This is a genomic window from Streptomyces sp. NPDC047453, assembly GCF_040643155.1.
In the GTDB taxonomy this organism is placed as follows: domain Bacteria; phylum Actinomycetota; class Actinomycetes; order Streptomycetales; family Streptomycetaceae; genus Streptomyces.
In genome coordinates, this window is the sequence record NZ_JBEYTS010000056.1 from 1 (window position 1) to 44768 (window position 44768).

Here is a 44768-nt window from a genome sequence, read left to right on the forward strand (position 1 = left end):
CTACTCACGTGAGTAGTCCGCGGGCGCCCGCAAGCGGAAGCGGAACTCAGTCCCGCGCCTCCGCCAGCAGCTTCTGGATCCGGCTCACGCCCTCCACCAGGTCCTCGTCACCGAGGGCGTAGGACAGGCGCAGGTAGCCCGGCGTGCCGAAGGCCTCGCCCGGGACGACCGCGACCTCGGCCTCCTCCAGGATCAGCGCGGCCAGCTCCACCGAGTTCTGCGGGCGCTTGCCGCGGATCTCCTTGCCGATCAGCGCCTTCACCGACGGGTAGGCGTAGAACGCGCCCTCCGGCTCCGGGCAGAGCACGCCGTCGATCTCGTTGAGCATCCGCACGATGGTCTTCCGCCGCCGGTCGAAGGCCTCGCGCATCTTCGCGACCGCCTCCAGGTCGCCGGAGACGGCGGCGAGGGCCGCGACCTGGGAGACGTTCGACACGTTCGAGGTGGCGTGCGACTGGAGGTTGGTCGCGGCCTTGACCACGTCCTTCGGGCCGATGACCCAGCCCACGCGCCAGCCGGTCATGGCGTACGTCTTCGCCACGCCGTTGACGACGACGCACTTGTCGCGCAGCTCGGGCAGGAGCGCCGGCAGGGACACCGAGACGGCGTCGCCGTAGACCAGGTGCTCGTAGATCTCGTCGGTCAGTACCCACAGGCCGTGCTCGAGGGCCCAGCGGCCGATCGCCTCGGTCTCGGCCTCGGAGTAGACCGCGCCGGTCGGGTTGGACGGGGAGACGAAGAGGACGACCTTGGTCTTCTCCGTGCGGGCGGCCTCCAACTGCTCGACCGACACGCGGTAGCCGGTGGTCTCGTCCGCGACGACCTCGACCGGGACACCGCCGGCCAGGCGGATCGACTCCGGGTACGTCGTCCAGTACGGCGCCGGCACGATGACCTCGTCGCCCGGGTCGAGGATGGCGGCGAACGCCTCGTAGATGGCCTGCTTGCCGCCGTTGGTGACCAGGATCTGCGAGACGTCCGGCTCCCAGCCGGAGTCGCGCAGCGTCTTCGCGGCGATCGCGGCCTTCAACTCGGGCAGGCCGCCGGCCGGCGTGTAGCGGTGGTACTTGGGGTTCCGGCAGGCCTCGACGGCGGCCTCGACGATGTAGTCCGGGGTCGGGAAGTCCGGCTCGCCGGCGCCGAAGCCGATCACGGGACGCCCGGCGGCCTTGAGGGCCTTGGCCTTGGCGTCCACGGCGAGGGTGGCGGACTCGGAGATCGCGCCGATGCGGGCGGAGACCCGGCGCTCGGTGGGAGGGGTTGCAGCGCTCATACCGTCCATCGTTTCAGACCGGAAACGCCCGGGGCACGCGGGTTTCACAGGATGAACAAGGCCGGTCGAACCTCCGTACATCCGTCCGGATCCCGCCTCCTGCCAGGCGATCTTCCAACGACCGGAGCCGGTTGGGCACTTTCTGTTCGACGACCGGCGCCGGAACACGTACACTCTCACCTCGTTGGCCTTCAGCAGCCGCTGTCGCACCGGGTGCACACCGGGCACCCGGTCGTATGCGGTACGTTGGGGGCACACAAAGGGTCGTAGCTCAATTGGTAGAGCACTGGTCTCCAAAACCAGCGGTTGGGGGTTCGAGTCCCTCCGGCCCTGCTACACACACCATCGCCAGGATGTGTGCGCATGTACGTACAGAAATGCACCGCCGTGCGGCTCGACCGGGCGCGGCACGGCCACGACCCGGAATCAGGTGAGGACGAATGACGGACGCCGTGGGCTCCCTCGACACGCCTGATGCCCAGGACGAGGTGACGGAATCCAAGAAGGCCCGCAAGGGTGGCAAGCGTGCCAAGAAGGGCCCGCTCAAGCGCCTTGCTGTCTTCTACCGTCAGATCATCGCGGAACTCCGCAAGGTCGTCTGGCCGACCCGCAATCAGCTGACGACGTACACCACCGTGGTGATCGTCTTCGTCGTCATCATGATCGGCCTGGTGACCGTGATTGACTATGGGCTCAGCCACGCGGCCAAGTACGTCTTCGGCTGAGCCAAGAGCGAAGGGCGCCGCGGTTACCGGCGCCCCTTTTCGCATGTTCCACCCCTATGTATCCAGGAAGAAGCAGCCACCGTGTCTGACCCGAACCTGAACGACGCCATCGAGCCGACCGAGTCCGTGGATGACGAGCTCGACATCGTCGAGGGTGCGGACGAGGTCGACGAGGCCGAGGCTGCCGAGGCCGCCGCGGGCGAGCCGGCCGAGGAGGCCGCCGTCCACGTCGTGGACGAGGCGCCGGGGGGTGAGGCCGAGGAAGGGGAGCCGGAGGCCGAGGTCGACCCGGTCACCAAGCTCCGCGAGGAACTGCGCGCGCTGCCCGGCGAGTGGTACGTCATCCACACCTACGCCGGCTACGAGAAGCGCGTGAAGGCGAACCTGGAGCAGCGTGCCGTCTCGCTGAACGTCGAGGACTTCATCTACCAGGCCGAGGTGCCCGAGGAAGAGATCGTCCAGATCAAGAACGGCGAGCGCAAGACCGTCCGGCAGAACAAGCTGCCCGGCTACGTCCTCGTCCGCATGGACCTGACGAACGAGTCCTGGGGCGTCGTCCGCAACACCCCGGGCGTCACCGGGTTCGTGGGCAACGCCTACGACCCGTACCCGCTGTCCCTGGACGAGATCGTCAAGATGCTCGCCCCCGAGGCGGAGGAGAAGGCCGCCCGCGAGGCCGCCGAGGCCGAGGGCAAGCCGGCCCCGCAGCGCAAGGTCGAGGTCCAGGTGCTGGACTTCGAGGTCGGCGACTCGGTCACCGTCACCGACGGCCCGTTCGCCACGCTCCAGGCCACGATCAACGAGATCAACCCGGACTCCAAGAAGGTCAAGGGCCTCGTCGAGATCTTCGGCCGCGAGACCCCGGTCGAGCTGAGCTTCGACCAGATCCAGAAGAACTAGTTTCACCGCGGTTCTTTCTGGACGTACCGCTTCCGGGCAGGTCAGGCGATCGCTCGAGCGATCGCCTGACCTGCCCGGTTTTCAGCCGCGCAGCCATACCCGTTATCGTTGTGCGGTATGCCTGCGTCCGGGTGGTACCCGAGCGCCGGCAGGACCCGAATCGAAAGGACCCGGAGAGCAATGCCTCCCAAGAAGAAGAAGGTCACGGGGCTCATCAAGCTCCAGATCCAGGCCGGCGCCGCCAACCCGGCTCCGCCGGTCGGCCCGGCGCTGGGTCAGCACGGCGTCAACATCATGGAGTTCTGCAAGGCCTACAACGCCGCGACCGAGTCGCAGCGCGGTTGGGTCATCCCGGTGGAGATCACGGTCTACGAGGACCGTTCCTTCACCTTCATCACCAAGACCCCGCCGGCCGCCAAGATGATCCTCAAGGCCGCGGGCGTGGAGAAGGGCTCCGGCGAGCCGCACAAGACCAAGGTCGCCAAGATCACCGAGGCGCAGGTCCGCGAGATCGCCCAGACCAAGCTGCCCGACCTCAACGCCAACGACCTGGACGCCGCCGCGAAGATCATCGCCGGCACCGCGCGTTCCATGGGCGTCACGGTCGAGGGCTGAACCCCACCTTCGTAGCACCATGCGGCTGATGGCCGCACGTGGCAGGGCCCGCTCGGCCCGTACCACGACTCCTTTCAGAACACACAGGAGCAGTTGTGAGCAAGCGCAGCAAGGCTCTCCGCGCTGCGGACGCCAAGATCGACCGGGAGAAGCAGTACGCCCCGCTCGAGGCCGTCCGTCTCGCCAAGGAGACCTCCACGACCAAGTTCGACGGCACCGTCGAGGTCGCCTTCCGTCTGGGTGTCGACCCGCGCAAGGCCGACCAGATGGTCCGTGGCACCGTGAACCTTCCGCACGGCACCGGTAAGACCGCCCGGGTCCTGGTCTTCGCGACCGGTGACCGTGCCGAGGCCGCACGTGCCGCCGGCGCCGACATCGTCGGCGCGGACGAGCTGATCGACGAGGTGTCGAAGGGCCGTCTGGACTTCGACTCCGTCGTCGCCACCCCGGACCTCATGGGCAAGGTCGGCCGCCTCGGCCGCGTCCTCGGCCCGCGTGGTCTGATGCCGAACCCGAAGACCGGCACCGTCACCCCCGACGTGGCCAAGGCCGTCACCGAGATCAAGGGCGGCAAGATCGAGTTCCGCGTCGACAAGCACTCGAACCTGCACTTCATCATCGGCAAGACGTCGTTCGACGACAGCAAGCTGGTGGAGAACTACGGCGCGGCGCTGGAGGAGATCCTCCGTCTGAAGCCGTCCGCCGCCAAGGGTCGTTACATCAAGAAGGCCGCCATCACCACCACGATGGGCCCCGGCATCCCGGTCGACCCGAACCGCACCCGCAACCTCCTCGTCGAGGAGGACCCGGCCGCGGTCTGAGCCGGTCCGCGCCGGTCTGGGCCGGTCCGGGCTCCACGGCTCGCACAGCTGAGGGACGAGTCCCGCAACCTTTTCGGGTGCGGGGCTCGTCCCTTTTCCGTGGGGCTCCTGTACGACGTCTTCCGTACGTCCGTGCGCGACGTCCGTGCGACTCCCATACGCCTGTCACAGGGCTGCGTTAGCGTGAAGATCACAGCAACCGCATAGGGGTGGGACGAATGACGAGCACGACCGCGCGCCGTATCACGCTCTCCGTCGTGGCGGTGACCTCGCTGACCGCAGTGGCCGCCTGTGGCTCCTCCGGCGGCTCCTCCGGTTCCTCCGGCGGCTCGGGCAAGGGCGACGGCGCGGCCGGCCGGGGGCTCGCGCACGTGAGCCCCGTCGCGGCCCTGCGCTCCGCCGACACCTCCACCGCCGCGGCCGACTCCGCCAGAGTGTCGATGACGACCAGCATCGGCACGCTGATGTCGATGAAGGGCGACGGCACCCTCGACTGGGGTGACGGCCTGACCGGCACGCTCAAGCTCACCTACACCGGCGGCACGGTCGCCGAGACGATGCGCCGGATCGGGGCCACGACGATGGAGGCGCGGTACCTGCCCGACGCCTACTACGCCCACATGGGCGACGCCTATGCGCGGCAGACGGGCGGCAAGCACTGGATCGCGTACCGCTACGAGGACCTCGGGGCCCTCGCAGGCGGCTCCGGCGAGTACATGCAGGAGCAGCTGAAGAACGCCACGCCGAACCAGTCGGTGAAGCTGCTGCTGGCCTCCGGCGACGTCAGGAAGGTCGGCGAGGCGACGGTGCGCGGCGAGCACACCACGCACTACGCGGGCACGGTGAACGTCGCCGACTTCGCCGGCAAGACCTCGAACCTGCCCAAGCGCCAGATGGACGAGCTGAAGAAGCAGCTCAGCGAGGCGGGCGTCACCACGGAGTCCATCGACATCTGGGTCAACGACCGGAACCTGCTGGTCAAGAAGGTCGAGAAGGCGGACATGGCGACCGGCACCATGACCAACACCGCCTACTACAGCGACTACGGCGTGAAGACCTCCGTCCAGGTGCCCCCGGCCGGCGACACCATGGACTTCAAGGACCTGATGAAGTCCCAGGGCGCCACCGCGGGCGGCACCGGCATCGGCTCCTGAGCCGCGCTCCCGAGGCGATTTGCTTTGCGGTAGCCCCCTCCCGTACGCTCCCACAGAAGCCAAAGACCGCTGGTCGTTGCCGCGCGCTCGTACGAGGGTGCGGTGGCCGAAGGATCCGCTGAACTGCGGACGACCCGCGCAGGTGACTGTGGAAGAACTCCCGGAGCACGCGTCGATCCCCGTGTGTGCACCCGGTCGAGTCCGCCCCGAGCGCCTGCGCCGGGGCGTTTCGTTTTCCCCAGTCCTCCTTCGGGTCCGCGCGGTCCGAATCACCCGGAAGGAGGCCGAGGCTCTATGGCGAGGCCCGACAAGGCTGCCGCGGTTGCGGAGCTGACGGACAAGTTCCGCAGCTCCAACGCCGCCGTGCTGACCGAGTACCGCGGTCTCACCGTGGCGCAGCTCAAGACGCTGCGCCGGTCGCTCGGTGAGAACGCCCAGTACGCCGTGGTGAAGAACACGCTGACCAAGATTGCGGCCAACGAGGCCGGGATCATGCTGGACGACCAGCTCTTCGCTGGTCCGACGGCCGTCGCCTTCGTCACCGGTGACCCGGTGGAGTCGGCGAAGGGTCTCCGTGACTTCGCCAAGGACAACCCGAATCTCGTCATCAAGGGCGGTGTCCTTGAGGGTAAGGCGCTGTCCGCCGACGAGATCAAGAAGCTTGCGGACCTCGAGTCCCGCGAGGTTCTGCTCTCCAAGCTGGCCGGTGCCTTCAAGGGGAAGCAGTCCCAGGCTGCATCCGTCTTCCAGGCGCTGCCGTCGAAGCTCGTCCGCACCGTGGACGCGCTGCGCGCCAAGCAGGACGAGCAGGGCGGTGCCGAGTAACTCGGCTCGCTTTCTGATCCGAGCCGCCTGACGCGGCGAGGGTCGCAGCGGGCCGACGTACGCCCGCCTCACCCAGTACATCCGGCACCTGCCGATTTGAGTGGAAGGACCGCCATCATGGCGAAGCTCAGCCAGGAAGACCTGCTCGCGCAGTTCGAGGAGATGACCCTCATCGAGCTCTCCGAGTTCGTGAAGGCCTTCGAGGAGAAGTTCGACGTCACCGCCGCCGCGGCCGCCCCGGTCATGGTCGCCGGTGCCGCCGGTGGCGCTGCCGCCGAGGTCGTCGAGGAGAAGGACGAGTTCGACGTCATCCTCGCCGGCGCCGGCGAGAAGAAGATCCAGGTCATCAAGGTCGTGCGCGAGCTGACCTCCCTGGGCCTGAAGGAGGCCAAGGACCTGGTCGACGGTGCGCCGAAGCCCGTCCTCGAGAAGGTCAACAAGGAGGCCGCGGACAAGGCCAAGGAGGCCCTCGAGGGCGCCGGCGCCTCCGTCGAGGTCAAGTAACCTCCACGGGTCCGCGAAGGACTCCCGCGCGCTGAACACGGCCCCCTGGGGCTGTAACGCGAACGCACCGAGGAGCGATCATCCATCCGGGTGGTCGCTCTTCGGCGTTCGAGGGGGCCGGTGCCGACTGCCTTGCGCCCGCGGCAGGGAGGGGTATGGTGATCTTCGTCGTGCCTCCAGAGCTCCCGGCAGCGGGCTGCAAGTGACGATGGCAGCATCCGGTTTGGCCATGGGAGGCCTTGACGAACCGCACGGAGCGCGCAATTCTCAGGACGCGTCGCCAACAAGGATCCGAATCCGAGGCATGGATCGGCGGCGAAGAGGGCAGTATCAGGGTGCGTTGAGGGCAGGTAGGCCGCAGACGTTGACAACTACGAGGGTCTCAAAAAACCCGCACTGGACATCAGTGTGCCATGTGGCTACACTGACCCTTTGCGCTGCCTGTTAGCTGTCCCCTGCCCGTCACCAGGGGCATGCCCTCGCCTCAGCAACGACGACCAGATCATCCTTGACCTGGCCTTTCGGCCCGATCAGGACGACCTGTCCTCAAGCGGCGGCGGGGGGCCGGTACGCGCGTAGTGAGTCCGAGCCCTCGGAAGGACCCCCTCTTGGCCGCCTCGCGCAACGCCTCGACCGCGAATACGAACAACGGCGCCAGCACCGCCCCGCTGCGCATCTCCTTTGCAAAGATCAAGGAGCCCCTCGAGGTTCCGAACCTTCTCGCGCTGCAAACCGAGAGCTTCGACTGGCTGCTCGGCAACGACGCGTGGAAGGCTCGCGTCGAGGACGCTCTGGAGTCCGGTCAGGACGTCCCCACCAAGTCCGGCCTCGAGGAGATCTTCGAGGAGATCTCCCCGATCGAGGACTTCTCCGGGTCGATGTCGCTGACGTTCCGCGACCACCGCTTCGAGCCGCCGAAGAACAGCATCGACGAGTGCAAGGAGCGCGACTTCACGTACGCCGCCCCGCTCTTCGTCACGGCCGAGTTCACCAACAACGAGACCGGCGAGATCAAGTCCCAGACCGTCTTCATGGGCGACTTCCCGCTCATGACGAACAAGGGCACCTTCGTCATCAACGGCACCGAGCGTGTCGTGGTGTCCCAGCTGGTCCGTTCCCCCGGTGTCTACTTCGACTCCTCCATCGACAAGACGTCCGACAAGGACATCTTCTCTGCCAAGATCATCCCCTCCCGGGGTGCCTGGCTGGAGATGGAGATCGACAAGCGCGACATGGTCGGTGTCCGCATCGACCGCAAGCGCAAGCAGTCGGTCACCGTCCTTCTGAAGGCGCTCGGCTGGACCAACGAGCAGATCCTCGAGGAGTTCGGCGACTACGAGTCGATGCGCGCCACCCTGGAGAAGGACCACACCCAGGGCCAGGACGACGCGCTGCTGGACATCTACCGCAAGCTGCGCCCGGGCGAGCCTCCCACGCGTGAGGCCGCGCAGACGCTGCTCGAGAACCTGTACTTCAACCCCAAGCGCTACGACCTGGCCAAGGTCGGCCGCTACAAGGTCAACAAGAAGCTGGGTGCGGACGCTCCGCTGGACGCCGGCGTCCTGACCGTCGAGGACGTCATCTCGACGATCAAGTACCTGGTGAAGCTGCACGCGGGCGAGATCGAGACGGTCGGCGACAGCGGTCAGACGATCGTCGTCGAGACCGACGACATCGACCACTTCGGCAACCGCCGTCTGCGCAGCGTGGGCGAGCTCATCCAGAACCAGGTCCGCACCGGTCTGGCTCGTATGGAGCGCGTCGTCCGCGAGCGTATGACCACGCAGGACGTCGAGGCGATCACGCCGCAGACCCTGATCAACATCCGGCCGGTCGTCGCCTCCATCAAGGAGTTCTTCGGCACCAGCCAGCTGTCGCAGTTCATGGACCAGAACAACCCGCTGTCGGGTCTCACCCACAAGCGCCGCCTGTCGGCCCTTGGCCCGGGTGGTCTCTCCCGTGAGCGGGCCGGCTTCGAGGTCCGTGACGTGCACCCCTCGCACTACGGCCGCATGTGCCCGATCGAGACGCCGGAAGGCCCGAACATCGGCCTGATCGGCTCGCTCGCCTCCTACGGCCGGGTCAACGCGTTCGGGTTCGTCGAGACCCCGTACCGCAAGGTCAGCGACGGCCAGGTCACCGACGAGGTCGACTACCTGACCGCCGACGAGGAGGACCGCTTCGTCATCGCGCAGGCCAACGCCACCCTGGCGGACGACCTGCGCTTCGCCGAGGCCCGCGTGCTGGTCCGCCGCCGTGGCGGCGAGGTCGACTACGTCAGCCCCGAGGACGTCGACTACATGGACGTCTCGCCGCGCCAGATGGTGTCGGTCGCGACCGCCATGATCCCGTTCCTCGAGCACGACGACGCCAACCGTGCCCTCATGGGCGCGAACATGATGCGCCAGGCCGTTCCGCTCATCAAGTCGGAGTCCCCGCTCGTCGGCACCGGCATGGAGTACCGCTCCGCCGTCGACGCCGGCGACGTCGTCAAGGCCGAAAAGGCCGGTGTGGTCCAGGAGATCTCCGCCGACTACATCACCACGACCAACGACGACGGCACGTACATCACGTACCGCCTGGCCAAGTTCGCCCGCTCCAACCAGGGCACCTCGGTCAACCAGAAGGTCATCGTCAACGAGGGCGACCGTGTCGTCGAGGGCCAGGTCCTCGCCGACGGTCCGGCCACCCAGAACGGCGAGATGGCGCTCGGCAAGAACCTGCTGGTCGCGTTCATGCCGTGGGAGGGCCACAACTACGAGGACGCGATCATCCTGTCGCAGCGCCTCGTCCAGGACGACGTCCTCTCCTCGATCCACATCGAGGAGCACGAGGTCGACGCCCGTGACACCAAGCTCGGCCCCGAGGAGATCACCCGGGACATCCCGAACGTCTCCGAGGAGGTCCTCGCCGACCTCGACGAGCGCGGCATCATCCGCATCGGCGCCGAGGTCATCGCCGGCGACATCCTCGTCGGCAAGGTGACCCCGAAGGGCGAGACCGAGCTGACCCCCGAGGAGCGCCTGCTGCGCGCGATCTTCGGTGAGAAGGCCCGTGAGGTCCGTGACACCTCGCTGAAGGTGCCGCACGGCGAGACCGGCAAGGTCATCGGCGTGCGCGTCTTCGACCGCGAGGAGGGCGACGAGCTGCCGCCGGGCGTGAACCAGCTGGTCCGCGTCTACGTCGCGCAGAAGCGCAAGATCACCGACGGTGACAAGCTCGCCGGCCGCCACGGCAACAAGGGCGTCATCTCCAAGATCCTGCCGATCGAGGACATGCCGTTCCTGGAGGACGGCACCCCGGTCGACATCATCCTCAACCCGCTGGGTGTGCCGTCCCGAATGAACCCGGGACAGGTCCTGGAGATCCACCTCGGCTGGCTCGCCAGCCGCGGCTGGGACGTCTCCGGCCTCGCGGACGAGTGGGCGGAGCGCCTCCAGGCCATCGGCGCCGACCAGGTCGCCCCCGGCACCAACGTGGCCACCCCGGTCTTCGACGGTGCCCGTGAGGACGAGCTGGCGGGTCTGCTCCAGCACACCATCCCGAACCGCGACGGCGACCGCATGGTCCTCCCGTCCGGCAAGGCGCAGCTGTTCGACGGCCGTAGCGGTGAGCCGTTCCCGGACCCGATCTCGGTCGGCTACATGTACATCCTGAAGCTGCACCACCTGGTCGACGACAAGCTGCACGCCCGTTCGACCGGTCCCTACTCGATGATCACCCAGCAGCCGCTGGGTGGTAAGGCCCAGTTCGGTGGCCAGCGCTTCGGCGAGATGGAGGTGTGGGCCCTCGAGGCCTACGGCGCCGCCTACGCCCTCCAGGAGCTGCTGACCATCAAGTCCGACGACGTCACCGGCCGCGTGAAGGTCTACGAGGCCATCGTCAAGGGCGAGAACATCCCCGAGCCCGGCATCCCCGAGTCCTTCAAGGTGCTCATCAAGGAGATGCAGTCCCTGTGCCTGAACGTGGAGGTGCTGTCCAGCGACGGTATGTCCATCGAGATGCGCGACACCGACGAGGATGTCTTCCGCGCTGCGGAGGAGCTCGGCATCGACCTGTCCCGGCGCGAGCCGAGCAGCGTCGAAGAGGTCTGACGGGAGTCCGGCGGGTCTCCTGACCAGGAGACCCGCCGACCCCCAGGCCCCCGTTTCAGACCACAGACTTACGACCCTGAGAGGGATTGACGCATAGTGCTCGACGTCAACTTCTTCGACGAGCTCCGGATCGGCCTGGCCACCGCTGACGACATCCGTCAGTGGAGCCACGGCGAGGTCAAGAAGCCCGAGACCATCAACTACCGCACCCTCAAGCCGGAAAAGGACGGGCTCTTCTGCGAGAAGATCTTCGGTCCCACCCGGGACTGGGAGTGCTACTGCGGCAAGTACAAGCGTGTCCGCTTCAAGGGCATCATCTGCGAGCGCTGCGGCGTCGAGGTCACCCGTGCCAAGGTGCGCCGTGAGCGGATGGGCCACATCGAACTGGCCGCGCCCGTCACCCACATCTGGTACTTCAAGGGCGTCCCGTCGCGTCTGGGCTACCTGCTCGACCTGGCCCCGAAGGACCTCGAGAAGGTCATCTACTTCGCGGCGTACATGATCACGTACGTCGACGACGAGCGCCGCACCCGCGACCTGCCGTCGCTGGAGGCCCACGTCTCCGTCGAGCGCCAGCAGATCGAGCAGCGCCGCGACGCCGACCTGGAGGCCCGCGCCAAGAAGCTCGAGGCGGACCTCGCCGAGCTTGAGGCCGAGGGTGCCAAGGCCGACGTGCGCCGCAAGGTGCGCGAGGGTGCCGAGCGTGAGATGAAGCAGCTGCGCGACCGCGCGCAGCGCGAGATCGACCGCCTCGACGAGGTGTGGACCCGGTTCAAGAACCTCAAGGTCCAGGACCTCGAGGGCGACGAGCTGCTCTACCGCGAGCTGCGCGACCGGTTCGGCACGTACTTCGACGGCTCGATGGGTGCCGCGGCGCTGCAGAAGCGCCTGGAGTCCTTCGACCTCGAGGAGGAGGCCGAGAAGCTCCGCGAGATCATCCGCACCGGCAAGGGCCAGAAGAAGACCCGCGCCCTCAAGCGCCTGAAGGTCGTCTCCGCGTTCCTGCAGACGTCCAACAGCCCCAAGGGCATGGTCCTGGACTGCGTGCCGGTCATCCCGCCGGACCTGCGTCCGATGGTGCAGCTGGACGGTGGCCGCTTCGCGACCTCCGACCTGAACGACCTGTACCGCCGTGTCATCAACCGCAACAACCGCCTGAAGCGGCTTCTCGACCTCGGCGCGCCCGAGATCATCGTGAACAACGAGAAGCGCATGCTCCAGGAGGCCGTCGACGCGCTCTTCGACAACGGCCGCCGCGGCCGCCCGGTCACGGGCCCCGGCAACCGTCCGCTGAAGTCGCTGTCCGACATGCTCAAGGGCAAGCAGGGCCGCTTCCGTCAGAACCTGCTCGGCAAGCGCGTCGACTACTCGGCCCGTTCCGTGATCGTCGTCGGTCCGCAGCTGAAGCTGCACCAGTGCGGTCTGCCGAAGGCGATGGCGCTGGAGCTCTTCAAGCCGTTCGTGATGAAGCGCCTGGTCGACCTGAACCACGCGCAGAACATCAAGTCGGCCAAGCGCATGGTCGAGCGCGGCCGCACGGTCGTGTACGACGTGCTGGAAGAGGTCATCGCGGAGCACCCGGTTCTGCTGAACCGTGCGCCCACGCTGCACCGCCTCGGCATCCAGGCCTTCGAGCCGCAGCTGGTCGAGGGCAAGGCCATTCAGATTCACCCGCTCGTGTGCACCGCGTTCAACGCGGACTTCGACGGTGACCAGATGGCCGTGCACCTGCCGCTGTCCGCGGAGGCGCAGGCCGAGGCCCGCATCCTGATGCTGTCCTCGAACAACATCCTCAAGCCGGCCGACGGCCGTCCGGTGACGATGCCGACCCAGGACATGGTCCTCGGTCTGTACTTCCTCACCACCGACGCCGAGGGCCGCGCGGCCAAGGGCGAGGACCGCTCCTTCGCGTCGGTCGCCGAGGCGATCATGGCGTTCGACGCCGGCGAGCTCTCGCTCCAGTCGCGGGTGGACGTCCGCTTCCCGGTGGGCACCATCCCGCCGCGCGGCTGGACCCCGCCGGCCCGCGAGGAGGGCGAGCCGGAGTGGCAGCAGGGTGACTCCTTCCGTCTGAAGACGACCCTGGGCCGCGCGCTCTTCAACGAGCTGCTGCCCGAGGACTACCCGTTCGTCGACTTCGAGGTGGGCAAGAAGCAGCTCTCCGAGATCGTCAACGACCTCGCCGAGCGCTACCCGAAGGTCATCGTGGCGGCCACGCTCGACAACCTGAAGTCGTCCGGCTTCTACTGGGCCACCCGCTCCGGTGTCACCGTCGCCATCTCCGACGTCGTCGTCCCCGAGGCGAAGAAGGAGATCGTCCGCGGCTACGAGGCGCAGGACGAGAAGGTCCAGAAGCAGTACGAGCGCGGTCTGATCACGAAGGACGAGCGGACCCAGGAGCTCATCGCGATCTGGACCAAGGCGACCAACGAGGTCGCCGAGGCGATGAACGACAACTTCCCGAAGACCAACCCGATCTTCATGATGGTTTCCTCGGGCGCCCGAGGAAACATGATGCAGATGCGTCAGATCGCCGGTATGCGCGGTCTGGTGTCGAACGCCAAGAACGAGACCATCCCGCGGCCCATCAAGGCGTCGTTCCGTGAGGGTCTGTCCGTGCTGGAGTACTTCATCTCCACGCACGGTGCCCGTAAGGGTCTGGCCGACACCGCCCTGCGTACCGCCGACTCCGGTTACCTCACCCGTCGTCTGGTCGACGTCTCCCAGGACGTCATCATCCGCGAGGAGGACTGCGGCACCGAACGCGGCCTCAAGCTGCACATCGCGGAGCGCGGTGCGGACGGCGTGCTGCGCAAGGCGGACAACGTCGAGACGTCCGTGTACGCGCGCTGCCTCGCCGAGGACATCGTGGTCGACGGCCAGGTCCTGGCCCCGGCCGGCACCGACCTCGGTGACGTCCTCATCGAGGAACTGGTGGCCCGTGGCGTCTCGGAGGTCAAGACCCGCTCGGTCCTGACCTGTGAGTCCGCCGTCGGCACCTGCGCCATGTGCTACGGCCGTTCGCTCGCCACCGGCAAGCTGGTCGACATCGGTGAGGCGGTCGGCATCATCGCCGCCCAGTCCATCGGTGAGCCCGGTACCCAGCTGACGATGCGTACCTTCCACACCGGTGGTGTGGCCGGTGACGACATCACCCAGGGTCTGCCGCGTGTCGTCGAGCTCTTCGAGGCCCGTACGCCGAAGGGTGTCGCCCCGATCTCCGAGGCGGCCGGACGCGTCCGGATCGAGGAGACCGAGAAGACCAAGAAGATCGTCATCACCCCGGACGACGGCAGCGACGAGACGGCGTTCCCGATCTCGAAGCGTGCCCGTCTGCTGGTCGGCGAGGGCGACCACGTCGAGGTGGGCCAGAAGCTCACCGTGGGTGCCACCAACCCGCACGACGTGCTGCGCATCCTGGGTCAGCGGGCCGTCCAGGTCCACCTGGTCGGCGAGGTCCAGAAGGTCTACAACTCGCAGGGTGTGTCGATCCACGACAAGCACATCGAGATCATCATCCGGCAGATGCTGCGCCGCGTGACGATCATCGAGTCCGGCGACGCCGAGCTGCTGCCCGGCGAGCTGGTCGAGCGTTCGAAGTTCGAGCACGAGAACCGTCGTGTGGTCCAGGAGGGCGGTCACCCGGCCTCCGGTCGTCCGCAGCTCATGGGTATCACCAAGGCCTCGCTGGCGACCGAGTCCTGGCTGTCGGCGGCGTCCTTCCAGGAGACGACCAGGGTTCTGACGGACGCGGCGATCAACGCCAAGTCCGACTCCCTGATCGGCCTCAAGGAGAACGTCATCATCGGTAAGCTCATCCCGGCCGGTACGGGCCTGTCCCGCTACCGCAACATCCGGGTCGAGCCGACCGAGGAGGCCAAGGCCGCGATGTACTCGGCCGTGGGCTACGACGACATCGACTACTCGCCGTTCGGCTCCGGCTCCGGCCAGGCCGTTCCGCTGGAGGACTACGACTACGGTCCGTACAACCAGTAGGCGAGCGACTGCTTGACGCGCTGAAGGGCGGCCATCCCACAACGGGATGGCCGCCCTTGGCGCATCATGGAGAGACACACGCGGTCCGGGGGAGGTCCCAGTGTCGTATCAACCGTCACACCCGTCGTGGCAGCCCATGCAGCCCTGGCAGCGGGGACAGGGGGCACCGCAGCCGTGGCAGGGCCAGGGCGGCCCTTCGATGCTCGCGTCCCACGCCGACCGCGAGCGGGCCGTGGACGTGCTCAGGGCGGGCTTCAGCGAGGGCCGCCTGGACGAGCGGGAACTCGACCAGCGCGTCGCACGGGCGTGCCAGGCGCGTACGGTCGGGGAGCTGGCGCTTCTGGTGGCGGACCTGCCGCAGGGTCCGGTGCCGCTCACCTCGGCGGCTCCGGTCGTGCCGCCCACGTTCCTGCCGGCGGCGGTCCCGCCGCGCACCAACGGCAAGGCGGTCGGCTCCCTGATCTGCGGTGTGCTCACGCTGATGACGGGCGGCCTGACGGGCCTGCCCGCGGTGGTCCTGGGACACGCCGCCCGCGGGGAGATGCGCCGCAACGGGGAGGGCGGTGACGGCCTCGCGCTGGCCGGGCTCGTCCTGGGCTGGCTGTCCGTCGCGGGCTGGGCGGTGTTCCTGACCGTGCTCGTCGTGGCCGGGATCGCGGGGTCGGGATGACGTGGGCGGATTCCGGTGTCCGAAGATCACGTTCCGTGGATTCGAAGATCGCCCGCGGGGCCGGGGCTTGACAAGCCCCGAGGGACGCGGCGGGCGGGGCGCATTTGTTTTGACCGCAGCGAATGAGGTAGGTACGCTCAGACCTTGTGCCTGGGGTGTGCCCTGGCTTTCGTGCGTGCCTTGAAACCGCACCGGGAGCCGTTGAACGGCCACCGTGATCTGCGCCTCTTTCTGCCTTGCGGTGGGAGTCCGCGGGATTCGACACACCCGACCGCGTGGGTCGGCGATGTTCCAGGTTAGCTGTACCCATCGGCACACAGAAACCGGAGAAGTAGTGCCTACGATCCAGCAGCTGGTCCGCAAGGGCCGGCAGGACAAGGTCGAAAAGAACAAGACGCCCGCACTCGAGGGTTCGCCCCAGCGCCGTGGCGTCTGCACGCGTGTGTTCACGACCACCCCGAAGAAGCCGAACTCGGCCCTCCGTAAGGTCGCGCGTGTGCGTCTGACCAGCGGTATCGAGGTCACGGCTTACATTCCGGGTGAGGGACACAACCTGCAGGAGCACTCGATCGTGCTCGTGCGCGGCGGCCGTGTGAAGGACCTGCCGGGTGTTCGCTACAAGATCATCCGCGGTTCGCTCGACACCCAGGGTGTCAAGAACCGCAAGCAGGCTCGCAGCCGTTACGGCGCCAAGAAGGAGAAGTAAGAATGCCTCGTAAGGGCCCCGCCCCGAAGCGCCCGGTCATCATCGACCCGGTCTACGGCTCTCCTCTGGTGACCTCCCTGATCAACAAGGTGCTGCTGAACGGCAAGCGCTCCACCGCCGAGCGCATCGTCTACGGCGCCATGGAGGGTCTGCGCGAGAAGACCGGCAACGACCCGATCATCACGCTGAAGCGCGCTCTCGAGAACATCAAGCCGACCCTCGAGGTCAAGTCCCGCCGTGTCGGTGGCGCCACCTACCAGGTGCCGATCGAGGTCAAGCCCGGTCGCGCCAACACCCTGGCGCTGCGCTGGCTGGTCGGTTACTCCCGCGCCCGTCGCGAGAAGACCATGACCGAGCGTCTGCTCAACGAGCTCCTCGACGCCTCCAACGGCCTCGGTGCCGCTGTGAAGAAGCGCGAGGACACGCACAAGATGGCCGAGTCCAACAAGGCCTTCGCGCACTACCGCTGGTAGTCGCTACCCCATCGAGAACCGAGAGAAGACTGAAGCCTTATGGCTACCACTTCACTTGACCTGGCCCATGTCCGCAACATCGGGATCATGGCCCACATCGACGCGGGCAAGACGACCACCACCGAGCGGATCCTGTTCTACACCGGTGTGTCCTACAAGATCGGTGAGACCCACGAGGGTTCCGCCACGATGGACTGGATGGAGCAGGAGCAGGAGCGTGGCATCACGATCACCTCTGCTGCCACCACCTGTCACTGGCCGCTGGACAACGTCGACCACACGATCAACATCATCGACACGCCGGGTCACGTCGACTTCACCGTCGAGGTGGAGCGCTCCCTGCGTGTGCTCGACGGTGCCGTGACGGTGTTCGACGGCGTCGCCGGTGTCGAGCCCCAGTCCGAGACGGTGTGGCGTCAGGCGGACCGCTACGGCGTTCCGCGCATCTGCTTCGTGAACAAGCTCGACCGCACCGGTGCGGAGTTCCACCGCTGCGTCGACATGATCAAGGACCGCCTGGGCGCGCAGCCGCTGGTCATGCAGCTGCCGATCGGTGCCGAGGCCGACTTCAAGGGCGTTGTGGACCTGGTCCGCATGAAGGCGCTCGTGTGGTCCGCCGAGGCCGCCAAGGGCGAGATGTACGACGTCGTCGACATCCCGACCACGCACACCGAGGCCGCCGAGGAGTGGCACGGCAAGCTGGTCGAGGCCGTCGCGGAGAACGACGAAGAGATCATGGAGCTGTACCTGGAGGGCAACGAGCCCACCGAGGAGCAGCTGCACGCCGCGATCCGTCGTATCACCATCGCGTCCGGCAAGGCCACCGAGACCACGATCACCCCGGTGTTCTGTGGCACCGCGTTCAAGAACAAGGGCGTTCAGCCCCTGCTCGACGCGGTCGTGCGCTACCTCCCCACGCCGCTCGACGTCGAGGCCATCGAGGGCCACGCCGTGGGCAACGCGGAAGAGGTCATCAAGCGCAAGCCGTCCGAGGACGAGCCGCTGGCCGCGCTCGCGTTCAAGATCATGAGCGACCCGCACCTCGGCAAGCTCACCTTCGTCCGGGTCTACTCGGGCCGCCTGGAGTCCGGCACGCAGGTGCTGAACTCCGTCAAGGGCAAGAAGGAGCGCATCGGCAAGATCTACCGCATGCACGCCAACAAGCGTGAGGAGATCCCGTCGGTGGGCGCCGGCGACATCGTCGCCGTCATGGGTCTGAAGCAGACCACCACCGGTGAGACGCTGAGCGACGACAAGGCCCCGGTCATCCTGGAGTCCATGGACTTCCCGGCGCCGGTCATCCAGGTCGCCATCGAGCCCAAGTCGAAGGGCGACCAGGAGAAGCTGGGCGTCGCGATCCAGCGCCTGGCCGAGGAGGACCCGTCCTTCCAGGTCCACTCGGACGAGGAGACCGGCCAGACCATCATCGGCGGTATGGGCGAGCTGCACCTCGAGGTGCTGGTCGACCGTATGCGCCGTGAGTTCAAGGTCGAGGCCAACGTCGGCAAGCCGCAGGTCGCGTACCGCGAGACGATCCGCAAGGCCGTCGAGCGCGTGGACTACACCCACAAGAAGCAGACCGGTGGTACCGGTCAGTTCGCCAAGGTGCAGATCGCGATCGAGCCGCTCGAGGGTGGCGACACCTCGTACGAGTTCGTGAACAAGGTCACCGGTGGCCGCGTCCCGAAGGAGTACATCCCTTCGGTGGACGCCGGTGCGCAGGAGGCCATGCAGTTCGGCATCCTCGCCGGCTACGAGATGACGGGCGTCCGCGTCACGCTTCTCGACGGTGGCTACCACGAGGTCGACTCCTCCGAGCTCGCGTTCAAGATCGCCGGTTCGCAGGCCTTCAAGGAGGCCGCGCGCAAGGCCGGTCCTGTGCTGCTCGAGCCGATGATGGCCGTTGAGGTCACCACGCCCGAGGACTACATGGGCGAGGTCATCGGCGACATCAACTCCCGCCGTGGCCAGATCCAGGCCATGGAGGAGCGGGCGGGTGCCCGTGTCGTGAAGGGCCTCGTGCCCCTCTCGGAGATGTTCGGCTACGTCGGCGACCTCCGCAGCAAGACGTCGGGTCGCGCAAGCTACTCGATGCAGTTCGACTCCTACGCCGAGGTTCCGCGGAACGTCGCCGAGGAGATCATCGCGAAGGCCAAGGGCGAGTAACTCACCCGAGTTCCAGCCTTTAGTCTTGACTCCGGAGCCTCTCGGGGCATTCCACGGATTCGCGGCGATCAGCCGCACGGCCGGAGGAATGCCCCGGAGATCCGGGCCATCCAGCAAAGATCACCTGGCGCCGATGAGTAAGGCGTACAGAACCACTCCACAGGAGGAACCCAGTGGCGAAGGCGAAGTTCGAGCGGACTAAGCCGCACGTCAACATCGGCACCATCGGTCACATCGACCACGGTAAGACGACCCTCACGGCCGCCATTACCAAGGTGCTGCACGACGCGTACCCGGAGCTGAACGAGGCCACCCCGTTCGACAACATCGACAAGGCGCCCGAAGAGCGCCAGCGTGGTATCACGATCTCCATCTCGCACGTCGAGTACCAGACCGAGGCGCGTCACTACGCCCACGTCGACTGCCCCGGTCACGCGGACTACATCAAGAACATGATCACCGGTGCCGCCCAGATGGACGGCGCGATCCTGGTGGTCGCCGCGACCGACGGCCCGATGCCGCAGACCAAGGAGCACGTGCTCCTGGCCCGCCAGGTCGGCGTTCCGTACATCGTCGTGGCTCTGAACAAGTCCGACATGGTGGACGACGAAGAGATCATGGAGCTCGTCGAGCTCGAGGTCCGCGAGCTCCTCTCCGAGTACGAGTTCCCGGGTGACGACCTCCCGGTCGTCCGTGTCTCCGCTCTGAAGGCGCTTGAGGGCGACGAGAAGTGGGTCCAGTCCGTCCTGGACCTCATGAGCGCCGTCGACACCGCCATCCCGGAGCCGGAGCGCGACGTCGACAAGCCGTTCCTGATGCCGATCGAGGACGTCTTCACCATCACCGGTCGCGGTACGGTCGTCACCGGCCGCATCGAGCGTGGTGTCCTCAAGGTCAACGAGACCGTCGACATCATCGGCATCAAGCAGGAGAAGACCACCACCACGGTCACCGGCATCGAGATGTTCCGCAAGCTGCTCGACGAGGGCCAGGCCGGTGAGAACGTCGGTCTGCTGCTCCGCGGCATCAAGCGCGAGGACGTCGAGCGCGGCCAGGTCATCATCAAGCCGGGCTCGGTCACCCCGCACACCGAGTTCCAGGCCCAGGCCTACATCCTCTCCAAGGACGAGGGTGGCCGCCACACGCCGTTCTTCAACAACTACCGTCCGCAGTTCTACTTCCGCACGACGGACGTGACCGGCGTGGTGACCCTCCCTGAGGGCACCGAGATGGTCATGCCGGGTGACAACACCGAGATGAAGGTGGAGCTCATCCAGCCCGTCGCCATGGAAGAGGGCCTGAAGTTCGCCATCCGTGAGGGTGGCCGTACCGTGGGCGCCGGCCAGGTCACCAAGATCGAGAAGTAAGCTCACCGGCTTACTGAAGGGTCTCCCGACCTGGTAGCTCCATCGCGAGCACCACAAGGGCCCGTACGACTTCTGTCGTACGGGCCCTTTCGCGTTCCCCCGGTCAGGGGGTCACAGGCGCTGCCACAGCGCCGGTGCGTTCGGGGGCTCCCAGCCTGGCTGCGCCTGGTGGCCCTGGAGGCAGCGGTAGGTGGCGCCGCCGTAGGTCACCGTGGCGCCGGCCTGGTAGACGGTGCCGGCCGACCAGGTGCCGCCGGGGTTGCCCGGGCCCGGTTCGCCGGGGCCGCCGGTGGTCGTCCTCAGCGTGAGCCCGTAGGAGCTCAGGATCGGGTTGACCGGCTGGAAGTACGTCGTGCCGCCGGTCGAGCAGTTGCCCGTACCGCCCGAGGTGACGCCCTGTGCCTGGCTGCCGGAGATGAAGGAGCCGCCCGAGTCGCCGGGCTCCGCGCACACCGAGGTCCGGGTGACCCCGGAGACGGTGCCCTCCTGGTAGGTCACGCTGGTGTTGAGCTGCTGGACGGTGCCGCAGTGCCAGCCGGTCGTCGAACCGGAGCGGCACACCGAGGAGCCCACGGTCGCCACCGTGGACCCGGTCACCTGGACGTTCTGGCCGCCCTGGTTGACGTAGGGGGTCGCCGTCCAGTTGGAGTTGGTGGCCACCCAGGCCATGTCGTTGCCGGGGAAGACCGACGCCTGGAAGGTGCCCTGGGTCACCCGGTTGGACCCGGTGGTGCTGCTGCCGGCCCGGCCGCAGTGCCCGGCGGTGGCGAAGCCCTGCTGGGTGCCGCGGGTGACGGGGAAGCCGATCGAGCAACGGCTGCTGCCGTTGATGTAGTACGCCTCGCCGCCCCGCAGGTCGTACACCGGGCGGGGGCGCTCGGCCGTCTTCCGCACCCGTACGAGGTCGCCGTCGACGCCCGCGGCGGCCAGCAGGTGCCGCGCGGCGGCGGGCCGCACGGCCTCCACCACCACGGTGTTGGTGGGTACGTCGACGTACCAGACGGGCGCGTCGAGCGTGGACGTGTGCGGGGCGGCCCGGTCCAGGCGGGCCTTGGCGGCGTCCAGCGCGGCCAGCGAGCGGTCCACGACGACGGCCCGTGCGCCCCCGGCCTCGATCGCCGGGACGTCGGCGGCGTCGGTGGTCGCCACGGTCAGCGTGTCCGACTCGGCGCCGCGCACCCAGGCGCCCGCGTAGTCGGCCCCCAGGGCGCCGCGCAGCCGCCCGGCCGTGGCGCCCGCCTCGGCCTCGTTCGCCAGCCGCCGCTCGGCCTGCGCCCGGTCCAGGCCCAGGTCGCGCCGCATGGCGTGCAGGACGGCGGCGGAGGTGTCGGCGGTGCGCAGGGTCTGTGCGGCCGTCGGCCCGTGCGGTGGCGGGGCGGAGGACGCGGCCGTCCCGGCGCTCGCCGTGACGCTCAGGCCGGTCAGGAGCAGGGCGCCGGTCGCCGCCATGGCGGCGCACACGGCTCTGGTGTGTCACTGGAGCATGGAGGTCTCCTCGGTCTCGGTGGGTGCCGAAACCGTAGGAAGGATCAACTCCAGGCCGTAAGACGTCGGTTGACCCCCTGTCCGGCGTTATGGAACGACCCGCCCGGGAGTCCGCCCGGGACGCCCGGGGGTGCCGAGGCGGTCGGTCAGGCCGTCCCGTCCGGCCGCCCGCCGGCCGTGGTGAGCCAGTCGGCGTAGCTGTGGCTGCGTGCCGCCGCGCCCGCGTGCGCGGTGCGCGCCTGGGCCAGCACGGTCGCCGCGGTGTCCGGCCGCTGGGTCGCCGGGTGCCAGCCCAGCAGGTGCCGCCAGGCCAGGGGTGTGTCGGCCAGCGGCTTGGTCGTGATGCCGGGGGTGGTGGGGAAGGTGGCCCGGCACAGCCCCACCGCCCGGCCCACCTGCACCAGGTGCACGCAGGAGGCCGTGTCCGTCTCGTACATCCGGCGCGGAGCGAACCCGGCGCGGGCGCAGGCCGCCGTGAAGCAGTCGGCGAAGCAGCCGTCGCCGGGCACGCAGGCCCACTCCTCGTCGGCGAGTCCGGCCAGCTCCACCTCGCGTCCGTGGGCGAGCGGATGCCCTTCCGGGAGCATCACGAACACGGGGTCGACGGCGATCTCCCGCCAGACGAGGCTCTCCGCACCCGGCGGCGCGGCCGTGCCGCACGTTCCGGCGACGGCGAAGTCCAGCCGGCCGTCGGCGAGCAGGGTGGCGAGCTCCCGCTCGGACCAGGAGGCGTGGGTGGTCAGCTGCGCGTCGGGCGCGGCGTCGGCCAGCAGATCCACCAGGGCCCCCAGCAGCGGCCCGTGCGTGGCGCCCAGCCGCAGCCACTGCGCGGCCCGCCGGGCCCGCGCGAACCGGGCCGCCTCCTGCTGGAGTTCGCTCACCGCGGGCAGTACGAGCCGGGCCCGGTCCAGTACCAGCTCGCCCAGCGCGGTCGCCCGCACCCCGTGCCGTCCGCGCTCGAACAGCTGGCCGCCCAGGGCCCGTTCGATGCGCCTGAGCTGTGCGCTCAGCGCGGGCTGCGCGAGTCCGAGCACCGTCGCCGCCCTGGTGAGGCTTCCTGCCTCGGCGATGGTCCGGACCGTCTTCAGATGCCGCAACTCCAGCTCCATGCAGGGAGCTTGCGGTGCCCGGGGCGGTGGGGCAAGGGGTTGGTCCGTACCACGCGCGCGGGCGCGTGTGAGGGCGCCTGCCGCCTGCTGGGTGCCGGGCACCGGGGCGAGGGGCGGGAGCCGCGGGTGCCGGGCAGTGCGCGAGGCCGGGTGCGGGGTGCCCGGTGGAGGGGGTGCTGTTACGAAACCATTCGGCGCGTACGACCCCTGGTTCCCCGCAGACCACTCCTCCAACATTTGTCATGCCTCTGACCAAATTCAGGTGTGTGAGGGGTGTGCCATGTCTGCGCACGTCAGCCGAAGAGCCGTCCTGGGCGCGAGCCTCGCCGCGGTGCCGGTGCTGTCGTCGGGTGCTCTGGCGTCGGGTTCCGCGTGGGCGGCCGGGGGCGAGGGCGGCGGTCCGCGGGTGACGGATCCGGGGACATACGTCTCCTTCGCACCCCGTGAGCCGAGGCCGGGCTCGTTCTCCCTGGTGGGCGCCCCGATCGTGGTCAGCGCCGACGACCACCCCGGAGTCGTCCGGGCGGCGGGCGACCTGCGCGACGACATCCAGCGGGTCACGGGCGTACGGCCCGGCCACACCATCGCCCGCAACGCCGTGCTGGTGGGGACGATCGGCCGCAGCCCGCTGATCGCCGGCCTGGTGAAGTCGGGGAAGCTGGACGTCACCGGGGTGGGCGGCCGCTGGGAGACCTCGCTCCAGGCGGTGGTCGACCATCCGATGTCCGGCGTCGACCGCGCGCTCGTCATCGCGGGCAGCGACCCGCGCGGCACGATCTTCGGGGCGTACGACGTCTCGTACGGCATCGGGGTCCCGCCCTGGTACTGGTGGGACGACGTGCCCCCGGTGCGCCGCAACCGCGTCTGGATCCTGCCGGGCCGCCACACGCAGGGCACCCCGGTGGTGAAGTACCGCGGCGTCTTCATCAACGACGAGAACCCGGCCCTGGGCACCTGGGCGCCCGCGTACTTCGGTCCGGGCAAGGCCCCGGGCCGGCCCGGCGGCTTCAACGCCGACTTCTACGCCAAGGTCTTCGAACTGCTGCTCCGCCTGAAGGGCAACTACCTCTGGCCGGCGGTGTGGGGGCGCGCCTTCGCGGAGGACGACCCGGAGAACCACAAGCGGGCGTCGGAGTACGGCATCGTCATGGGCGCCTCCCACGAGGCGCCCATGATGCGCGGCATCGAGGAGTGGAACCGCCACGCGGGCGGGGGCACCGACCCCTACGGCGGCAACGGCGAGTGGTCGTACCGCCGCAACGCCGACGCGATCAAGGCGTACTGGCGGGCCGGCATCCAGCGCATGGTGGACCAGGGCTTCGAGGGCGTGGTGACCCTCGGCATGCGGGGCAACGGCGACACCAGCCTGCCCGACGGCGACGGCATCGAACTGATGCAGGAGATCATCGCCGAGCAGCGCCGCATCATCGAGGAGGTCACCGGCAGGCCGGCCGCCGAGACCCCGCAGGTGTGGACCCTCTACAAGGAGGTGCAGCGCTACTGGGACCGCGGCCTGCGCGCCCCGGACGACGTCACGGTCGTCCTCACCGACGACAACTGGGGCAACATCCGCAAGCACCCCGACCCCGCGGAGGGCGCCCGCGCCGGCGGATACGGCCTCTACTACCACTTCGACTACGTCGGCGCCGGCCGCAACTACAAGTGGGTCGACACGGCGAACCTCACCAACCTCTGGGACCAGCTCCACCAGGCCCACGCCTACGGCAACCACGGCCTGTGGGTCACCAACGTCGGCGACCTGAAGGGCAACGAGCTGCCGACGGAGTTCTTCCTCAACTACGCCTGGAACCCGTACAGCTGGCCGCAGGAGCGGCTGGGGGAGTGGGAACGCCGCTACGCCGCCCAGAACTTCGGCGAGGCGGACTCCGGGCCGATCGCGGAGGTCCTGGCGGAGTACGGCCGCCTCCAGGCCCGCCGCAAGCCCGAACTGCTCAACCGCCGGATCACCCTCCGGGACGGCGAGGTCGTCTACGACGACGAGCAGACCCCGTACTACTTCGCCCACCGCGAGCTGGAGCGGGTCACCGACGAGTGGAAGGCCCTGGCCCGCAAGGCCGACCGCGTCGCCCGCAAGCTGCCCGCGCGGAGCCGGGACGCCTGGTTCGAACTGGTCGGCTACGAGGTGGAGGCGACCGCGAACCTCTACGGCCTGCGGCAGGCCGAGTTCACGAACCTCCTCTACGCCAGGCAGGGCCGGGCGGCGACCAACGACCTGGCGGCGCAGGCGGAAGCGGGCCTGGAGCGGGACTTCGCCCTCGCCGGCCGCTTCAACCACGAGGTGGCCGGAGGCAAGTGGAACGGCTTCCAGACCCAGCCGCACATCGACTACGGGGACGTGGAACGCTACGGCCCCAACGCGGGCTGGCAGCAGCCGGAGATCGACAACGTGGCGATCCCGGACGTCCTCTTCCCCGCGGTCCGGCGGATCGAGGTGCCGCGCGCCGCCGGACTGGGCGTCTCGGTGGACGGCGCGGAGGACGCGGGGAGCTGGTGGCCGGGTGGGGCGGCGACCGCGGCCCGGCTGCCCTCCTTCAGCCCGTACCAGACCCACCCGCAGCAGTACGTGGAGCTCTTCAACCGCGGCCGCACGCCCTTCGAGTACCGGATCGAGTCCTCGGTCCCGTGGCTGCTGGTGGACCGTGCCCGGGGCCGGGTGGAGCAGCAGGTGCGCGTGGAGGTCCGGGTCGACTGGCGCCGGGTGCCGAGCGGTAAGGCGGAGGCGAAGCTGACGATCTCGGGCGCGGGCACGACGGTGACGGTCGCCTGCACGGCGGAGAACACCTCGCCCCGTCTGGTGCGGGGCTTCGTGGAGGCGGGCGGCTACGTGGCGATCGACGCGGAGCACCACGACCGCGTCGTGGGGGAGTGGCGTCGCCTGGACGGTGTCGGCCGCACCACCTCGGGCATGACCCCCTGGCCGGTGACGGCCCCGCGCCGCACCCCCGGCGCCGCGAACTCCCCACGCCTGGAGTACGAGGTGACCCTCCTCTCCGCGGGCGAGGTGACGGTGTGGGCGGAGGTGTCGCCGAGGAACCCGGTCCTCCCGACCGGCGGCCTGCGCTACGGCGTCTCCTTCGACGACGCCGCACCGCAGACGGTGGACATCAACGCGGCCACGGGCGCGGACGACGGCACGATGAACACGGCGTGGGCCCGCAACACGTCCGACAACGTCAACCGCACCGCGACCAGGCACACGATCACCCGCGCCGGAACGCATCGCCTGAAGTTCTGGACGATCGACCCGACGATGGTCCTGCAACGCCTGCTGATCGACACGGGCGGCCTGCCGGAGACCTATTTGGGGCCGCTGGAGAGCCGGCGGGTGTAGGGCGGCCCGTCGCCCCGATCCGCGGTGCGACGGCCCACCCGGCCGATGCGGGGGCATCCGCCCCGGCACCGCCCGGGGCCGAGGGGGAGCACCGACCGGTCGGTAAGCTGGCCGTGGCATACGACGGCGGGGCTGGGGTGGGGATGAGAGCGGGCCGGGCGGAGCGGGGGCGGCAGACGCGCAAGGAGCGCCGGGACCGGGTCGAGGAGCTCGCCGGGATGATGACGGCGCCGGAGGCGCCGCTGGTGTGGCGTGCCGGGTGGCGCGGGAGGGTGACGGGTGCGGTCATCTGCGCCGTGTTCGTCACGCTGACCGAGCATCCGGCCGAGGCGGGCCTGGCGCATCCGCAGCCGGGTGCCCTGCTCTACGCGCTGTGGACTTCGCTGGCCGTCGGCTTTCCGTGCTGCTGGGTCGCGCTGTGGCGCGTCACCGCGGACCGGGACGGCGTACACATCCGCCGGCTGTGGTCCACGCGGCTCCTGCCGTGGTCGACGATCACGCGTGTGGAGATGCGGCGCGACGGGCAGTTGGAGTTCTTCGGCCGTACGCCGGAGCCCATGGCCGGGTTCTTCGCGCCGCCCTGGATGAGCCGTGTCGCCCGCTCCGACCGGGGCAGCCGGGCCGCCGACACGCTGAGTGCCATGGCCCTCCACGGCGATCTGCGTCCCACGGCCCGGGTCGAGCGAGGGCTGACCGGCACCGGACTCGCCCCGTGGATCATCCTGCTGGGCGTCGTCCTGTACCTCGCAGTCGAGTTCCTGCCCCACTGGCCCCTGGCGTAGGCGTCCTCTGGGAACGGCCGTACCAGCCGATTTTTCGGAATCTTGATCTCACATCGTGGACTGAAGGTGCCGGGTCACTGGCCAGTGCATCGATCCAGAGGTAACACTGAAGGGTCGGCCGTTTCCCGGATGCCCATTCCCGGGTCGGCCGAGTTCCTGCGCGCGGCAACGGCGCCGAGCGTTCATCACCGGCTTCGACGCCGGTAGTAGCCGTGCCAGAAGGGGACCCTGTGACGACCCGACCCGACACCAAGACCCAGCTCACCTCCCTGCTCGCCGAGATCGAGCGCCGCAATCCGGCCCAGCCCGAGTTCCACCAGGCCGCGCACGAGGTACTGGAGACACTGGCGCCGGTGATCGCGGCTCGGCCGGAGTACGCGGAGGCGGGGCTCGTGGAGCGGTTGTGCGAGCCGGAGCGGCAGATCATCTTCCGGGTGCCGTGGCAGGACGACCACTGCCGGGTGCACGTCAACCGTGGTTTCCGGGTGGAGTTCAACAGCGCGCTGGGCCCGTACAAGGGCGGTCTGCGCTTCCACCCCTCCGTCGATCTGGGCGTCATCAAGTTCCTCGGCTTCGAGCAGATCTTCAAGAACGCGTTGACCGGGCTCGGCATCGGCGGCGGCAAGGGCGGCAGCGACTTCGACCCGCACGGGCGGAGCGACGCCGAGGTCATGCGGTTCTGCCAGTCGTTCATGACGGAGCTGCACCGGCACATCGGCGAGCACACCGACGTGCCGGCCGGTGACATCGGCGTCGGCACCCGTGAGATCGGCTATCTGTTCGGCCAGTACCGGCGGATCACCAACCGCTGGGAGGCCGGTGTGCTCACCGGCAAGGGCGCGAACTGGGGCGGCTCGCTGATCCGGCCCGAGGCCACCGGGTACGGCAACGTGCTCTTCGCCGAGGCGATGCTGCGCGAGCGCGGCGAGGAGCTGGAGGGCCAGACGGCGGTCGTCTCCGGCTCCGGGAACGTCGCGATCTACACCATCGAGAAGCTGACCGCCCTCGGTGCGAACGCGCTGACCTGCTCGGACTCCAGCGGGTACGTGGTCGACGACAAGGGCGTCGACGTGGAGCTGCTGAAGCAGATCAAGGAGGTCGAGCGCGGCCGGATCAGCGAGTACGCCGAGCGGCGGGGCACCTCCGCGCGGTTCGTGCCCGGCGGCCGTGTCTGGGAGGTCCCCGGCGATGTCGCGCTGCCTTCGGCGACGCAGAACGAGCTGGACGAGAAGGACGCGGAGACGCTCATCCGCAACGGGGTGAAGGCCGTGTCCGAGGGCGCGAACATGCCGGCGACGCCCGAGGCCGTGCACCTGTTCCAGCAGGCCGGGGTGGCCTTCGGCCCCGGCAAGGCGGCGAACGCGGGCGGGGTCGCGGTCAGCGCCCTGGAGATGGCGCAGAACCACTCCCGTACGGCGTGGACGGCCACCCAGGTGGAGCGGGAGCTGGCGCTCATCATGAGCGACATCCACACCACCTGCCACGAGACCGCCGAACGCTACGGCGCCCCCGGCGACTACGTGACCGGCGCGAACATCGCCGGCTTCGAGCGGGTGGCCGACGCGATGCTCGCCCAGGGCGTCATCTGACACCTCCGCTCGCCCGGGCGGACGGCACCCGAATCAAGCGACACCGGCCATGGGAGATGTCCGGCTGCCACCGGGCACCGGATCCCCGGCCGGTGTGGCCCGAGACCGGCCTCCGGTATCGCCACCGGCCCCTGCCCACCATGGGCCGGCCGCCCATCCGCCGCAGGCGGTCGGCTGCTGCGGCGGGGCCGGACGGCGGATCCCCGGCTCGTGTGGCCCGCGAGCGGGCTCCGGTATCGGCGTTGCCGCCGGCGTCGCCGGCCACTGGCCTTTGGCGGAGGGTGCCTGGCTGCCGCCGGGGTCTGCCGCGGTGGGCCGACTGCCCTGCCAATGAAGGCCGTCGGCTGCCGCGTTGGGTCGGTCGCCCGGTTGTTGGAGGCGGTCGGCTGCCGAGGCGGGGTCGGGCATCGGAGCCGCCCCGGCCCCTGTGGGGGCCGTCGGCGTTGGTGGGGTGTGTTGTCAGGTGGTTTCGTGGTTCTCGTCGGCCGCGGTGGCGAGTGTCGTGGCCAGGCGGGACAGGAGCCTGGCGTAGACGGTGACCGCCGCTGCGATGATCGTCGGGATGACCGGCGCGCGTGTTCCGTCGCCGCCCGACCCCGGCCGGGCCGCCCCTGGTTTGACCTGCGTCACCCTCGGGGTAATATCCCCGGCTCGATTGGCCAGGCTGCCGCCCACTGTGGCAGACTATCCGAGTTGCTCGGTCGAGCGTTGATGCCGCGCGCCTCCCGCCGGGAGGACCGGAAGCGAGTCCCACGGTACTCGTCGCCCTAACTGCCTCACGGCAGCGCTGGGGCGGACGTACGGGAATCTTCCGGGAAGTGTGGGTGCGACACCGACCAGGCACCCGGTGGGCCTTCGCCCCCGGCTCGCGGTACCGGTAGGGCCGTGTGCAATCCCGAAGGATGTTCGAACAAGGGGCATCCATGTCAGCGGGAGCGCGACACGCCCGACCGCGTGGGTCGGAGAGGGCCGAGGGGACACCGGGTTCCGGAGCGTATAGAGAGACAGGACTACGGAGTAGCCATGGCGGGACAGAAGATCCGCATCCGGCTCAAGGCCTACGACCACGAGGTCATCGACTCCTCGGCGAAGAAGATCGTCGAGACGGTGACCCGTACTGGTGCGTCGGTCGCGGGCCCGGTGCCGCTGCCCACTGAGAAGAACGTGTACTGCGTCATCAAGTCGCCGCACAAGTACAAGGACTCGCGCGAGCACTTCGAGATGCGCACGCACAAGCGCCTGATCGACATCCTCGACCCGACCCCCAAGACCGTTGACTCTCTGATGCGACTCGACCTCCCGGCCGGTGTCGACATCGAGATCAAGCTCTGAGGCCGGTGATCTGAGAGATGACCAAGCAGATCAAGGGCATCCTGGGCGAGAAGCTCGGCATGACGCAGGTCTGGGACGAGAACAACCGTGTCGTCCCGGTGACCGTCGTCAAGGCCGGCCCCAACGTCGTCACCCAGGTTCGTACGAACGACGTCGACGGCTACGAGTCGGTCCAGATCGCCTTCGGCGAGATCGACCCGCGCAAGGTGAACAAGCCCCTCAAGGGCCACTTCGCGAAGGCCGACGTCACCCCCCGTCGCCACCTCGTCGAGATCCGCACCGCGGACGCCGCCGAGTACACCCTCGGCCAGCAGATCACCGCTGAGGTGTTCGAGGCCGGCGTGAAGGTCGACGTCACCGGCAAGAGCAAGGGCAAGGGCTTCGCCGGTGTCATGAAGCGCCACAACTTCCGTGGCCTCGGCGCCGGGCACGGCACCCAGCGCAAGCACCGCTCCCCTGGTTCCATCGGTGGCTGCGCCACCCCGGGCCGTGTGTTCAAGGGCCTCCGCATGGCGGGTCGCATGGGCAACGAGCGGGTCACCACCCAGAACCTGACCGTCCACGCCGTTGACGCGGAGAAGGGTCTGCTGCTCATCAAGGGCGCGGTTCCCGGTCCGAACGGCGGCCTCGTCCTGGTCCGCACCGCGGCCAAGGGGGCCTGAGGTAACCGATGAGCACTGTTGACATCCTTTCGCCGGCGGGCGAGAAGGCCGGTACCGTCGAGCTCCCCGCGGAGATCTTCGGCGTTGAGAAGGTCAGCGTCCCGCTGATCCACCAGGTCGTCGTCGCGCAGCTGGCCGCGGCCCGTCAGGGCACGCACAAGACCAAGACCCGTGGCGAGGTCCGCGGCGGTGGCAAGAAGCCGTACCGCCAGAAGGGCACCGGTCGCGCCCGTCAGGGTTCGACCCGCGCGCCGCAGTTCGCCGGTGGTGGCGTCGTCCACGGCCCGCAGCCGCGCGACTACTCCCAGCGGACCCCGAAGAAGATGAAGGCCGCGGCCCTGCGCCACGCCCTCACCGACCGGGCCCGCCACAACCGCATCCACGTCGTCTCCGGCGTGGTCGAGGGTGAGACCGCCTCCACCAAGGCCGCCCGGACGCTGTTCGGCAAGATCTCGGAGCGCAAGAACCTGCTCCTGGTCGTCGACCGCGCCGACGAGGCCGCGTGGCTGTCCGCCCGCAACCTGCCCCAGGTCCACATCCTGGAGCCGGGCCAGCTGAACACGTACGACGTTCTCGTCTCGGACGACGTGGTCTTCACCAAGGCCGCTTTCGAGTCCTTCGTCGCCGGCCCGCAGGCCAACGACACCGAAGGGAGCGAGGTCTGATGGCCATCCGTCACCCCGCTATCGCCTCGAAGGCCGCCAAGGCCGCCAAGGCCGCGCGCGTCGCCAAGGCGCGTCGCCACGCCACCGAGGGCAAGAACACCGTCGAGACCCCGCTGAGCAAGTCGTACACGGACCCCCGTGACGTCCTGATCAAGCCGGTCGTCTCGGAGAAGAGCTACGCGCTCCTCGACGAGAACAAGTACACGTTCATCGTCGACACGAGCGCCAACAAGACCCAGATCAAGCAGGCCGTGCAGGCGGTCTTCGAGGTCAAGGTCACCGGGGTCAACACGATCAACCGCCAGGGCAAGCGCAAGCGGACCAAGACCGGTTTCGGTCAGCGTGCCGCCACCAAGCGGGCGATCGTGACCCTTGCCGAGGGCGACCGTATCGACATCTTCGGCGGTCCGACCGCCTGACGGCGGTCCGGAACGTCCAGATAATCGGAATCTTCCGAGGACTGAGAGACAATGGGTATCCGCAAGTACAAGCCGACGACTCCTGGCCGTCGTGGCGCCAGCGTCGCCGACTTCGTCGAGGTCACGCGGTCCACGCCGGAGAAGTCGCTGGTCCGTCCCCTGCACAGCAAGGGCGGCCGTAACAATTCCGGTCGTGTGACCGTTCGCCACCAGGGTGGCGGACACAAGCGCGCCTTCCGCGTGATCGACTTCCGTCGTCACGACAAGGACGGCGTGCCGGCGAAGGTCGCGCACATCGAGTACGACCCCAACCGCACCGCGCGTATCGCGCTGCTGCACTACGCCGACGGCGAGAAGCGCTACATCCTCGCGCCGCGCAACCTGCAGCAGGGCGACCGCGTCGAGAACGGCCCCGGGGCCGACATCAAGCCGGGCAACAACCTGGCGCTGCGCAACATCCCGGTCGGTACCACGATCCACGCGATCGAGCTCCGTCCCGGTGGCGGCGCCAAGTTCGCCCGTTCCGCCGGTGCCTCCGTGCAGCTGCTCGCGAAGGAGGGCTCGATGGCCCACCTCCGCATGCCCTCCGGTGAGATCCGCCTGGTCGACCAGCGCTGCCGCGCCACGGTCGGCGAGGTCGGCAACGCCGAGCAGAGCAACATCAACTGGGGCAAGGCAGGCCGCAAGCGGTGGCTGGGCGTCCGCCCGACCGTCCGTGGTGTGGTCATGAACCCGGTGGACCACCCGCACGGTGGTGGTGAGGGCCGGACCTCCGGTGGCCGCCACCCGGTGTCCCCGTGGGGCAAGAAGGAAGGCCGTACTCGTTCGCCCAAGAAGGCGTCGAACAAGTACATCGTCCGCCGCCGCAAGACGAACAAGAAGCGCTAAGGACGGGTTGAGATGCCGCGTAGCTTGAAGAAGGGGCCCTTCGTCGACGACCACCTGAGCAAGAAGGTGGACTCGCAGAACGAAGCCGGCACCAAGAACGTCATCAAGACCTGGTCCCGCCGCTCGATGATCGTCCCGGCCATGCTCGGCCACACGATCGCGGTGCACAACGGCAAGACCCACATCCCGGTGTTCGTCACCGAGTCGATGGTCGGCCACAAGCTCGGCGAGTTCTCGCCGACGCGCACCTTCCGGGGTCACGTCAAGGACGATCGGAAGTCGAAGCGCCGCTAGTCAGCGGGGTGAAAGACCATGACGAACGTGTCAAACACTGAAGGGACAACCATGGAAGCCAGGGCCCAGGCGCGGTACATCCGCGTCACGCCCATGAAGGCCCGCCGTGTGGTGGACCTCATCCGTGGCATGGATGCCACGGAGGCTCAGGCGGTCCTGCGTTTCGCCCCGCAGGCCGCGAGCGTGCCGGTCGGCAAGGTGCTGGACAGCGCCATCGCCAACGCCGCGCACAACTACGACCACACCGACGTCGACAGCCTCTACATCGCCGAGGCGTACGTCGACGAGGGTCCGACCCTGAAGCGGTTCCGTCCGCGTGCCCAGGGCCGTGCCTACCGGATCCGCAAGCGGACCAGCCACATCACCGTGGTCGTCAGCAGCAAGGAAGGAACCCGGTAATGGGCCAGAAGGTAAACCCGCACGGGTTCCGGCTCGGTGTCACGACCGACTTCAAGTCGCGTTGGTACGCCGACAAGCTGTACAAGGACTACGTCAAGGAAGACGTCGCCATCCGTCGGATGATGACGTCCGGCATGGAGCGCGCCGGCATCTCCAAGGTCGAGATCGAGCGCACCCGTGACCGTGTCCGCGTGGACATCCACACCGCGCGTCCGGGCATCGTCATCGGCCGCCGTGGCGCCGAGGCCGACCGCATCCGCGGCGACCTCGAGAAGCTCACGGGCAAGCAGGTCCAGCTGAACATCCTCGAGGTCAAGAACCCCGAGACGGACGCTCAGCTGGTGGCCCAGGCCGTTGCCGAGCAGCTCTCCTCCCGCGTCTCCTTCCGCCGTGCCATGCGCAAGAGCATGCAGTCGGCGATGAAGGCCGGCGCCAAGGGCATCAAGATCCAGTGCGGTGGCCGCCTCGGTGGCGCCGAGATGTCCCGCTCGGAGTTCTACCGCGAGGGCCGTGTGCCCCTGCACACGCTCCGCGCGAACGTGGACTACGGCTTCTTCGAGGCCAAGACGACCTTCGGCCGCATCGGTGTGAAGGTCTGGATCTACAAGGGCGACGTCAAGAACATCGCCGAGGTCCGCGCCGAGAACGCCGCCGCCCGTGCGGGCAACCGCCCGGCCCGTGGTGGCGCCGACCGCCCGGCCCGTGGTGGCCGCGGTGGCGAGCGGCGCGGTCGCAAGCCGCAGCAGCAGTCGGCTCCGGCCGCCGAGGCCCCCAAGGCCGACGCTCCGGCCGCTGCCGCTCCGGCTGAGAGCACCGGAACGGAGGCCTGACCGACATGCTGATCCCCCGTAGGGTCAAGCACCGCAAGCAGCACCACCCGAAGCGCAACGGTATGTCCAAGGGTGGAACGCAGGTTGCGTTCGGCGAGTACGGCATCCAGGCGCTGACCCCGGCCTACGTGACGAACCGCCAGATCGAGGCGGCTCGTATCGCGATGACCCGCCACATCAAGCGTGGCGGCAAGGTCTGGATCAACATCTACCCGGACCGTCCGCTGACCAAGAAGCCCGCCGAGACCCGCATGGGTTCCGGTAAGGGTTCGCCGGAGTGGTGGATCGCGAACGTCAAGCCCGGCCGGGTGATGTTCGAGCTGTCCTACCCGAACGAGAAGATCGCCCGTGAGGCGCTGACCCGTGCGGCCCACAAGCTGCCGATGAAGTGCCGGATCGTCAAGCGCGAGGCAGGTGAAGCGTGATGTCGGCCGGTACCAAGGCGTCCGAGCTGCGCGAGCTGGGCAACGAGGAGCTTCTGGGCAAGCTCCGCGAGGCCAAGGAAGAGCTGTTCAACCTCCGTTTCCAGGCGGCGACCGGGCAGCTCGAGAACCACGGCCGTCTCAAGGCGGTCCGCAAGGACATCGCGCGGATCTACACCCTGATGCGCGAGCGTGAGCTGGGCATCGAAACGGTGGAGAACGCCTGATGAGCGAGAAGAACGTGACTGAGAACGCAGAGGCGCGCGGCTTCCGCAAGACCCGTGAGGGTCTCGTCGTCAGCGACAAGATGGACAAGACCGTCGTCGTCGCCGTCGAGGACCGTGTCAAGCACGCGCTGTACGGCAAGGTCATCCGCCGTACCGAGAAGCTCAAGGCGCACGACGAGCAGAACGCCGCGGGTGTCGGTGACCGCGTCCTCCTGATGGAGACCCGGCCGCTGTCCGCGACGAAGCGCTGGCGCGTCGTCGAGATCCTCGAGAAGGCGAAGTAAGAAGCGGGGGCACCGCCCCCGCTGACCCCCGCTGGGGTCTCCGCCCCGGGCCACGGCCCGGATCCGGCGAAGCCCTCGGCGCGGGTTCCCGCCTTCCGAGGCACCAGTAATTTCCTGCGGGAGCTGCCCGCAGGACGGTTCCGCCAGGCTCGGCTAGGTCCGTAAGTCACTTACGGACCTAGCCGGGAACCGGCAGACAATCAGGAGATAGACGTGATCCAGCAGGAGTCGCGACTGCGTGTCGCCGACAACACTGGTGCGAAGGAGATCCTTTGCATCCGTGTGCTCGGTGGCTCCGGTCGCCGCTACGCGGGCATCGGTGACGTCATCGTCGCCACCGTCAAGGACGCGATCCCCGGTGGCAACGTGAAGAAGGGTGACGTCGTCAAGGCGGTCATCGTTCGCACCGTCAAGGAGCGCCGCCGTCCGGACGGCTCGTACATCCGCTTCGACGAGAACGCCGCCGTCATTCTGAAGAACGACGGCGACCCTCGCGGCACCCGCATCTTCGGCCCGGTCGGCCGTGAGCTGCGCGAGAAGAAGTTCATGAAGATCATCTCGCTCGCGCCGGAGGTGCTGTAAGCATGAAGATCAAGAAGGGCGACCTGGTCCAGGTCATCACCGGTAAGGACAAGGGCAAGCAGGGCAAGGTCATCGCGGCCTACCCCCGCGAGGACCGGGTCCTGGTCGAGGGTGTCAACCGGGTCAAGAAGCACACCAAGGCCGGCCCGACCGCCCGCGGTTCGCAGGCCGGCGGCATCGTCACGACCGAGGCGCCCGTCCACGTCTCCAACGTCCAGCTGGTCGTTGAGAAGGACGGCAACAAGGTCGTCACGCGTGTCGGTTACCGCTTCGACGACGAAGGCAACAAGATCCGCGTTGCCAAGCGGACGGGTGAGGACATCTGATGGCTACCACCACCACTCCGCGTCTGAAGCAGAAGTACCGCGAGGAGATCGCGGTCAAGATGCGTGACGAGTTCAAGTACGAGAACGTCATGCAGATTCCCGGTCTCGTCAAGATCGTGGTCAACATGGGTGTCGGCGACGCCGCCCGTGACTCGAAGCTGATCGAGGGCGCCATCCGCGACCTCACCACGATCACCGGCCAGAAGCCGCAGGTCACCAAGGCCCGCAAGTCCATCGCGCAGTTCAAGCTGCGTGAGGGCCAGCCGATCGGTGCCCACGTCACGCTCCGTGGCGACCGCATGTGGGAGTTCCTGGACCGCACCCTGTCGCTCGCGCTGCCGCGCATCCGCGACTTCCGCGGCCTGTCCCCCAAGCAGTTCGACGGCCGTGGCAACTACACCTTCGGTCTCACCGAGCAGGTCATGTTCCACGAGATCGACCAGGACAAGATCGACCGTACCCGGGGCATGGACATCACCGTGGTCACCACGGCGACCAACGACGCTGAGGGCCGCGCGCTCCTTCGTCACCTCGGCTTCCCGTTCAAGGAGGCGTGAGCGAGATGGCGAAGAAGGCTCTGATCGCTAAGGCTGCTCGCAAGCCCAAGTTCGGTGTGCGCGGCTACACCCGCTGCCAGCGCTGTGGCCGTCCGCACTCCGTGTACCGCAAGTTCGGCCTGTGCCGCGTGTGCCTTCGTGAGATGGCTCACCGTGGCGAGCTGCCGGGCGTGACCAAGAGCTCCTGGTAACAGCCCACTTGGGTTGAAGCAGGACTCTCGGTAAGCAACTGGGGTCGGCAGGAGGCCCACCTCACATGCCTTAGGCTTGTGGGGTTGGGCGCCTGCCGCGCCCTTACGACTTACTACGCCGTAGGTCCACCGCGCCGCACCCGTCCCGTCTCGGATCGGGGAGAGGGATGGCGCACCAGGAAACCCCGGCGAGAGAGGCCGAAGGCCAATTCATGACCATGACTGATCCGATCGCAGACATGCTCACGCGTCTGCGGAACGCGAACTCGGCATACCACGACAGCGTGTCGATGCCGCACTCGAAGATCAAGTCGCACATCGCGGAGATCCTCCAGCAGGAGGGCTTCATCACGGGCTGGAAGATCGAGGACGCCGAGGTCGGCAAGAACCTCGTCCTGGAGCTGAAGTTCGGCCCCAACCGTGAGCGCTCCATCGCGGGCATCAAGCGGATCTCCAAGCCCGGTCTCCGGGTGTACGCGAAGTCCACCAACCTGCCGAAGGTGCTCGGCGGCCTCGGCGTGGCGATCATCTCCACGTCCTACGGGCTCCTCACCGACAAGCAGGCCGGCAAGAAGGGCGTGGGTGGGGAAGTCCTCGCCTACGTCTGGTAGCGGAAGGGAACGGAGGAAACAGCTATGTCGCGCATCGGCAAGCTCCCCATCGCGGTTCCCGCCGGCGTGGACGTCACCATCGACGGCCGTACGGTCTCGGTCAAGGGCCCCAAGGGCTCGCTGACCCACACCGTCGTGGCGCCGATCGACATCGCCAAGGGCGAGGACGGCACCCTGCAGGTGACCCGCCCCAACGACGAGCGTCAGAACAAGGCCCTGCACGGCCTGTCCCGCACGCTGGTGGCGAACATGATCACCGGCGTGACCCAGGGTTACGTGAAGAAGCTCGAGATCAGCGGTGTCGGTTACCGCGTGACGGCCAAGGGTCCGAACCTGGAGTTCGCGCTCGGCTACAGCCACCCGATCACCATCGAGGCGCCCGAGGGCATCACCTTCAAGGTGGAGGCCCCGACCCGCTTCTCGGTCGAGGGCATCGACAAGCAGAAGGTCGGCGAGGTTGCGGCCAACATCCGCAAGCTGCGCAAGCCCGACCCGTACAAGGCCAAGGGCGTCAAGTACGAGGGCGAAGTCATCCGCCGCAAGGTCGGAAAGGCGGGTAAGTAAGCCATGGCATACGGGCAGAAGATCCTCAAGGGCGACGCCTACAAGCGCGCCGCGATCAAGCGCCGCCACATCCGGATCCGCAAGCGGATCTCCGGTACGGCGGAGCGTCCCCGTCTGGTCGTGACCCGCTCGAACCGCCACATCGTGGCGCAGGTGATCGACGACCTGAAGGGTCACACCCTGGCATCGGCGTCCACGCTGGACAACTCGATCCGCGGTGGCGAAAGCGACAAGTCGGCGCAGGCCAAGCAGGTCGGTGCCCTGGTCGCCGAGCGTGCCAAGGCCGCCGGTGTCGAGGCCGTCGTGTTCGACCGTGGTGGCAACCAGTACGCCGGGCGCATCGCCGCCCTGGCGGACGCCGCCCGCGAAGCCGGCCTGAAGTTCTGAGCCGGTTCCGAGCTAGCGGAAACAGAGAGAGGTAATTCCAATGGCTGGACCCCAGCGCCGCGGTGGCGGTGCCGGTGGCGGCGAGCGGCGGGACCGGAAGGGCCGTGACGGCGGCGCAGCTGCCGCCGAGAAGACCGCGTACGTTGAGCGCGTCGTCGCGATCAACCGCGTCGCCAAGGTTGTGAAGGGTGGTCGTCGCTTCAGCTTCACCGCGCTGGTCGTGGTGGGCGACGGTGACGGCACCGTGGGTGTCGGATACGGCAAGGCCAAGGAGGTGCCGGCCGCCATCGCCAAGGGCGTTGAGGAGGCCAAGAAGCACTTCTTCAAGGTTCCCCGGATCCAGGGCACCATCCCGCACCCGATCCAGGGTGAGAAGGCTGCCGGCGTCGTGCTGCTCAAGCCCGCTTCCCCGGGTACCGGCGTTATCGCCGGTGGTCCGGTGCGTGCGGTGCTCGAGTGCGCCGGTATCCACGACGTGCTGTCGAAGTCGCTCGGCTCCGACAACCAGATCAACATCGTGCACGCGACGGTGGAGGCCCTCAAGGGCCTGCAGCGTCCCGAGGCGATCGCGGCCCGCCGTGGTCTGCCGCTGGAGGACGTGGCCCCCGCGGCCCTGCTCCGTGCGCGTGCCGGGGCGGGTGCGTAATCGTGGCGCAGCTCAAGATCACGCAGGTCAAGTCCTACATCGGCAGCAAGCAGAACCACCGCGACACCCTGCGTTCGCTCGGGCTGAAGAAGCTCGGCGACGTGGTCGTCAAGGAGGACCGCCCCGAGTTCCGCGGCATGGTGCACACCGTCCGCCACCTCGTGACGGTCGAGGAGGTCGACTGATCATGGCGGAGCAGAACCCGCTCAAGATCCACAACCTCCGTCCCGCCCCGGGCGCCAAGACCGCCAAGACCCGTGTCGGTCGTGGTGAGGCGTCCAAGGGTAAGACGGCCGGTCGTGGTACCAAGGGCACCAAGGCCCGCTACCAGGTTCCGGAGCGCTTCGAGGGCGGCCAGATGCCGCTGCACATGCGCCTCCCGAAGCTGAAGGGCTTCAAGAACCCGTTCAAGACCGAGTTCCAGGTCGTGAACCTCGACAAGCTGGCCGCGCTCTACCCCGAGGGTGGCGAGGTCACGGTCGAGGACCTGGTGGCCAAGGGCGCCGTTCGCAAGAACAGCCTGGTCAAGGTCCTCGGCCAGGGCGAGGTCTCCGTGGCGCTGCAGGTGACGGTGGACGCCGTCTCCGGCTCCGCCAAGGAGAAGATCACCGCCGCCGGCGGTTCTGTCACCGAGCTCGTCTGAGCCCGATGACGTAAAGCGGTCCCGACCGGGGGTACCTCACAATGAGGTATCCCCGGTTGGTCGTTCCACGGGAGGCAGTATCGCCGGTAAGGTGGCCTGCACCGTTATTTATCGTCGAACCTCACCACCGTCACCCTGACGCACTTGCGCGGGGTCGCAGGAGGCACCGTGCTCACCGGCTTCGCCCGGGCGTTCAGGACGCCCGACCTGCGCAAGAAGCTGCTCTTCACGCTCGGCATCATCGTGGTGTACCGCGTCGGTACCCACATCCCGATCCCGGGTGTCAACTACAAGGCCGTTCAGCAGTGCGTCAGCGAGGCCTCGGGCAACCAGGGTCTCTTCGGCCTGGTGAACATGTTCAGCGGCGGTGCGCTGCTGCAGATCACGATCTTTGCCCTGGGCATCATGCCGTACATCACGGCGAGCATCATCCTTCAGCTGCTGACCGTGGTGATCCCGCGGTTGGAGGCCCTCAAGAAGGAGGGCCAGAGCGGCACCGCGAAGATCACCCAGTACACCCGTTACCTGACGGTGGCGCTGGCCATCCTCCAGGGCACGGGCCTGGTGGCCACCGCCCGCAGCGGCGCTCTGTTCTCCGGGTGCTCGCAGGCCGGGAACATCGTCCCGAACCAGGCGATCTTCAACACGATCGTCATGGTGATCGTCATGACCGCCGGTACGGCCACGGTCATGTGGCTCGGTGAGCTCATCACCGACCGCGGTATCGGCAACGGCATGTCGATCCTGATGTTCATCTCGATCGCCGCCACTTTCCCGTCCGCTCTGTGGGCCATCAAGAAGCAGGGCAAGCTCGCCGAGGGCTGGATCGAATTCGGCACCGTCATCCTCGTCGGCCTGGTCATGGTCGGCCTGGTCGTCTTCGTCGAACAGGCCCAGCGCCGAATTCCGGTGCAGTACGCCAAGCGCATGATCGGCCGCCGTTCCTACGGCGGTACGTCGACGTACATCCCGCTGAAGGTCAACCAGGCGGGTGTGATCCCCGTCATCTTCGCTTCTTCGCTGCTCTACATTCCGGCACTCATCGCGCAGTTCTCCGGGGGCAACTCCGGATGGAAGACCTGGGTCCAGCAGAACCTGACCAAGGGCGATCACCCGATCTACATCACCTTGTACTTCCTGCTGATCGTGTTCTTCGCGTTCTTCTACGTGGCGATCTCCTTCAACCCCGAAGAAGTCGCCGACAACATGAAGAAGTATGGTGGCTTCATCCCGGGCATCCGGGCTGGCCGACCGACCGCTGAGTACCTTTCGTACGTGCTCAACCGGATCACCTGGCCGGGTTCGCTGTATCTGGGCCTGATCGCTCTCGTACCGACAATGGCGTTGGTCGGCTTCGGGGCGAACCAGAACTTCCCCTTCGGCGGGACCAGCATCCTCATCATCGTGGGTGTCGGACTCGAGACGGTGAAGCAGATCGAGAGCCAGCTCCAGCAGCGCAATTACGAAGGGTTCCTCCGCTGATGCGAATCGTCCTCGTCGGACCGCCGGGTGCCGGCAAAGGAACACAGGCCACGCGCCTGGCCGGGAAGCTGAGCATTCCGCACATCTCCACCGGTGACCTGTTCCGCGCCAACATCAGTCGGCAGACGGAGCTCGGCAAGCTCGCGAAGTCCTACATGGACGCTGGAAACCTGGTACCCGACGAGGTCACCATCGCGATGGCCAAGGACCGCATGGAACAGCCCGACGCCGAGGGCGGTTTCCTGCTGGACGGTTTCCCGCGCAATGTGTCGCAGGCCGAGGCGCTGGACAAGCTGCTCCAGGGCGAGGGCATGAAGCTGGACGCGGTCCTCGATCTCGAGGTCCCCGAGGACGAGGTCGTCAAGCGCATCGCGGGTCGCCGCACCTGCCGCAACGACTCGGCTCACGTCTTCCACGAGACGTACAGCCCGCCGAAGAAGGAAGGCGTCTGCGACGTCTGCGGCGGTGAGCTGTACCAGCGGGACGACGACTCCGAGGAGACCGTGCGCAAGCGGTTGGAGGTCTACCACACGCAGACCGAGCCGATCATCGACTACTACCGGGCGCAGGGCCTGGTCGTGACGATCTCCTCGCTCGGTCCGGTGGACGAGATCACGCAGCGCGCGCTGGAGGCGCTGAAGCGCGACTAGCCGCGCTGGTCGGCCGCGGTTCCCTCTGGGGGCCGCGGCTGACGTGTGCACGGCGCCGGTGCGGCTGTCCCCGGGGGCTACGCCCCCGGACCCCCGCATCGGCCTGAACGGCCTCGTCCCCGCACGCCGGACGGGCCCGGTTCTGCTTCCCCGTATTGTTGAAGGCGTCCGTCTTCCTTCCGGTCCTAGAAAGGCCGTAGTCCCCATGGTGCAGATCAAGTCCCCCGAGCAGATCGCCAAGATGCGTGCGGCGGGACTGGTCGTCGCCGCCATCCACGCGGCCACCCGGGAGGCGGCCGTGCCCGGGGCGACCACCAAGGACCTGGACCAGGTGGCCCGCAAGGTGCTCGCCGAGCACAACGCGAAGCCGAACTTCCTCGGCTACGGCGGCTTCCCCGCGACGATCTGCACCTCCGTGAACGAGGTCGTCGTCCACGGCATCCCCTCCGACGACGTCGTCCTCAAGGACGGGGACGTCATCTCCATCGACTGCGGCGCGATCATCGACGGCTGGCACGGCGACGCGGCGTTCACCGCGTTCGTCGGCTCCGGTCACTCCCCGGAGCTGGTCGAACTCTCCCGGGTGACCGAGGAGTCGATGTGGGCCGGCATCGCCGCCATGAAGCAGGGCAACCGGCTGGTCGACATCTCCCGGGCCGTCGAGACGTACATCCGTCGCCAGCCGAAGCCGGGCGGCGGCCGCTACGGGATCATCGAGGACTACGGCGGCCACGGCATCGGCACCGAGATGCACATGGATCCGCACCTGCTGAACTACGTCGACAGGCGGCGCGGCAAGGGCCCGAAGCTGGTTCCCGGCTTCTGCCTGGCCATCGAGCCCATGGTCTCCCTGGGCACCCCGAAGACCCACGTCCTCGAGGACGACTGGACGGTCATCACCACGGACGGCACCTGGTCCTCCCACTGGGAGCACTCGGTGGCCCTGACCGAACAGGGCCCCCTGGTCCTGACGGCCCCCGACGGCGGCAAGGCGAAGCTGGCCGAGTACGGCATCACGGCCGCGCCGGACCCGCTGGCCTGAAAAGGCACCGTCCGCCTCACGGCCGCCGGTCCGGGTCGGACCCGGCCGCATGATGATCTCGGGGCTGGGGCAGACTTTCTCGATTCGTCTTTCGCAGAGGGCTGACGTAGACTGCCTCGTCGGCTCTCATGTATTCGCATGTCCCGCATGCGGGACATGGAGTCGATCAAGGTAGTCGATTCGAAGGGCGAAGCGTGGCCAAGAAGCAAGGTGCCATCGAGATCGAGGGCACTGTCGTCGAGTCTCTGCCGAACGCCATGTTCAGGGTCGAGCTCCAGAACGGCCACCAGGTCCTGGCACACATCAGCGGCAAGATGCGCATGCACTACATCCGCATCCTCCCTGACGACCGGGTCGTGGTGGAGCTTTCTCCGTACGACCTGACGCGTGGCCGGATCGTCTACCGGTACAAGTAGATCTTGCCCAGGCCCCGCGTTCCGCGGGGGGCCGCCGGCAACTGACCCGGAGAACCTCACATCCCATGAAGGTCAAGCCGAGCGTCAAGAAGATCTGCGACAAGTGCAGGGTGATCCGCCGTCACGGCAGGGTCATGGTCATCTGCGACAACCCGCGCCACAAGCAGCGCCAGGGCTGACGCACTTCCGACCGCACCCTCTGCACTCTCATCGCAGAGATTCGCGCGACGCGAGCTGAATATGTTCATACGCAGGACCCGAGCCGCGGCGCGGCTCGACACCCCCGGTTCGGAGGCCGGGGACCCGGTTCGTACCTGGTACGGCGGCCGGGGGTCGGTCCTGCGGAAGACCTCCGAAGATCAACTGGAGCCATTGAATGGCACGCGTTTCCGGTGTTGACATCCCGCGCGAAAAGCGCGTGGAGGTCGCCCTCACCTATGTGTTCGGCATCGGCCGGACCCTCGCCCAGCAGACGCTGGCCGCCACCGAGATCGACCCGAACACCCGCGTTCGCGACCTCTCCGAGGAGCAGCTCGTCGCGATCCGCGAGTACGTCGACAACAACATCAAGACCGAGGGTGACCTCCGTCGCGAGATCCAGGCCGACATCCGCCGCAAGGTCGAGATCGGCTGCTACCAGGGTCTGCGTCACCGCCGCGGCCTGCCCGTCCGCGGTCAGCGCACCAGCACCAATGCCCGCACCCGCAAGGGCCCGCGTCGCGCCATCGCCGGCAAGAAGAAGCCGGGCAAGAAGTAGTCCGCAGCGACACTCGCCGTCCAGCGGTCTTCGCTGTAGGACCGACCACCTCCCGTAGGAGTTTTCGACATGCCCCCCAAGGGACGTCAGGGCGCTGCCAAGAAGGTGCGCCGCAAGGAAAAGAAGAACGTCGCTCACGGCCACGCGCACATCAAGAGCACGTTCAACAACACCATCGTTTCGATCACCGACCCGTCCGGCAACGTGATCTCCTGGGCCTCCGCCGGCCACGTCGGCTTCAAGGGCTCCCGGAAGTCCACGCCGTTCGCCGCGCAGATGGCCGCCGAGTCGGCTGCCCGCCGCGCCCAGGAGCACGGCATGCGCAAGGTCGACGTGTTCGTCAAGGGTCCGGGCTCCGGCCGTGAGACCGCGATCCGTTCCCTGCAGGCCACCGGTCTCGAGGTCGGCTCCATCCAGGACGTCACCCCGACCCCGCACAACGGCTGCCGCCCGCCGAAGCGCCGCCGCGTCTGACGCACGGCTGCTTCGCGCCGGTTTCCGGGCGGTACGGCCCTTATGGGTCGTGCCGCCCGTACCCTTGCAGTACCCGCACCTTTTCGGTGCGGCCCGGTCGGGCGTCAAATAGCGGGCGCCCACGACTGAAGGATCTGATCCACACATGCTGATCGCTCAGCGACCCTCGTTGACCGAAGAGGTCGTCGACGAGTTCCGTTCCCGGTTCGTGATCGAGCCGCTGGAGCCGGGCTTCGGCTACACCCTCGGCAACTCGCTCCGCCGCACCCTCCTGTCGTCGATCCCCGGCGCTGCTGTCACCAGCATCCGCATCGACGGTGTCCTGCACGAGTTCACCACCGTGCCGGGCGTCAAGGAGGACGTCACCGACCTGATCCTGAACATCAAGCAGCTGGTCGTCTCCTCGGAGCAC

Annotated in this window: 49 protein-coding genes, 1 tRNA gene and 1 pseudogene; 47 read left to right on the forward strand and 4 right to left on the reverse strand. The window is 68.0% G+C overall.

The window, feature by feature from the left end; all coding sequences use genetic code 11:
- Positions 1–46 precede the first annotated feature (46 nt).
- On the reverse strand, positions 47–1273 hold the full coding sequence (locus ABZ818_RS31930; protein WP_361422350.1) for a pyridoxal phosphate-dependent aminotransferase: 1227 nt from the start codon (positions 1271–1273) through the stop codon (positions 47–49).
- A gap of 260 nt (positions 1274–1533) precedes the next feature.
- On the opposite strand from ABZ818_RS31930, the gene ABZ818_RS31935 reads away from it, so the two are divergent.
- The 15 genes from ABZ818_RS31935 (at position 1534) to tuf (ending at position 20289) form a co-directional block, all read left to right on the forward strand.
- Positions 1534–1606, forward strand: a tRNA-Trp gene (locus ABZ818_RS31935).
- A 107-nt stretch (positions 1607–1713) separates the two neighbouring features.
- Entirely contained in the window at positions 1714–1998 is a 285-nt protein-coding gene (gene secE / locus ABZ818_RS31940) for a preprotein translocase subunit SecE (protein ID WP_361422353.1), read from the forward strand.
- 81 nt (positions 1999–2079) lie between these two features.
- On the forward strand, positions 2080–2898 hold the full coding sequence (nusG, locus tag ABZ818_RS31945) for a transcription termination/antitermination protein NusG (RefSeq protein WP_361422356.1): 819 nt from the start codon (positions 2080–2082) through the stop codon (positions 2896–2898).
- A gap of 180 nt (positions 2899–3078) precedes the next feature.
- Positions 3079–3513 carry a 50S ribosomal protein L11 gene (gene rplK, locus ABZ818_RS31950; protein ID WP_019756559.1) on the forward strand — a complete coding sequence of 145 codons (435 nt, stop codon included), beginning with the start codon at positions 3079–3081 and terminating at the stop codon, positions 3511–3513.
- Between the two features lie 95 nt (positions 3514–3608).
- On the forward strand, positions 3609–4334 hold the full coding sequence (gene rplA / locus ABZ818_RS31955) for a 50S ribosomal protein L1 (RefSeq protein WP_361422359.1): 726 nt from the start codon (positions 3609–3611) through the stop codon (positions 4332–4334).
- A gap of 218 nt (positions 4335–4552) precedes the next feature.
- The gene (locus tag ABZ818_RS31960; protein ID WP_361422362.1) at positions 4553–5488 is read left to right on the forward strand and encodes a hypothetical protein; all 936 of its coding nucleotides are present in this window, start codon (positions 4553–4555) and stop codon (positions 5486–5488) included.
- Positions 5489–5782: 294 nt separating this feature from the next.
- Positions 5783–6313 (forward strand): 50S ribosomal protein L10, encoded by a 531-nt coding sequence (gene rplJ / locus ABZ818_RS31965; protein ID WP_361422365.1) that lies wholly within the window; start codon positions 5783–5785, stop codon positions 6311–6313.
- A gap of 117 nt (positions 6314–6430) precedes the next feature.
- On the forward strand, positions 6431–6817 hold the full coding sequence (rplL, locus tag ABZ818_RS31970; protein WP_361422368.1) for a 50S ribosomal protein L7/L12: 387 nt from the start codon (positions 6431–6433) through the stop codon (positions 6815–6817).
- 608 nt (positions 6818–7425) lie between these two features.
- Complete coding sequence (rpoB, locus tag ABZ818_RS31975) at positions 7426–10911, forward strand: DNA-directed RNA polymerase subunit beta (RefSeq protein ID WP_361422371.1); 3486 nt, start codon at positions 7426–7428, stop codon at positions 10909–10911.
- Positions 10912–11007: 96 nt separating this feature from the next.
- Positions 11008–14907: a DNA-directed RNA polymerase subunit beta' gene (locus ABZ818_RS31980; protein ID WP_361422374.1), complete on the forward strand. Its 3900-nt coding sequence runs from the start codon at positions 11008–11010 to the stop codon at positions 14905–14907.
- Between the two features lie 136 nt (positions 14908–15043).
- Positions 15044–15577: a DUF1707 and DUF4190 domain-containing protein gene (locus ABZ818_RS31985; RefSeq protein ID WP_361422377.1), complete on the forward strand. Its 534-nt coding sequence runs from the start codon at positions 15044–15046 to the stop codon at positions 15575–15577.
- Between the two features lie 334 nt (positions 15578–15911).
- Positions 15912–16283, forward strand: a complete 372-nt coding sequence (gene rpsL, locus ABZ818_RS31990; RefSeq protein WP_003948652.1) for a 30S ribosomal protein S12 — start codon at positions 15912–15914, stop codon at positions 16281–16283.
- A gap of 2 nt (positions 16284–16285) precedes the next feature.
- A complete protein-coding gene (gene rpsG, locus ABZ818_RS31995) occupies positions 16286–16756 on the forward strand; it encodes a 30S ribosomal protein S7 (RefSeq protein WP_003992340.1) in 471 nt (156 codons plus the stop codon).
- Positions 16757–16795: 39 nt separating this feature from the next.
- The gene (fusA, locus tag ABZ818_RS32000; protein WP_361422380.1) at positions 16796–18922 is read left to right on the forward strand and encodes an elongation factor G; all 2127 of its coding nucleotides are present in this window, start codon (positions 16796–16798) and stop codon (positions 18920–18922) included.
- 173 nt (positions 18923–19095) lie between these two features.
- On the forward strand, positions 19096–20289 hold the full coding sequence (tuf, locus tag ABZ818_RS32005) for an elongation factor Tu (RefSeq protein WP_361422383.1): 1194 nt from the start codon (positions 19096–19098) through the stop codon (positions 20287–20289).
- Positions 20290–20400: 111 nt separating this feature from the next.
- On the opposite strand, the gene ABZ818_RS32010 is transcribed toward tuf, so the two are convergent.
- Complete coding sequence (locus ABZ818_RS32010) at positions 20401–21738, reverse strand: alpha-lytic protease prodomain-containing protein (RefSeq protein WP_361422435.1); 1338 nt, start codon at positions 21736–21738, stop codon at positions 20401–20403.
- A 182-nt stretch (positions 21739–21920) separates the two neighbouring features.
- Positions 21921–22883, reverse strand: coding sequence for a LysR family transcriptional regulator (locus ABZ818_RS32015; RefSeq protein ID WP_361422386.1), 963 nt, complete (start codon positions 22881–22883; stop codon positions 21921–21923).
- A 280-nt stretch (positions 22884–23163) separates the two neighbouring features.
- Here ABZ818_RS32015 and ABZ818_RS32020 point away from each other — a divergent pair, with 280 nt between their 5' ends.
- The 3 genes from ABZ818_RS32020 to gdhA all read left to right on the forward strand — a co-directional run bounded on the left by ABZ818_RS32020 (position 23164) and on the right by gdhA (position 28606).
- A complete protein-coding gene (locus tag ABZ818_RS32020) occupies positions 23164–26235 on the forward strand; it encodes a glycosyl hydrolase 115 family protein (protein ID WP_361422389.1) in 3072 nt (1023 codons plus the stop codon).
- 143 nt (positions 26236–26378) lie between these two features.
- Entirely contained in the window at positions 26379–27017 is a 639-nt protein-coding gene (locus tag ABZ818_RS32025; protein WP_361422392.1) for a PH domain-containing protein, read from the forward strand.
- Between the two features lie 230 nt (positions 27018–27247).
- Positions 27248–28606 (forward strand): NADP-specific glutamate dehydrogenase, encoded by a 1359-nt coding sequence (gene gdhA, locus ABZ818_RS32030; protein WP_361422395.1) that lies wholly within the window; start codon positions 27248–27250, stop codon positions 28604–28606.
- A 459-nt stretch (positions 28607–29065) separates the two neighbouring features.
- On the opposite strand, the gene ABZ818_RS32035 is transcribed toward gdhA, so the two are convergent.
- Positions 29066–29236 carry a hypothetical protein gene (locus ABZ818_RS32035; RefSeq protein WP_361422398.1) on the reverse strand — a complete coding sequence of 57 codons (171 nt, stop codon included), beginning with the start codon at positions 29234–29236 and terminating at the stop codon, positions 29066–29068.
- Positions 29237–29629: 393 nt separating this feature from the next.
- Between ABZ818_RS32035 and rpsJ the strand changes: the two genes are divergently transcribed.
- From rpsJ to ABZ818_RS32180, 29 genes and pseudogenes are all read left to right on the forward strand, one after another.
- Positions 29630–29938 carry a 30S ribosomal protein S10 gene (rpsJ, locus tag ABZ818_RS32040; protein WP_003948644.1) on the forward strand — a complete coding sequence of 103 codons (309 nt, stop codon included), beginning with the start codon at positions 29630–29632 and terminating at the stop codon, positions 29936–29938.
- Positions 29939–29955: 17 nt separating this feature from the next.
- Positions 29956–30600, forward strand: a complete 645-nt coding sequence (gene rplC, locus ABZ818_RS32045; RefSeq protein WP_100569740.1) for a 50S ribosomal protein L3 — start codon at positions 29956–29958, stop codon at positions 30598–30600.
- Between the two features lie 8 nt (positions 30601–30608).
- Entirely contained in the window at positions 30609–31265 is a 657-nt protein-coding gene (rplD, locus tag ABZ818_RS32050) for a 50S ribosomal protein L4 (protein ID WP_225077992.1), read from the forward strand.
- On the forward strand, positions 31265–31684 hold the full coding sequence (rplW, locus tag ABZ818_RS32055; protein ID WP_361422402.1) for a 50S ribosomal protein L23: 420 nt from the start codon (positions 31265–31267) through the stop codon (positions 31682–31684). Before rplD ends, rplW begins: the two co-directional genes overlap by 1 nt.
- Positions 31685–31735: 51 nt before the next feature.
- Positions 31736–32572: a 50S ribosomal protein L2 gene (gene rplB, locus ABZ818_RS32060; RefSeq protein ID WP_361422405.1), complete on the forward strand. Its 837-nt coding sequence runs from the start codon at positions 31736–31738 to the stop codon at positions 32570–32572.
- A 12-nt stretch (positions 32573–32584) separates the two neighbouring features.
- Positions 32585–32866, forward strand: coding sequence for a 30S ribosomal protein S19 (gene rpsS / locus ABZ818_RS32065; protein ID WP_358733872.1), 282 nt, complete (start codon positions 32585–32587; stop codon positions 32864–32866).
- 51 nt (positions 32867–32917) lie between these two features.
- Positions 32918–33265 carry a 50S ribosomal protein L22 gene (rplV, locus tag ABZ818_RS32070; RefSeq protein WP_030936396.1) on the forward strand — a complete coding sequence of 116 codons (348 nt, stop codon included), beginning with the start codon at positions 32918–32920 and terminating at the stop codon, positions 33263–33265.
- Complete coding sequence (rpsC, locus tag ABZ818_RS32075; protein WP_100569745.1) at positions 33265–34095, forward strand: 30S ribosomal protein S3; 831 nt, start codon at positions 33265–33267, stop codon at positions 34093–34095. The genes rplV and rpsC overlap by 1 nt, the downstream gene beginning before the upstream one ends.
- Positions 34096–34100: 5 nt before the next feature.
- Positions 34101–34520 carry a 50S ribosomal protein L16 gene (gene rplP / locus ABZ818_RS32080; protein WP_009190136.1) on the forward strand — a complete coding sequence of 140 codons (420 nt, stop codon included), beginning with the start codon at positions 34101–34103 and terminating at the stop codon, positions 34518–34520.
- The gene (rpmC, locus tag ABZ818_RS32085; RefSeq protein WP_018564811.1) at positions 34520–34744 is read left to right on the forward strand and encodes a 50S ribosomal protein L29; all 225 of its coding nucleotides are present in this window, start codon (positions 34520–34522) and stop codon (positions 34742–34744) included. Before rplP ends, rpmC begins: the two co-directional genes overlap by 1 nt.
- Positions 34744–35028 (forward strand): 30S ribosomal protein S17, encoded by a 285-nt coding sequence (gene rpsQ / locus ABZ818_RS32090; protein ID WP_100569747.1) that lies wholly within the window; start codon positions 34744–34746, stop codon positions 35026–35028. The genes rpmC and rpsQ overlap by 1 nt, the downstream gene beginning before the upstream one ends.
- 213 nt (positions 35029–35241) lie before the next feature.
- Positions 35242–35610, forward strand: a complete 369-nt coding sequence (rplN, locus tag ABZ818_RS32095; protein WP_003998823.1) for a 50S ribosomal protein L14 — start codon at positions 35242–35244, stop codon at positions 35608–35610.
- A gap of 2 nt (positions 35611–35612) precedes the next feature.
- Complete coding sequence (gene rplX / locus ABZ818_RS32100) at positions 35613–35936, forward strand: 50S ribosomal protein L24 (RefSeq protein ID WP_030967306.1); 324 nt, start codon at positions 35613–35615, stop codon at positions 35934–35936.
- Positions 35936–36493 (forward strand): 50S ribosomal protein L5, encoded by a 558-nt coding sequence (gene rplE / locus ABZ818_RS32105; protein ID WP_361422412.1) that lies wholly within the window; start codon positions 35936–35938, stop codon positions 36491–36493. Before rplX ends, rplE begins: the two co-directional genes overlap by 1 nt.
- 5 nt (positions 36494–36498) lie before the next feature.
- Complete coding sequence (locus ABZ818_RS32110) at positions 36499–36684, forward strand: type Z 30S ribosomal protein S14 (protein WP_003948630.1); 186 nt, start codon at positions 36499–36501, stop codon at positions 36682–36684.
- Between the two features lie 212 nt (positions 36685–36896).
- Positions 36897–37295, forward strand: coding sequence for a 30S ribosomal protein S8 (gene rpsH / locus ABZ818_RS32115; protein WP_361422415.1), 399 nt, complete (start codon positions 36897–36899; stop codon positions 37293–37295).
- A gap of 24 nt (positions 37296–37319) precedes the next feature.
- On the forward strand, positions 37320–37859 hold the full coding sequence (gene rplF, locus ABZ818_RS32120; protein ID WP_361422418.1) for a 50S ribosomal protein L6: 540 nt from the start codon (positions 37320–37322) through the stop codon (positions 37857–37859).
- Positions 37860–37862: 3 nt separating this feature from the next.
- Positions 37863–38246, forward strand: a complete 384-nt coding sequence (gene rplR / locus ABZ818_RS32125; RefSeq protein WP_361422421.1) for a 50S ribosomal protein L18 — start codon at positions 37863–37865, stop codon at positions 38244–38246.
- Positions 38247–38286: 40 nt separating this feature from the next.
- Positions 38287–38892 (forward strand): 30S ribosomal protein S5, encoded by a 606-nt coding sequence (gene rpsE, locus ABZ818_RS32130; RefSeq protein WP_073951481.1) that lies wholly within the window; start codon positions 38287–38289, stop codon positions 38890–38892.
- A gap of 2 nt (positions 38893–38894) precedes the next feature.
- The gene (gene rpmD / locus ABZ818_RS32135; RefSeq protein ID WP_361422424.1) at positions 38895–39077 is read left to right on the forward strand and encodes a 50S ribosomal protein L30; all 183 of its coding nucleotides are present in this window, start codon (positions 38895–38897) and stop codon (positions 39075–39077) included.
- Positions 39078–39079: 2 nt separating this feature from the next.
- Positions 39080–39535: a 50S ribosomal protein L15 gene (rplO, locus tag ABZ818_RS32140; RefSeq protein WP_361422427.1), complete on the forward strand. Its 456-nt coding sequence runs from the start codon at positions 39080–39082 to the stop codon at positions 39533–39535.
- Between the two features lie 168 nt (positions 39536–39703).
- Positions 39704–41017, forward strand: coding sequence for a preprotein translocase subunit SecY (gene secY / locus ABZ818_RS32145; RefSeq protein WP_361422438.1), 1314 nt, complete (start codon positions 39704–39706; stop codon positions 41015–41017).
- Positions 41017–41667, forward strand: a complete 651-nt coding sequence (locus tag ABZ818_RS32150; protein ID WP_225077988.1) for an adenylate kinase — start codon at positions 41017–41019, stop codon at positions 41665–41667. The genes secY and ABZ818_RS32150 overlap by 1 nt, the downstream gene beginning before the upstream one ends.
- A gap of 205 nt (positions 41668–41872) precedes the next feature.
- Entirely contained in the window at positions 41873–42709 is an 837-nt protein-coding gene (gene map, locus ABZ818_RS32155) for a type I methionyl aminopeptidase (protein ID WP_141359364.1), read from the forward strand.
- A gap of 194 nt (positions 42710–42903) precedes the next feature.
- On the forward strand, positions 42904–43125 hold the full coding sequence (infA, locus tag ABZ818_RS32160; protein ID WP_004927214.1) for a translation initiation factor IF-1: 222 nt from the start codon (positions 42904–42906) through the stop codon (positions 43123–43125).
- 65 nt (positions 43126–43190) lie between these two features.
- Complete coding sequence (rpmJ, locus tag ABZ818_RS32165; RefSeq protein WP_003974245.1) at positions 43191–43304, forward strand: 50S ribosomal protein L36; 114 nt, start codon at positions 43191–43193, stop codon at positions 43302–43304.
- A 197-nt stretch (positions 43305–43501) separates the two neighbouring features.
- Positions 43502–43882, forward strand: a complete 381-nt coding sequence (gene rpsM / locus ABZ818_RS32170) for a 30S ribosomal protein S13 (protein ID WP_361422432.1) — start codon at positions 43502–43504, stop codon at positions 43880–43882.
- A 69-nt stretch (positions 43883–43951) separates the two neighbouring features.
- The gene (gene rpsK, locus ABZ818_RS32175; RefSeq protein WP_003956432.1) at positions 43952–44356 is read left to right on the forward strand and encodes a 30S ribosomal protein S11; all 405 of its coding nucleotides are present in this window, start codon (positions 43952–43954) and stop codon (positions 44354–44356) included.
- 145 nt (positions 44357–44501) lie between these two features.
- Positions 44502–44768, forward strand: a pseudogene (locus ABZ818_RS32180) (DNA-directed RNA polymerase subunit alpha); the annotation flags it as partial.

Excerpts from the sequence above, each read along its gene's own strand:
- ABZ818_RS31930 (WP_361422350.1), bottom strand. The coding sequence starts at position 1,273 with ATGAGCGCTGCAACCCCTCCCACCGAGCGCCGGGTCTCCGCCCGCATC.
- secE (WP_361422353.1), top strand. The coding sequence starts at position 1,714 with ATGACGGACGCCGTGGGCTCCCTCGACACGCCTGATGCCCAGGACGAG.
- rplK (WP_019756559.1), top strand. The coding sequence starts at position 3,079 with ATGCCTCCCAAGAAGAAGAAGGTCACGGGGCTCATCAAGCTCCAGATC.
- ABZ818_RS31960 (WP_361422362.1), top strand. The coding sequence starts at position 4,553 with ATGACGAGCACGACCGCGCGCCGTATCACGCTCTCCGTCGTGGCGGTG.
- rplJ (WP_361422365.1), top strand. The coding sequence starts at position 5,783 with ATGGCGAGGCCCGACAAGGCTGCCGCGGTTGCGGAGCTGACGGACAAG.
- rplL (WP_361422368.1), top strand. The coding sequence starts at position 6,431 with ATGGCGAAGCTCAGCCAGGAAGACCTGCTCGCGCAGTTCGAGGAGATG.
- ABZ818_RS31985 (WP_361422377.1), top strand. The coding sequence starts at position 15,044 with ATGCAGCCCTGGCAGCGGGGACAGGGGGCACCGCAGCCGTGGCAGGGC.
- rpsG (WP_003992340.1), top strand. The coding sequence starts at position 16,286 with ATGCCTCGTAAGGGCCCCGCCCCGAAGCGCCCGGTCATCATCGACCCG.
- fusA (WP_361422380.1), top strand. The coding sequence starts at position 16,796 with ATGGCTACCACTTCACTTGACCTGGCCCATGTCCGCAACATCGGGATC.
- ABZ818_RS32010 (WP_361422435.1), bottom strand. The coding sequence starts at position 21,738 with ATGGCGGCGACCGGCGCCCTGCTCCTGACCGGCCTGAGCGTCACGGCG.
- ABZ818_RS32015 (WP_361422386.1), bottom strand. The coding sequence starts at position 22,883 with ATGGAGCTGGAGTTGCGGCATCTGAAGACGGTCCGGACCATCGCCGAG.
- ABZ818_RS32020 (WP_361422389.1), top strand. The coding sequence starts at position 23,164 with ATGTCTGCGCACGTCAGCCGAAGAGCCGTCCTGGGCGCGAGCCTCGCC.
- ABZ818_RS32025 (WP_361422392.1), top strand. The coding sequence starts at position 26,379 with ATGAGAGCGGGCCGGGCGGAGCGGGGGCGGCAGACGCGCAAGGAGCGC.
- rpsJ (WP_003948644.1), top strand. The coding sequence starts at position 29,630 with ATGGCGGGACAGAAGATCCGCATCCGGCTCAAGGCCTACGACCACGAG.
- rplC (WP_100569740.1), top strand. The coding sequence starts at position 29,956 with ATGACCAAGCAGATCAAGGGCATCCTGGGCGAGAAGCTCGGCATGACG.
- rplD (WP_225077992.1), top strand. The coding sequence starts at position 30,609 with ATGAGCACTGTTGACATCCTTTCGCCGGCGGGCGAGAAGGCCGGTACC.
- rplW (WP_361422402.1), top strand. The coding sequence starts at position 31,265 with ATGGCCATCCGTCACCCCGCTATCGCCTCGAAGGCCGCCAAGGCCGCC.
- rplB (WP_361422405.1), top strand. The coding sequence starts at position 31,736 with ATGGGTATCCGCAAGTACAAGCCGACGACTCCTGGCCGTCGTGGCGCC.
- rpsS (WP_358733872.1), top strand. The coding sequence starts at position 32,585 with ATGCCGCGTAGCTTGAAGAAGGGGCCCTTCGTCGACGACCACCTGAGC.
- rplV (WP_030936396.1), top strand. The coding sequence starts at position 32,918 with ATGGAAGCCAGGGCCCAGGCGCGGTACATCCGCGTCACGCCCATGAAG.
- rpsC (WP_100569745.1), top strand. The coding sequence starts at position 33,265 with ATGGGCCAGAAGGTAAACCCGCACGGGTTCCGGCTCGGTGTCACGACC.
- rplP (WP_009190136.1), top strand. The coding sequence starts at position 34,101 with ATGCTGATCCCCCGTAGGGTCAAGCACCGCAAGCAGCACCACCCGAAG.
- rpmC (WP_018564811.1), top strand. The coding sequence starts at position 34,520 with ATGTCGGCCGGTACCAAGGCGTCCGAGCTGCGCGAGCTGGGCAACGAG.
- rpsQ (WP_100569747.1), top strand. The coding sequence starts at position 34,744 with ATGAGCGAGAAGAACGTGACTGAGAACGCAGAGGCGCGCGGCTTCCGC.
- rplX (WP_030967306.1), top strand. The coding sequence starts at position 35,613 with ATGAAGATCAAGAAGGGCGACCTGGTCCAGGTCATCACCGGTAAGGAC.
- rplE (WP_361422412.1), top strand. The coding sequence starts at position 35,936 with ATGGCTACCACCACCACTCCGCGTCTGAAGCAGAAGTACCGCGAGGAG.
- ABZ818_RS32110 (WP_003948630.1), top strand. The coding sequence starts at position 36,499 with ATGGCGAAGAAGGCTCTGATCGCTAAGGCTGCTCGCAAGCCCAAGTTC.
- rpsH (WP_361422415.1), top strand. The coding sequence starts at position 36,897 with ATGACCATGACTGATCCGATCGCAGACATGCTCACGCGTCTGCGGAAC.
- rplF (WP_361422418.1), top strand. The coding sequence starts at position 37,320 with ATGTCGCGCATCGGCAAGCTCCCCATCGCGGTTCCCGCCGGCGTGGAC.
- rplR (WP_361422421.1), top strand. The coding sequence starts at position 37,863 with ATGGCATACGGGCAGAAGATCCTCAAGGGCGACGCCTACAAGCGCGCC.
- rpsE (WP_073951481.1), top strand. The coding sequence starts at position 38,287 with ATGGCTGGACCCCAGCGCCGCGGTGGCGGTGCCGGTGGCGGCGAGCGG.
- rplO (WP_361422427.1), top strand. The coding sequence starts at position 39,080 with ATGGCGGAGCAGAACCCGCTCAAGATCCACAACCTCCGTCCCGCCCCG.
- ABZ818_RS32150 (WP_225077988.1), top strand. The coding sequence starts at position 41,017 with ATGCGAATCGTCCTCGTCGGACCGCCGGGTGCCGGCAAAGGAACACAG.
- map (WP_141359364.1), top strand. The coding sequence starts at position 41,873 with ATGGTGCAGATCAAGTCCCCCGAGCAGATCGCCAAGATGCGTGCGGCG.
- rpmJ (WP_003974245.1), top strand. The coding sequence starts at position 43,191 with ATGAAGGTCAAGCCGAGCGTCAAGAAGATCTGCGACAAGTGCAGGGTG.
- rpsM (WP_361422432.1), top strand. The coding sequence starts at position 43,502 with ATGGCACGCGTTTCCGGTGTTGACATCCCGCGCGAAAAGCGCGTGGAG.
- rpsK (WP_003956432.1), top strand. The coding sequence starts at position 43,952 with ATGCCCCCCAAGGGACGTCAGGGCGCTGCCAAGAAGGTGCGCCGCAAG.